Source organism: Actinoplanes sp. GCM10030250, from assembly GCF_042666575.1.
Classification (GTDB): Bacteria; Actinomycetota; Actinomycetes; order Mycobacteriales; family Micromonosporaceae; genus Actinoplanes.
Genome location: NZ_JBHTDO010000003.1, coordinates 385,243 through 441,575 on the forward strand (window position 1 = coordinate 385,243; position 56,333 = coordinate 441,575).

48 protein-coding genes and 2 pseudogenes (1 of these 50 running past the window's edge) are annotated in these 56,333 nt (G+C 71.2%); 21 read left to right on the forward strand and 29 right to left on the reverse strand.

The annotated features are described in order from the left end of the window. Positions 1-20: 20 nt before the first annotated feature. Positions 21-1,136 (forward strand): steroid 3-ketoacyl-CoA thiolase, encoded by a 1,116-nt coding sequence (locus ACFQV6_RS07420; protein WP_378026692.1) that lies wholly within the window; start codon positions 21-23, stop codon positions 1,134-1,136. A 19-nt stretch (positions 1,137-1,155) separates the two neighbouring features. Then, a complete protein-coding gene (locus tag ACFQV6_RS07425) occupies positions 1,156-1,323 on the forward strand; it encodes a hypothetical protein (RefSeq protein WP_378026587.1) in 168 nt (55 codons plus the stop codon). A gap of 51 nt (positions 1,324-1,374) precedes the next feature. Here the strand turns inward: ACFQV6_RS07425 and ACFQV6_RS07430 are convergent, their stop codons facing one another. From ACFQV6_RS07430 to ACFQV6_RS07445, 4 genes are all read right to left on the reverse strand, one after another. Beyond that, the gene (locus tag ACFQV6_RS07430) at positions 1,375-2,517 is read right to left on the reverse strand and encodes a glycosyltransferase family 4 protein (protein WP_378026588.1); all 1,143 of its coding nucleotides are present in this window, start codon (positions 2,515-2,517) and stop codon (positions 1,375-1,377) included. Positions 2,518-2,561: 44 nt separating this feature from the next. Then, a complete protein-coding gene (locus ACFQV6_RS07435; protein WP_378026589.1) occupies positions 2,562-3,614 on the reverse strand; it encodes a DUF3068 domain-containing protein in 1,053 nt (350 codons plus the stop codon). Between the two features lie 105 nt (positions 3,615-3,719). After that, complete coding sequence (locus tag ACFQV6_RS07440; protein ID WP_378026590.1) at positions 3,720-4,559, reverse strand: SDR family oxidoreductase; 840 nt, start codon at positions 4,557-4,559, stop codon at positions 3,720-3,722. Between the two features lie 92 nt (positions 4,560-4,651). Beyond that, positions 4,652-5,905, reverse strand: coding sequence for an acyl-CoA dehydrogenase family protein (locus ACFQV6_RS07445; RefSeq protein WP_378026591.1), 1,254 nt, complete (start codon positions 5,903-5,905; stop codon positions 4,652-4,654). Positions 5,906-6,007: 102 nt separating this feature from the next. On the opposite strand from ACFQV6_RS07445, the gene ACFQV6_RS07450 reads away from it, so the two are divergent. The 6 genes from ACFQV6_RS07450 to ACFQV6_RS07475 are packed head-to-tail and all read left to right on the forward strand — an operon-like array spanning position 6,008 to position 13,168. Beyond that, a complete protein-coding gene (locus tag ACFQV6_RS07450) occupies positions 6,008-7,516 on the forward strand; it encodes a FadD3 family acyl-CoA ligase (RefSeq protein WP_378026693.1) in 1,509 nt (502 codons plus the stop codon). Next, positions 7,513-8,370: an enoyl-CoA hydratase gene (locus ACFQV6_RS07455; protein WP_378026592.1), complete on the forward strand. Its 858-nt coding sequence runs from the start codon at positions 7,513-7,515 to the stop codon at positions 8,368-8,370. Before ACFQV6_RS07450 ends, ACFQV6_RS07455 begins: the two co-directional genes overlap by 4 nt. After that, entirely contained in the window at positions 8,367-9,449 is a 1,083-nt protein-coding gene (locus ACFQV6_RS07460; RefSeq protein ID WP_378026593.1) for an acyl-CoA dehydrogenase family protein, read from the forward strand. The genes ACFQV6_RS07455 and ACFQV6_RS07460 overlap by 4 nt, the downstream gene beginning before the upstream one ends. After that, the gene (locus tag ACFQV6_RS07465; RefSeq protein ID WP_378026594.1) at positions 9,446-10,369 is read left to right on the forward strand and encodes an acyl-CoA dehydrogenase family protein; all 924 of its coding nucleotides are present in this window, start codon (positions 9,446-9,448) and stop codon (positions 10,367-10,369) included. The genes ACFQV6_RS07460 and ACFQV6_RS07465 overlap by 4 nt, the downstream gene beginning before the upstream one ends. Continuing rightward, positions 10,366-11,358 carry an acyl-CoA dehydrogenase family protein gene (locus ACFQV6_RS07470; RefSeq protein ID WP_378026595.1) on the forward strand — a complete coding sequence of 331 codons (993 nt, stop codon included), beginning with the start codon at positions 10,366-10,368 and terminating at the stop codon, positions 11,356-11,358. Before ACFQV6_RS07465 ends, ACFQV6_RS07470 begins: the two co-directional genes overlap by 4 nt. Positions 11,359-11,383: 25 nt before the next feature. Next, entirely contained in the window at positions 11,384-13,168 is a 1,785-nt protein-coding gene (locus tag ACFQV6_RS07475; protein ID WP_378026596.1) for a protein kinase, read from the forward strand. A 1-nt stretch (position 13,169) separates the two neighbouring features. On the opposite strand, the gene ACFQV6_RS07480 is transcribed toward ACFQV6_RS07475, so the two are convergent. Continuing rightward, positions 13,170-14,276 carry a sugar ABC transporter substrate-binding protein gene (locus tag ACFQV6_RS07480; protein ID WP_378026597.1) on the reverse strand — a complete coding sequence of 369 codons (1,107 nt, stop codon included), beginning with the start codon at positions 14,274-14,276 and terminating at the stop codon, positions 13,170-13,172. A gap of 147 nt (positions 14,277-14,423) precedes the next feature. Here ACFQV6_RS07480 and ACFQV6_RS07485 point away from each other — a divergent pair, with 147 nt between their 5' ends. Then, positions 14,424-15,746: a diguanylate cyclase domain-containing protein gene (locus ACFQV6_RS07485; RefSeq protein WP_378026598.1), complete on the forward strand. Its 1,323-nt coding sequence runs from the start codon at positions 14,424-14,426 to the stop codon at positions 15,744-15,746. A 243-nt stretch (positions 15,747-15,989) separates the two neighbouring features. Here ACFQV6_RS07485 and hsaB read toward each other — a convergent pair whose 3' ends face one another. From hsaB to hsaA, 4 genes are read right to left on the reverse strand one after another with little or no spacing between them, the layout of a single operon-like run. Next, positions 15,990-16,550 (reverse strand): 3-hydroxy-9,10-secoandrosta-1,3,5(10)-triene-9,17-dione monooxygenase reductase subunit, encoded by a 561-nt coding sequence (hsaB, locus tag ACFQV6_RS07490; RefSeq protein ID WP_378026599.1) that lies wholly within the window; start codon positions 16,548-16,550, stop codon positions 15,990-15,992. Continuing rightward, complete coding sequence (hsaC, locus tag ACFQV6_RS07495; RefSeq protein ID WP_378026600.1) at positions 16,547-17,449, reverse strand: iron-dependent extradiol dioxygenase HsaC; 903 nt, start codon at positions 17,447-17,449, stop codon at positions 16,547-16,549. The genes hsaB and hsaC overlap by 4 nt, the downstream gene beginning before the upstream one ends. Next, positions 17,446-18,267: a 4,5:9,10-diseco-3-hydroxy-5,9,17-trioxoandrosta-1(10),2-diene-4-oate hydrolase gene (hsaD, locus tag ACFQV6_RS07500; protein ID WP_378026601.1), complete on the reverse strand. Its 822-nt coding sequence runs from the start codon at positions 18,265-18,267 to the stop codon at positions 17,446-17,448. The genes hsaC and hsaD overlap by 4 nt, the downstream gene beginning before the upstream one ends. A 2-nt stretch (positions 18,268-18,269) precedes the next feature. Next, positions 18,270-19,436 (reverse strand): 3-hydroxy-9,10-secoandrosta-1,3,5(10)-triene-9,17-dione monooxygenase oxygenase subunit, encoded by a 1,167-nt coding sequence (hsaA, locus tag ACFQV6_RS07505; protein WP_378026602.1) that lies wholly within the window; start codon positions 19,434-19,436, stop codon positions 18,270-18,272. 86 nt (positions 19,437-19,522) lie between these two features. On the opposite strand from hsaA, the gene ACFQV6_RS07510 reads away from it, so the two are divergent. The 3 genes from ACFQV6_RS07510 to ACFQV6_RS07520 are packed head-to-tail and all read left to right on the forward strand — an operon-like array spanning position 19,523 to position 21,824. Further along, a complete protein-coding gene (locus ACFQV6_RS07510) occupies positions 19,523-20,647 on the forward strand; it encodes a Rieske 2Fe-2S domain-containing protein (protein ID WP_378026603.1) in 1,125 nt (374 codons plus the stop codon). Then, positions 20,644-20,886, forward strand: a complete 243-nt coding sequence (locus ACFQV6_RS07515; protein ID WP_378026604.1) for a hypothetical protein — start codon at positions 20,644-20,646, stop codon at positions 20,884-20,886. Before ACFQV6_RS07510 ends, ACFQV6_RS07515 begins: the two co-directional genes overlap by 4 nt. Further along, the gene (locus ACFQV6_RS07520; RefSeq protein ID WP_378026605.1) at positions 20,886-21,824 is read left to right on the forward strand and encodes a 2Fe-2S iron-sulfur cluster-binding protein; all 939 of its coding nucleotides are present in this window, start codon (positions 20,886-20,888) and stop codon (positions 21,822-21,824) included. Before ACFQV6_RS07515 ends, ACFQV6_RS07520 begins: the two co-directional genes overlap by 1 nt. Here the strand turns inward: ACFQV6_RS07520 and dmpG are convergent. The 4 genes and pseudogenes from dmpG to ACFQV6_RS07540 all read right to left on the reverse strand — a co-directional run. After that, positions 21,811-22,815 carry a 4-hydroxy-2-oxovalerate aldolase gene (gene dmpG, locus ACFQV6_RS07525; RefSeq protein WP_378026606.1) on the reverse strand — a complete coding sequence of 335 codons (1,005 nt, stop codon included), beginning with the start codon at positions 22,813-22,815 and terminating at the stop codon, positions 21,811-21,813. The two genes, ACFQV6_RS07520 and dmpG, sit on opposite strands and share 14 nt — an antisense overlap. Further along, on the reverse strand, positions 22,808-23,677 hold the full coding sequence (locus ACFQV6_RS07530; RefSeq protein WP_378026607.1) for an acetaldehyde dehydrogenase (acetylating): 870 nt from the start codon (positions 23,675-23,677) through the stop codon (positions 22,808-22,810). The genes dmpG and ACFQV6_RS07530 overlap by 8 nt, the downstream gene beginning before the upstream one ends. Next, positions 23,674-24,465, reverse strand: coding sequence for a 2-keto-4-pentenoate hydratase (locus ACFQV6_RS07535; protein ID WP_378026608.1), 792 nt, complete (start codon positions 24,463-24,465; stop codon positions 23,674-23,676). The genes ACFQV6_RS07530 and ACFQV6_RS07535 overlap by 4 nt, the downstream gene beginning before the upstream one ends. Positions 24,466-24,529: 64 nt before the next feature. Then, positions 24,530-26,221: pseudogene (locus ACFQV6_RS07540) on the reverse strand (FAD-binding protein); the annotation flags it as partial. On the opposite strand from ACFQV6_RS07540, the gene kstD (ACFQV6_RS07545) reads away from it, so the two are divergent. Continuing rightward, positions 26,139-27,788, forward strand: a complete 1,650-nt coding sequence (gene kstD / locus ACFQV6_RS07545; RefSeq protein WP_378026609.1) for a 3-oxosteroid 1-dehydrogenase — start codon at positions 26,139-26,141, stop codon at positions 27,786-27,788. The pseudogene ACFQV6_RS07540 and the gene kstD (ACFQV6_RS07545) sit on opposite strands and share 83 nt — an antisense overlap. 236 nt (positions 27,789-28,024) lie before the next feature. On the opposite strand, the gene ACFQV6_RS07550 is transcribed toward kstD (ACFQV6_RS07545), so the two are convergent. Then, positions 28,025-28,603, reverse strand: a complete 579-nt coding sequence (locus ACFQV6_RS07550) for a TetR/AcrR family transcriptional regulator (protein WP_378026610.1) — start codon at positions 28,601-28,603, stop codon at positions 28,025-28,027. A gap of 100 nt (positions 28,604-28,703) precedes the next feature. On the opposite strand from ACFQV6_RS07550, the gene ACFQV6_RS07555 reads away from it, so the two are divergent. Further along, the gene (locus ACFQV6_RS07555; protein WP_378026611.1) at positions 28,704-29,900 is read left to right on the forward strand and encodes a macrolide family glycosyltransferase; all 1,197 of its coding nucleotides are present in this window, start codon (positions 28,704-28,706) and stop codon (positions 29,898-29,900) included. On the opposite strand, the gene ACFQV6_RS07560 is transcribed toward ACFQV6_RS07555, so the two are convergent. From ACFQV6_RS07560 to ACFQV6_RS07585, 6 genes and pseudogenes are all read right to left on the reverse strand, one after another. Continuing rightward, positions 29,897-30,442, reverse strand: a complete 546-nt coding sequence (locus ACFQV6_RS07560; protein ID WP_378026612.1) for a hypothetical protein — start codon at positions 30,440-30,442, stop codon at positions 29,897-29,899. The two genes, ACFQV6_RS07555 and ACFQV6_RS07560, sit on opposite strands and share 4 nt — an antisense overlap. A 122-nt stretch (positions 30,443-30,564) precedes the next feature. Beyond that, positions 30,565-31,710, reverse strand: coding sequence for a lipid-transfer protein (locus ACFQV6_RS07565; RefSeq protein WP_378026613.1), 1,146 nt, complete (start codon positions 31,708-31,710; stop codon positions 30,565-30,567). Next, complete coding sequence (locus ACFQV6_RS07570) at positions 31,707-32,081, reverse strand: acyl dehydratase (protein ID WP_378026694.1); 375 nt, start codon at positions 32,079-32,081, stop codon at positions 31,707-31,709. Before ACFQV6_RS07570 ends, ACFQV6_RS07565 begins: the two co-directional genes overlap by 4 nt. Continuing rightward, positions 32,067-32,942, reverse strand: a pseudogene (locus ACFQV6_RS07575) (bifunctional MaoC family dehydratase N-terminal/OB-fold nucleic acid binding domain-containing protein); the annotation flags it as partial. The pseudogene ACFQV6_RS07575 and the gene ACFQV6_RS07570, both read right to left, overlap by 15 nt. 6 nt (positions 32,943-32,948) lie before the next feature. After that, positions 32,949-34,091: an acyl-CoA dehydrogenase family protein gene (locus ACFQV6_RS07580; RefSeq protein WP_378026614.1), complete on the reverse strand. Its 1,143-nt coding sequence runs from the start codon at positions 34,089-34,091 to the stop codon at positions 32,949-32,951. Positions 34,092-34,115: 24 nt separating this feature from the next. Next, positions 34,116-35,177 carry an acyl-CoA dehydrogenase family protein gene (locus ACFQV6_RS07585; RefSeq protein ID WP_378026615.1) on the reverse strand — a complete coding sequence of 354 codons (1,062 nt, stop codon included), beginning with the start codon at positions 35,175-35,177 and terminating at the stop codon, positions 34,116-34,118. Positions 35,178-35,278: 101 nt separating this feature from the next. On the opposite strand from ACFQV6_RS07585, the gene kstR reads away from it, so the two are divergent. Continuing rightward, a complete protein-coding gene (gene kstR / locus ACFQV6_RS07590) occupies positions 35,279-35,896 on the forward strand; it encodes a cholesterol catabolism transcriptional regulator KstR (protein WP_378026616.1) in 618 nt (205 codons plus the stop codon). 107 nt (positions 35,897-36,003) lie between these two features. Here the strand turns inward: kstR and ACFQV6_RS07595 are convergent, their stop codons facing one another. Together ACFQV6_RS07595 and kstD (ACFQV6_RS07600) are read right to left on the reverse strand one after the other, a co-directional pair. Next, on the reverse strand, positions 36,004-36,435 hold the full coding sequence (locus tag ACFQV6_RS07595) for an SRPBCC family protein (protein WP_378026617.1): 432 nt from the start codon (positions 36,433-36,435) through the stop codon (positions 36,004-36,006). Positions 36,436-36,466: 31 nt separating this feature from the next. Continuing rightward, on the reverse strand, positions 36,467-38,110 hold the full coding sequence (kstD, locus tag ACFQV6_RS07600) for a 3-oxosteroid 1-dehydrogenase (RefSeq protein ID WP_378026618.1): 1,644 nt from the start codon (positions 38,108-38,110) through the stop codon (positions 36,467-36,469). Between the two features lie 141 nt (positions 38,111-38,251). Here kstD (ACFQV6_RS07600) and ACFQV6_RS07605 point away from each other — a divergent pair, with 141 nt between their 5' ends. Then, on the forward strand, positions 38,252-38,953 hold the full coding sequence (locus tag ACFQV6_RS07605) for a PaaI family thioesterase (RefSeq protein ID WP_378026619.1): 702 nt from the start codon (positions 38,252-38,254) through the stop codon (positions 38,951-38,953). 149 nt (positions 38,954-39,102) lie between these two features. On the opposite strand, the gene ACFQV6_RS07610 is transcribed toward ACFQV6_RS07605, so the two are convergent. The 3 genes from ACFQV6_RS07610 to ACFQV6_RS07620 all read right to left on the reverse strand — a co-directional run bounded on the left by ACFQV6_RS07610 (position 39,103) and on the right by ACFQV6_RS07620 (position 43,773). After that, a complete protein-coding gene (locus tag ACFQV6_RS07610) occupies positions 39,103-40,161 on the reverse strand; it encodes a pectinesterase family protein (RefSeq protein ID WP_378026620.1) in 1,059 nt (352 codons plus the stop codon). Between the two features lie 238 nt (positions 40,162-40,399). Beyond that, positions 40,400-42,346: a PAS domain-containing protein gene (locus ACFQV6_RS07615; RefSeq protein WP_378026621.1), complete on the reverse strand. Its 1,947-nt coding sequence runs from the start codon at positions 42,344-42,346 to the stop codon at positions 40,400-40,402. Positions 42,347-42,405: 59 nt separating this feature from the next. Continuing rightward, positions 42,406-43,773, reverse strand: a complete 1,368-nt coding sequence (locus ACFQV6_RS07620) for a hypothetical protein (protein WP_378026622.1) — start codon at positions 43,771-43,773, stop codon at positions 42,406-42,408. Positions 43,774-44,079: 306 nt separating this feature from the next. Here ACFQV6_RS07620 and ACFQV6_RS07625 point away from each other — a divergent pair, with 306 nt between their 5' ends. Next, positions 44,080-45,588 carry a serine hydrolase domain-containing protein gene (locus ACFQV6_RS07625; RefSeq protein WP_378026623.1) on the forward strand — a complete coding sequence of 503 codons (1,509 nt, stop codon included), beginning with the start codon at positions 44,080-44,082 and terminating at the stop codon, positions 45,586-45,588. Between the two features lie 142 nt (positions 45,589-45,730). Here ACFQV6_RS07625 and ACFQV6_RS07630 read toward each other — a convergent pair whose 3' ends face one another. Both ACFQV6_RS07630 and ACFQV6_RS07635 read right to left on the reverse strand, forming a co-directional pair. Beyond that, entirely contained in the window at positions 45,731-46,027 is a 297-nt protein-coding gene (locus tag ACFQV6_RS07630; RefSeq protein WP_378026624.1) for a hypothetical protein, read from the reverse strand. 455 nt (positions 46,028-46,482) lie between these two features. Continuing rightward, positions 46,483-47,283, reverse strand: coding sequence for an isocitrate lyase/phosphoenolpyruvate mutase family protein (locus ACFQV6_RS07635; protein WP_378026625.1), 801 nt, complete (start codon positions 47,281-47,283; stop codon positions 46,483-46,485). A 151-nt stretch (positions 47,284-47,434) separates the two neighbouring features. Here ACFQV6_RS07635 and ACFQV6_RS07640 point away from each other — a divergent pair, with 151 nt between their 5' ends. Further along, complete coding sequence (locus ACFQV6_RS07640; RefSeq protein ID WP_378026626.1) at positions 47,435-48,265, forward strand: rhamnogalacturonan acetylesterase; 831 nt, start codon at positions 47,435-47,437, stop codon at positions 48,263-48,265. A 44-nt stretch (positions 48,266-48,309) separates the two neighbouring features. Here the strand turns inward: ACFQV6_RS07640 and ACFQV6_RS07645 are convergent, their stop codons facing one another. Next, positions 48,310-49,155, reverse strand: a complete 846-nt coding sequence (locus tag ACFQV6_RS07645) for a LacI family DNA-binding transcriptional regulator (protein WP_378026627.1) — start codon at positions 49,153-49,155, stop codon at positions 48,310-48,312. A 1-nt stretch (position 49,156) separates the two neighbouring features. Then, positions 49,157-51,610, reverse strand: coding sequence for a glycoside hydrolase family 2 protein (locus tag ACFQV6_RS07650; protein ID WP_378026628.1), 2,454 nt, complete (start codon positions 51,608-51,610; stop codon positions 49,157-49,159). 107 nt (positions 51,611-51,717) lie between these two features. Here ACFQV6_RS07650 and ACFQV6_RS07655 point away from each other — a divergent pair, with 107 nt between their 5' ends. From ACFQV6_RS07655 to ACFQV6_RS07665, 3 genes are all read left to right on the forward strand, one after another. After that, on the forward strand, positions 51,718-53,901 hold the full coding sequence (locus ACFQV6_RS07655) for an alpha-galactosidase (RefSeq protein ID WP_378026629.1): 2,184 nt from the start codon (positions 51,718-51,720) through the stop codon (positions 53,899-53,901). Beyond that, on the forward strand, positions 53,898-55,187 hold the full coding sequence (locus ACFQV6_RS07660) for an ROK family protein (protein ID WP_378026630.1): 1,290 nt from the start codon (positions 53,898-53,900) through the stop codon (positions 55,185-55,187). Before ACFQV6_RS07655 ends, ACFQV6_RS07660 begins: the two co-directional genes overlap by 4 nt. Before the next feature lie 660 nt (positions 55,188-55,847). Next, a protein-coding gene (locus ACFQV6_RS07665; protein ID WP_378026631.1) for a hypothetical protein crosses the window boundary here: on the forward strand, positions 55,848-56,333 show its 5' portion. The gene runs 51 nt beyond the window's last position; 486 of the gene's 537 nt are visible here — the first part of the coding sequence; it begins with the start codon at positions 55,848-55,850; the stop codon falls past the right edge of the window.

Here is a 56,333-nt window from a genome sequence, read left to right on the forward strand (position 1 = left end):
TTGCAGGAGTGGGTGGTCGCGTGGGCGTGCCGGTGATCGTCGATGCGGTTCGCACTCCGATCGGGCGCCGTGACGGGTGGCTGTCCGGCCTGCACGCGGCCGAACTGCTCGGCGCGGCACAGCGCGCGCTGCTCGCCCGCGGTGCTGTGGATCCGGCCTCGGTGGAGCAGGTCATCGGCGGCTGCGTCACGCAGGGCGGGGAGCAGTCGAACAACATCACTCGTACGGCGTGGTTGCACGCGGGTCTCCCGTACCGCATCGGTTGCACCACCATCGATGCGCAATGCGGCTCCGCGCAGCAGGCCGCCCACCTGATCGCGGGTCTGATCGCGGCGGATGCGATCGCCGTCGGCGTCGCCTGCGGGGTGGAGTCGATGAGCCGGGTGCCATTGCGTGCCAACCTGGGCACCGCCGGCGTGCCACGGCCCGACTCGTGGGACATCGATCTGCCGAATCAGTTCGTGGCGGCGGAACGGATCGCGGAGCGGCGCGGGCTGAGCCGCGAGGATCTGGACCGGCTCGGGGTGCGCTCCCAGGCGAACGCGGCACGGGCCTGGGCGGAGGGCCGGTTCGACCGGGAGGTCACGCCGGTCGCGGGCGTCGGTCGCGACCAGGGCCTGCGGGAGACGACGCTCGGCGGGCTGTCGCGGCTGCGCCCGGTGCTGCCGGACGGCCGGCACACCGCGGGCACCTCGTCGCAGATCTCCGACGGCGCCGCCGCGATCCTGTTGATGGATGTCGATCAAGCTCGGCAGCTCGGCCATCGCCCTCGTGCCCGGATTGTGGCACAGTGTCTGGTGGGAGCCGAGCCGTACTTTCACCTGGACGGCCCGGTGACCGCCACCGAGCGGGTCCTGACCCGGGCCGGGATGAAGATCGACGACCTGGACCTGTTCGAGGTGAACGAGGCGTTCGCCAGCGTGGTGCTCTCCTGGCAGGGCCTCCACCGGGCGGATCCGGACCGGGTCAACGTGAACGGCGGGGCGATCGCGCTGGGTCATCCGGTCGGCAGCACCGGTGCCCGGCTGATCACCACCGCACTGCACGAACTGGAACGTTCGGACAACTCCACCGCACTGATCACGATGTGCGCGGGCGGCGCGATGTCCACCGCGACCATCATCGAACGCCTCTGAGCCTCAAGGAGAGAGTCGGATGGGCGAGTTGAGAACCCTGGTGCTGAGCTCGGTGGTTGCCATCGTGCTCGCGATCATCGGTGTCACCGCGGTCATGGCTGCGGTCAACCCGAGCGCCAGCGAGGTGGCGAGCAACACCTCCGGCGACGACCCGAACGTGCCGCCGGACTTCTACGGCACCCGCTGACGGTCGGCGGGCACGCCGCTAAGGCACCGCTGACGGTCGGCGGGCACGCCGCTACGGCACCCGCTGGCGGTCGGCCGGCACGCCGCCGAGCACCTCACGGATCACGTGAGCCATCCGGCGGCCCGCCCCTGGCCAGGTGAAACCCGAGGCGTAGGCACGAGCCTCGGCACCCATCCGCCGTCGCAGGCCGTGGTCGGCGAGCAGCCTGCCGGTGTGCGCCACCAGGTCGTCGAAGTCGTCGGCGAGCAGACCGGTGTGCCCGTCGAGGATCGCGTCGCGCACACCGCCGGCCTCCCGGAAGGCGACCGCCGGTGTGCCGCACGCGCCGGCCTCCATGATCGTCAACCCCCAGCCCTCCTTGAGCGACGGCACCAGCACCACCCAGCAGGAGGCGAGCAGCCGGTACTTCTCGCGCTCGGTGACAAAACCGGTGAACACGGTGCGCTCCGACACCCCCAGCTCCGAGGCCAGCTGCCGCAGCCGCGCCTCCCACCAGCCCCGGCCCGCGACGATCAGGCGCGCCTCCGGCAGCGCCACCAGGGCACGCAGGGCGAGCTCCACCCGCTTGTGCGGGACCAGACGTCCGAGAACGACCAGGCAGGGGTACGGCGTACGCGCGACCGGCTCTCCCCCCGCTCGGGTCAATCCGTTGTGGATGATCGTCACGCGCTCCGGTTCGACACCGAGGCCGGCCAGCTCGTCACGGGTGGCGGAGGAGACGGTGACGTACCGGGAGCGACGGTAGACCCGGGGTCCCGCAACGGACTCCAGCCACCAGCCGATCCGGCCGCACACCGGGCCCAGCACCACCCGCCACTGCTCACGGTGCACGTGGTGGACCACGACGACGGTGGGACAGCGTGCGTAGAGCGGCGACAGGAACGGCACACCGTTGCACACGTCCACGAGCACGTCGGTGCGGCCGAGACGCCCGGTCAGGTACGCCAGCGCCGCCCGCAGATAGACGGTGTGCCGGTTGCCGCGGCGCATCACGCGCACACCGGAGGGCAGCGTCTCGTCGGCCGGGGCGTCGTCGTGCGCCGCACAGAACAGCGTCACCCGGTGACCGCGCCGGATCAGTTCGGCGGCGACCCGCTCGGTGTAGATCTCGGACCCGCCACCCTCGGGGTTACGGGTGTCGCGCCAGTTGAGGAAGACGATGTGGTGGGGGCCCGCGGTGCGCCCCCGTCCCACGACGCGGCCTCGTCCCACGGTGCGGCTCAGTGCCATGGCGCGGCTCAGTGCTGCGGCACCGGCGTGGGCTCCGGCTTGGCGTGGGCTGGTGCGCTCTCGCGGCGCGGGCGGTTGCGGCGCGCTATCAGGAAACCGGCCACCAGCAGGGCGATCCCGAGGACGACCAGGCCGATCGGCAGGTACCGGCCGAGCAGCAGCAGCTGGCTGCGGCCGTTCGACGCCTGCTCACCGACAACGTCCAGGGTGGCCTGGTCGTACTGCAGGTCGGCGTCGAAGATGACCACCGGGCTGCCGGAGTTCGGCACCAGCTCGCGGCGCTGCTGCTCGCGGTAGCCGACGATGGCCCCGGTCTGCGGTTCCACCCACAGCGTCCGGTTGGCCTGGTAGTTGACCGTGCCGGTGGTCGCGCCGGGTGCCAGGAAGCCGAGCAGGGCGCTCAGCTGCTGCGGGTTCATGTCGACCACCTGCTGCGGCACCTGCTGCACGAACCGGTACGCCGGGATGTTGTTGAACTCCTCCTCGGCCTGGTACTCCATCGGCAGCGCGTGGTGCAGGGACGAATCCCAGTATTGATACGTGGTCTTCTGGGTGCCGAACGGGAAGAGGTAGAGCTGGCCCTCGAACTGCACGTTGCCCGGGACACAGGCGATGTTCTGAGACGGGTCCTCCTTCGTCTCGTTGTGGCACTGCCCCTCCCACGGCACGGCCGCACCGGAGACCCGGTCGAGCGCGATCCGGCTCTCCGACCGGTTGATCGCCTCGCCGGTGTCGGCCCGGTCGGTCGCGTGGTACACGTTCCAGATCAACGTGTTGTCGGCGAGGTCACCGGTGAGGCCCGCGGCGGCCTCGAAGTCGGGCTTGATGCCGGTGCGCGAGCGCAGTCCGGCGTTCTCCACGACCACCTGCAGCGAACCGTCGGGCAGCTGCTTGGCCTGCACGAACGAGGCATTCTGCCCCTCGACGGTGACATCGGGCGGCACCAGGTCGAGCGGCACCTTCCGCTGGGAGGGAACGATCACCCAGACAAGCGCGCCCGCCAGGAGCAGGCAGAGCAATCCCAGCCCGAAGAGGGCCGCACCTGTGATCCGCCGCTTCATCGCGTCCTCCACAAAGTAGAACGCGTTACAATCTACTGCCCCGTAACATAGATGGAAACCCCTGCGGTTTCGCAGGATGCGGCGGCTTTCACGAACCCGCCCCCGTCAGGGATGCTGGCTGCTCACCGAGATGACTTCACCGGTGAGGTAGGAGGCGTAGTCGCTGGCCAGGAAGGCGACCACGGTGGCGACCTCCCACGGGTGGGCAGCCCGGCCGAATGCCTCGCGGCCGGCCAGGTCGGCCAGTTCGTCATCGCCGATCACTCTGTTCAGGAACGGGTGGGCGGCGAGGCTCGGTGCGACCGCGTTGACGCGGATGCCGTGCGGGGCCATTTCCAGGGCGGTGCACCGGGTGAAGGCCATGACGCCCGCCTTGGCCGCCGCGTAGTGGGCCTGACCGGCCTGGGCCCGCCAGCCGAGCACGGAGGCGTTGTTCACCACCGCTCCCCCGCCGCCCTGGGCGATCATGTGGCGCAGGGCCGCGCGGGTGCAGCGGAAGGTGCCGGTCAGCGTGACGTCCAGAACGCGGGACCACTCGTCGTCGGTCATCTCGGTGACCTGGCGGTCGCCGCCGAGGCCGGCGTTGTTGACCAGAACGTCGAGGCGCCCGTAGCGGTCGACGGCGCCGTCGGTCAGCCGTCGCACGTCGCCCTCGTCGGTGACGTCGCAGGGGATCGTCCACACCCGGGCCGGGTAGGCGTCGGAGAGGCGGTCCCGGATCTCACCGAGCCGGCGCTCGTGGCTGTCACCGAGGACCACCCGGGCGCCCTCGTCCAGGCAGCGCCGGGCGACCGCCGAGCCGATCCCGGCACCGGCCGCCGCGGTGACTACCACGACCTTCCCGGACAGCAGGCCACGCCCGGCCGGCGGCCGAGGGCCGGACCCGCCCGGAACCAGCAGACCCGGCGGTGGCGGCGCCGACGCCGCCGGGGAAGCGGAGCCCATAGGCGAGCCGGAAGCGGCGCCCACAGGCGAGCCGGAAGCGGGAATGGACGCGGCAGTTGGAGGAGGGCCGGAGGCGGCCACGGGCGGATCGCTCACCGGCGGTCCTGGCGAGGAAGGCCGAGCACGCGTTCGGCGACGATCCCGCGCTGGATCTCGTTGGAGCCGCCGTAGATGGTGTCGGCGCGACTGAAGAGAAAGAAGCGTTGCCAGCGCTCGGCCTCCTCGGGGCTCGCGCCCGCTTCCAGGACGTCCATCGCCAGCTCACCGAGGCCTTGGCGCCAGCGGGTCCAGAGCAGCTTGACCACCGACGGGTTGCCGGGCGGCGGCTGGGGGGCGGCCAGGCTGCGCAGGGTGTGCGAGCGCAGCACCGTCAGGTCGATCCAGGCGCGGGTCAGGCGTTCCCGCAGGGCCGGCTCGCCGGCCGCGCCGTTGCGGCGGGCCAGGGCGACCAGGTCGTCGAGGTCGCGCTGGAATCCGACCTGCTGGCCGACGGTGGCGGCGCCGCGCTCGTAGGCGAGCGTCGCCATGGCCACCTTCCAGCCGTCGCCGGGCCGGCCGACCACCAGATCATGGGCGGTGCGTGCCTCGTCGAAGAAGACCTCGTTGAACTCGCTGTCGCCGGTCAGCTGCCGGATGGGGCGGACCGTCACGCCGGGCTGCCGCATCGGGACCAGTAGATAGGAGAGGCCGCGGTGGCGGGGCTCGCCCTCGACGACGGGTGACGTGCGGGCGAGGACGAAACACCAGTCGGCGACGTGTGCCAGCGACGTCCACACCTTCTGCCCGGTCAGCACCCACTCGTCGCCGTCGAGGCGGGCGCGGGTGGTGACGCCGGCCAGGTCGGAGCCGGCACCGGGTTCGGAGTAGCCCTGGCACCACAGCTCGTCCACGGCGGCGATGCCGGGCAGGAACCGGGCGCACTGGGCGGCACTGCCGTGGTCCATGAGCGTCGGCCCGACCATGGTGGTGCCGATGTGGTCCACCCGGCTGGGGGCGCCGGCTCTCGCGTACTCCTCGTGAAAGATCACCTGCCGGCTGAGTGACGCGCCGCGCCCACCGTGCGCCACCGGCCAGGCCAGGGTGCTCCATCCGGCGGCCGCCAGGCGCCGGGCGAAGGCCAGGCGCTGCGGGAAGGCCTCGTTCTCGCGGCCGGGGCCACCGGCGCCGCGCACCTCGTCGGTGAGGTTGGCGGCGAGCCAGTCCCGCACCTCGACACGGAACGCCTCGACACCAGACGCCTCGACACCAGACGCCTCGACACGGAACGCCTGGACACCGAACGCCTGGACACGGAACGCCTCGTCGTCGGCCACTGGCGCCACCTCCCGGATCACGCGTACTCTCACCCTACCGACCAAGCACTTGCTTGGTAAACACCGGAAAACCGGATGCAGGCCCGGGAAGCCCACCCGGAAGCAAGCCGGATGAAAACCCGGATGGAGGCCCGGATGGACGAGACCATCCCGGCGGCGGTGAGGCGGGCGGCGCAGCGGTTCGGCGCCGCGACGGCGCTGGTGGAACCGGGTGCGGGCCGATGGAGCTTTGCCGGGCTCCTCGACGAGGTCCGCACGGTGGCCAGGGCGTTTCTCGCGTCCGGGATCAGGCCGGGCGACCGGGTCGCCATCTGGGCGCCGAATACCGCGCAGTGGCTGTTCGCCGCGCTCGGTGCGAGCTATGCGGGCGCCACGCTGGTGCCGGTCAACACCCGCTACCGGGGTGCCGAGGCGGCCGACGTGATCGGCCGCAGCGGCGCCCGCGCGCTGATCGTCACCGGGCCGTTCGTGGGCCGGGACCGTCTCGCCGAGCTGGCCGCGACCGACACGCCGCTGCCCGACCTGGTGGTGCGGCTGCCGGAGTGGGCGGCGTTCCTGCACCGGGCCGGTGAGGTACCGGTCGAGGAGGCGGATGCCCGCGCGGACGCGGTCCGGCCGGACGACGTCAGCGACATCCTGTTCACCTCGGGCACGACCGGGCGCAGCAAGGGCGCGATGAGCGCGCACCGGCAGGCGCTCGGCGTGGCCGGTGCGTGGGCGGAGATCGGCGGGCTGGGGCCGGACGACCGCTATCTGGTGGTGAACCCGTTCTTCCACAGTTTCGGGCTCAAGGCCGGCATCCTGGCCTGCCTGCTCAGCGGGGCCACCGTGGTGCCGATGCCGGTCTTCGACGCCCGCCGGGCCCTGGAGCTGATCGAGGCGGAGCGGATCACCGTGCTGCCCGGGGCGCCGACCCTCTACATCAGCCTGCTCGACCATCGCGACCGTGCCGCCCACGACCTGTCGTCGCTGCGGCTGGCGGTGACCGGGGCGGCGACCGTGCCACCCACTCTCGTCGAGCGGATCCGGTCCGATCTGGGGTTCACGACGGTGCTGACGGCGTACGGGCTGACCGAAGCGGTCGTGGCGACGATGTGCCGGCCGGGTGACAGCGCCGAGATCGTGACGCACACCAACGGGCGGGCGGCGGCCGGGTGCGAGGTGCGGATCAGCGAGCACGACGGTGAGGTGCTGCTGCGCGGGCCGAACGTGATGCTGGGCTATCTGGACGACCCCGACGCCACAGCGGACGCGATCGACGAGGACGGGTGGCTGCACACCGGCGACGTGGGGCGGCTCGACGAGCAGGGCAACCTGATCATCACCGACCGGCTCAAGGACATGTATGTCTGCGGCGGCTTCAACGTCTACCCGGCCGAGGTGGAACGGATCCTCGCGGAGCTGCGCGGTGTCGGTGAGGCGGCCGTGGTCGGTGTGCCCGACAAGCGGCTCGGTGAGGTGGGCAAGGCGTATGTCGTACCGCGGCCCGGGCACGGTGTCTCGGTGATCGAGGTGATCGAGTTCTGCCGCCGGCACCTCGCCGGGTACAAGGTGCCGCGCACCGTGGAGCTGCGGCGCGAGCTGCCGCACAACGCCTCCGGCAAGGTCGTCAAGTACCTGCTGAAAGAGGGGCCGGCGCGGTGAAAGAGGACGGCGGCGAGGTGGAGTACCAGCGGCGCGGCCCGGTCGCGCTGGTCACCATGAACCGGCCGCGCTACCGCAACGCGCAGAACTCGGCGATGACCTACGCGCTCGACGACGCGTTCACCCGCGCCGTCGACGACCAGGACGTCGCCGTGATCGTGCTCGCCGGCGCCGGCGAGCACTTCTCCGCGGGCCACGACATCGGTACACCGGAGCGGGACGCCGACACGTCCTTCCCCCGCCGGGCGGTGCAGTGGTGGGACCACACGCCGCGGGCGGGCGCCGACCGGCGGTACGCCCGGGAGATGGAGGTCTACCTGGGGATGTGCCGGCGGTGGCGGGAGATGCCGAAACCGGCGATCGCGATGGTGCAGGGCGCGTGCATCGCCGGTGGGCTGATGCTGGCCTGGGTGTGCGACCTGATCGTGGCGGCCGAGGACGCGTTCTTCGCCGATCCGGTGCTGCGGATGGGCATCCCGGGAGTCGAGTATTTCGCCCATCCGTGGGTGCTCGGGCCCCGGATCGCCAAGGAGGTGCTGTTCACCGGCGAGAGGTTCGGAGCGCGTCGCGCGTACGAAATAGGCATGGTCAACAAGGTCGTGCCCCGCGACGAGCTGGAGAGTACGACGCTGGCCCTCGCCGGCAAGGTCGCCGGTATGCCGGCGTTCGGCCTGGCCCTCGCGAAACGTGCGGTGAACCTGTGCGAGGACCAGATGGGGATGCGCTCCGGGATGGACTCGGTGTTCGGCCTGCACCACGTCGCACACTCCCACAACGCCGAAGTCAGCGCCGATCCTCTTGGTGGTCTGGACGCGGCAGCGATGAAAAGAGCGGCGAAAGAAGCCGCACAGTGAACCTCGACCTGGACGCGGAAGCGATCGCGTTCCGTGACGAGGTGCGGGGGTGGCTGGCCGCGAACGTTCCCGGCGCCGAGGCCGACCGGGCGTGGGAGCGCCGGCTCGCGGAGGCCCGGCTGGCGATGGTGTCGTGGCCGGTCGAGTACGGCGGACGGGCCGCTCCCCCGCTGCACGCGCTGCTGTTCGACGAGGAGTACCACGCCGCCGGCGCACCCACCCGGATCGGCCAGAACGGGCTGTTCCTGCTGGCACCGACGCTGCTGGCGCACGGCACCCCGGAGCAGTGCGCGCGGATCCTGCCGCCGATGGCCCGCGGCGACGAGGTGTGGGCGCAAGCCTGGTCGGAACCGGACGCCGGCAGCGACCTGGCCGCCCTCCGCTCCCGGGCGGTACGCGTGGACGGCGGCTGGCTGCTCACCGGCCAGAAGACGTGGAGTTCCCGCGCGGTGGTCGCGGACCGGGCGTTCGGGTTGTTCCGCTCGGACCCGTCGGCGACCCGGCATCGCGGCCTGACCTACCTGATGTTCGGCCTGCGCGCCGACGGGGTCACGGTCCGGCCGATCCGGCAGCTGGACGGCACGGCCGGGTTCGCGGAGATCTTCCTGGACGAGGTTTTCGTGCCGGACGCCGACGTGATCGGGACGCCCGGGGACGGCTGGCGGGTGGCGATGAGCACTGCCGGTCACGAGCGGGGGCTGACCCTGCGCGGTCCGGGCCGGTTCACGGCGGCGGCGGAGCGGCTGGTCGCCCTCTGGCGATCGGATCCGGACGAGGCCCTGCGCGACCGGGTGGCGGACGCGTGGATCGGGGCGCGGGCCTATCGGATGCAGGCGTACGCCTCGCTGGACACCCCGGTGCCGCCCAGCGCGACGAAGCTGTTCTGGTCCGAGCTGGACGTCACCCTGCACGAGACCGCGCTCGACGTGCTGGGTCCGCGCGCCGAGATCGAGCCGGCCTGGACCGCCGGATACCTGTTCGCGCTGGCCGGGCCGATCTATGCGGGGACCAACGAGATCCAGCGCGGCATTCTCGCGCAGCGCGAACTCGGGCTTCCGAGAGACTCCGGTACGCGATGAGGCTCACCCCGTCGCCGGAACAGGCCGCCTTCGCCGCGAGCGTGCACGACCTGCTCTCCGCTGATCCCGGCGCGGCGATCCCGGCGCTGGCCGAGGTGGGCGTCACCGGTCTGATGGTGCCGGAGCGGTGGGGCGGGCTGGGCGGCACGACAGCCGATCTCGTGGTGGTCGCCGAGGAGTTGGGGCACCACGCGGTGCCGGGGCCGCTGGCCGAATCGGTGGCGGCAGCCCCGGCGCTGCTGGCGGGCATCGGCGGCGGGCTTGCCGAGAAATGGCTGCCGGAGCTGGCCGCCGGCCGGGTGATCGCGACGCTGGCGGCGCCGCCGTGGCTGCCCCTCGCCCCCGACGTGGAGAGCGCGGGCCTGGTGCTGCTGGCCGAGGAGGACTCGGTGCGGATCGGGCGGCCCGGTCCTGCGTACCCCTCGATCGATCCGGCCCGGCGCCTGACCGATATCGGTCGCGGCAGCGTCCTGGCCGAGGGACCGGAGGCGGCCGCCGCGGTGCGCGACGCGATCGACGCGGGTGCGCTGGCCTGTGCGGCGCAGTTGCTCGGCGCGGGGCGCGCGCTTCTGGAGACCACCATCGGGTACGCCCGGGAGCGCACCCAGTTCGGCCGGCCGATCGGATCCTTCCAGGCGGTGCAGCACCGGCTGGCGGACGTGGCAGTGGGCCTGGAGTTCGCCCGGCCGCTGCTGCACGCCGCCGCGGTCACCGGCAGCTCCCGCGACGTGTCGGCGGCGAAGGTGGCCTGCGGTGCGGCCGCACACCTGGCCGGCCGGGCCGCGCTGCAGGTGCACGGTGCGATCGGCTACACCCAGGAGTACGGGCTGGGCCGATGGCTGACCAGGGTGCAGGTCCTGAGGAACGCGTGGGGAACGGCGGCGCGGCACCGCGCCCGGGTGATGGAGGAGGCACCGTGAGCGAGGAGCGGGAAGCGCTGCGCGAGGCGGTGCGCGGTCTGCTGGCCGGGCACGCCACCCGGGCGGCGATCGAGGAGCCGGGCGGTTACGACGCCGGGCTCTGGGCGCGGCTCTGCAAGGAGATCGGCGTGGCCGGTCTGGCGATACCGCAGGGGTACGGCGGAGCCGGCGCCGGCCTTCTGGAAACCCATGTCGTGCTCGAGGAACTCGGCCGGGGCCTGACGCCGGGCCCGATGCTCAGCTGTGTCCTCGCCGGCGAGGCGCTGCTGCACGCCGATGACGAGGAGGCCCGCGCGCGGCTGCTGCCCGGGATCTGCACCGGTGAACGGGTCGTCACGGTCGCCTTCTCCGGCCACGACGGTCCGGCCGGGGAGGCCGGCAACGTGCTCGACGTCGCGGACGTCTTCCTCGTTGCGGACGCCGGCGGCACGCTGTGGGAGGCCCGCGCCGCGGCGGTGCACGCGGAGAACTCGCTGGATCTGACCCGGCAGCTCCACACGGTGCGCTTCGAGAGCGCCGGGGCCCGGCGGCTCGGCACCGGCGTGCGGCAGCATCTTGAGGCGGTGGCGTGCGTGGCGCTCAGCGCGGAACAGGTCGGTGCGGCGGGCCGCGCGCTCGAGCTGACGCTCGATCATGCGAAGACCCGCTTCCAGTTCGGCCGGGCGATCGGTTCGTTCCAGGTGCTGCAACACCGGCTTGCAGAAGCACACGTACGCCTGGAAGCCGCCCGCTCCGCGTCGTGGACCGCCGCGGAAGCCCTGGTGGCGGGCGCTCCGGAGGCGTACCGGCTGGCGTCGGTGGCGAAGGTCTGCTGCTCGGAGACGTTCCAGGCGGTAGCCGCCGACATGGTGCAGGTGCACGGCGGGATCGCCATCACCTGGGAACACGACGCCCATCTCTACCTCCGCCGCGCGTACGCCTCGTCCCGGCTGTTCGGCTCTCCTTCCCGGCATGTCGGGCGTCTCGCCGCGGCCGCGGGTCTCACCTGACGCATCGAGGCTTTAGCATGTTCCGGTGCTTGTACCCGGGATCGTGCTGAACGGCCGTTACCAGCTGACGCAGCGGATCGCAGCCGGCGGCATGGGTGAGGTGTGGCGCGGCAAGGACGCGCTGCTGCACCGTGAGGTCGCGGTCAAGGTGCTCCTACCTGCGCTGATGGCGGATGCCGAGTTCATCACCCGGTTCCGGACCGAGGCGCGGATGATGGCCGCACTGCGCCACCCCGGCATCGTCCAGGTCTACGACTACGGGGAGAACGCGACGACCGGCGACGACCGGTTCGACTTCCTGGTGATGGAGTTCATCGAGGGCACCCCGCTGGGCAAGCGGGTCCAGCAGGCCGGGCGGCTCGGTGCCGCCGAGACGATGACGATCGTGGGCCAGGTCGCCGACGCTCTGCAGGCCGCCCACGAGGCCGGGATCGTGCACCGCGACGTCAAGCCGAGCAACCTGCTGGTCCGGCCGGGCGGCGCGATCGTGCTCGTCGATTTCGGGGTGGCGCGGTCGGCCGGGATCACCGGCATCACCAGCACCAACGTGGTGATGGGCAGCGCCCATTACATGGCTCCGGAGCAGGCCGAGGGCCGGCCGGTGTCGGCCGCGACGGATGTGTACGCGCTGGGCGCTGTCGCGTTCACCTGCCTGGCCGGCCGCCCGCCGTATGTGGGGGACAATCCCCTCGCGGTGCTGGCCCAGCTGGTGCACGGGCAGCCGCCGGTGCTGCCGGGTGATGTGCCGCAGGCGGCTGCCGCGGTGGTGATGCGGGCGCTCGCCAAGAATCCGGCGCAGCGGTTCCCTAGCGCGGCGACGCTGGCCGAGGCGGCGAAGGAGGCTGCGGAGAACCCGTCGGCTCCAGTTCCGCCTTCCTCTCCCGCTCGGCCTTTCTCGGCTGTTCCGCCTTCCTCTCCTGTTCCGCCGTCGCTTTCCGTTCCGCAGGCGTCTGCGTTTCCCGGGCTGCAGGCTTTCGGGCCGGCATCTGCAGGTTCGGATTCGGATTCGGGTTCGGGTTCAGATTCGGGTTCGGGTTCGGGTTCGGGTTCGGGTTCGGGTTCGGGTTCGGGTTCGGGTTCGGGTTCGGCGGAGGGTCCCGCGGTGGGCGGCCGGCGGCGGACAGCTGCTCTGATAACGGCGGGTGCGGTGGTGGCGGCGCTGGCCGGTGCCGGTGTGGTCTACGCCCTTCAGCCCTCCGGCGACCGGGGGCAGGTCGATCAGCCGGCGGCGGGCGCGCAGGGCTTCCCCGCACCGGAGGACTTGCCGATCAGCGAGCCGGAGCAGTCGGCGACCGGGAAGCCGCAGCAGCCGGGTGCTCCCGCGCGCTCCTCGTCACGGGTGCCGGGACGCAGCCTCGAACCGGCCACGGCGCCGTCTCCGTCGACGGCCGTGACGAGCGGGACCGTGACCCCCGGCCCGAGCGCGACCGCCACGGGACCGGCACCGTCGTCGCCGGCCGCGAGCCAGACGGCGAACAAGTACAAGCCGGTCGACCTGTGCGGCAGCGGCTACAAGGTGATCGACAAGGCGGCGCTGAAGGACAGCGGTGGGGTGCAGGGGCGGGTCTACCTGCTCCACCACGCCGGGACCGGTGGGAACTGCGTGGTCACCCTCAAGACGACTGATGTCGGGACGAAGACTGACATGTCGGCGTACCTGCAGGTGGAGGGCGCGGCGGAGGCGGGCGACAGCGGGTCGTTCGGCTACTACGCCGGGCCGATCCGCGCGGCGGCTGACGCGACATGTGTCCGGTGGGGCGGTTCGGTGGGTGCGGCGGTGTACGAAAGCCCGTACGAGCACTGCGGCTGAGTCACCCGGCGTTCTCCATGCCGCGCAGGTAGGTCTTGTCCGTCAGGATCGTGTCGACCTGGGCGGCGACCGCCTGCGTGGTGGCCTCCACCGACTGCTGGCGGGCCAGGACCGCGTCGATGTTGGCCGGGCTCACGGCCAGCCCGGGTATGTAGATCCAGCCCTCCGGCAGGTCCTTGCCGCTCTTGGCGTGTTCCGCCTGGATCCGGCCGGCCACCGCGCCCTTCACGAAGTGTTCCGGTGAGACCAGCACCAGGTGGCTCTCCTTGACCGCGGCCAGCGACCGGGGATCCAGGTCGAACGCGCCGGCGACCCACTTCCCGCCGATCTCCTTGCGGATCGCGGCCAGGTTCCACCCGTCGGCGTCGCCGGTGCCGAGGAACGCCAGGGCACCCGGGTTTGCCTTGATCAGCGTGCGCCAGGCGGCCTGGTTGGCGGAGGTGTCCTGCTTGGTGTCGAACGGGCCGATCACCGTCACACCGGGCAGCTTCTCCTCGATGCGCTCCCGGATGCCCTTGGCCCGGCGGTCCAGCACCTTGGCGCCCGGGTTGGAGGTGCCGATGACAACGGTCCCGCCGCCGCCGGCTGCGCTGGCCGCTCCGCCGGTTGCGCTGGCCGCTCCGCCGGTTGCGCTGGCCGCTCCGCCGGTTGCGCTGCTGGGCATCTTGGCGAGGGCCAGGTCGGCGAGCATGCGGCCCAGCTCGTAGTTGTCGTTGCCGATGAAGAGCCCGACGTCGGCGGCGGCGAGCGGCGGGTTGTCGACCGCGATGATCGGGATGTCCTCGGCGACGGCGTCCGCGATCGGCCTGGCGAAGATCTCCATGTTCAGCGTGAACACCGAGATGCCGTCGTCGGCGGTCTTCTTCAGGTCCTGGAAGATCTGCAGCTGCCGGGGGCCGTCGACGATGTCCGGGCCGGTCACGGTCGCGTTCACGCCGCCCACCCGGGCCACCCCGGCCTCGAACCCGTGACCCATCTCGACCGCGAAGTTGAGCTTCGAGTTGGCCACCACCAGCGCGATGCCGGGCGTCTCATTATCGCCCGAGCCGGAACACCCGCACACGGTGAGCAGAAGGGCGGCGCCGATGCCGCCGAGCCGATGCCTCATGACAACCCCCGGTTCGGTCCCCAGTATGGGCGGCTGCCCTGGCTCCGGGTGGCGCATTCCTCAACACCGCCCGGCACCGGCCGATCTGATCTCCGGTGGGGAGGCCGTATCACCTTCCGGTGACGGCCCGCAGCGCAGGGAGGCGAGATGCCCGGACGAGCCCCGAGGCGGAAGGTCGCCGCTCGTGGCGCGGTCGTCGGCCTGTCGCTGGGCGTCGTCGCGCTCGCCGGGCTGGCCGTCTTCAGCACCTCCGGCAACGCGGAGACCACCCGGCACGTCCGGCAGGTCGCCGAGCAGAGCGATCAGTGGGCCGAGCTGAACCTCAACGTCAGCATGGGCTCCGATGCGCTCGCCGACTACCAGCGGGGAAGCAGTGCGGCCGGGCGGATCCCGCTGGAGTCCGCGATCGGCTCGGCGAACGGGAACCTGGCCTGGCTCGCCAACTACGGTGACCTTACCGACGTCGAGCAGGCAGCCGAGGCGACGAGCATCTACGCCGGCTACGCCAGGACGATCCGGGACCTCGCCGCCGCCGATGACATCGGCGACCGGGAGAAGGTCGAGGTCCTGGCTCAGCAGGCGTCGCTGGCGACCTCCACGCTGCGCAAGGCGGCGATAAACCAGGTCAGCCGCAAGCGGCTGGACATGGACCGCTACCTGGCGGACGTCGAGCAGCGCAACGAGCGCCTCCTGATGGCCGCCGCGATCATCCTCTGCGTCGACCTGGTGCTGCTGGCCGTCTGCGCGACGGTGCTGCTCGGCTACCAGCGCCGGGTCGAGAGCGAGGCCAGCGAGCACCAGCGCAGGGCCCTGCACGACAGCCTCACCGGCCTGGCGAACCGCACCATGCTCGGCGCGCGGATCGAGGAGGCAATGGCCGACGCCGACCAGCACGAGGAGCCGTTCGGGCTGCTGATCCTGGACCTGAACCGGTTCAAGGAGGTGAACGACACGCTCGGCCACCACGTCGGTGACCTGCTGCTGCAGGAGGTCGCGGCCCGCCTGTCCGCCGCCGTCCGCGACACCGACACGGTCGCCCGGCTGGGCGGGGACGAGTTCGCCGTACTGTTGCCGCAGTCAGCCTCGGCCGATGCCTGCCTGGAGTCGGCCCGCCGCCTGCTGGACCGCGTGCAGGGCCCGGCCGACCTGGCCGGCGCCAGGGTCGACATCAGCGCCAGCATCGGCGCCGCGGTCTACCCCTTCCACGGCACCAACGCGGTCGAACTCTTCCAGCGCGCCGACATCGCCATGTACACCGCCAAACGCTCCCGCTCCGGCGCCGCCATCTACCACGTCGGCATCGAGACCCCCCAGCCGAAGTCCCAGCCTGCCGAGCTCCAGCATCCCGAGCTCCAGCATCCCGAACCCCAGCCCGAGCTCCCCCAGCCGATCCGCGAGCACCGCCACGACCTCAGCGCCCTCGACCAGCCCCACCGGCCGGCGCCGATCACACCTGATCGATCTCGCTGAGCCGGGACAACCAGCTGGCCGTGAGAGGGGTGCTCCGGCCCGAAAAACACCACTGAGCACCAGCCAAGACAACCAGCTGGCCGTGAGAGGGGTGCTCCGGCCCGAAAAGCACCACTGAGCACCAGCCAAGACCGCCAGCTGGGCGTGAGAGGGGTGTCCCGCCCCGAAAAACACCACTGAGCACCAGCCGGACACGGGTCAGCCCGCATTCGAACCGCCGCGGGCCTCCACCCTGAAGGGTGGCTAGATCCAGTCGGTGTGGCGGGGCCAGGCCAGGAGGGTGTCGACCACTTCGGGGGCCTCGTGGGGGGAGACGGCCGCGGTGCCGGTGTAGCGGCCCTTGTGGAACAGCAGGGGGCCGGTGTCGCGGCACTCGCCCAGCGCTGTCACGCGGCCGACGACGATGGAGTGGTCGCCGCCCGGGTGGATGGCCTCGATGCGGCAGTCGGCCCAGGTCAGGGCGCCGGCCAGGATGGGGGCGCCGGAGGGGGCCGCGGTCCACGGGACGCCGGTGAACTTGTCGGCGCCGCGGAGGCCGAAGGAGCGGGAGAGGTCGCGCTGGTCGTCGGCGAGGACGTTGACGCAGAAGTGGCCTCGGGCGCGGACGCGGCGCCAGGTGTCGGAGGTGTCCTGGGGGCAGAAGAGCACCAGCGGCGGGTCCAGCGACAGCGGGGTGAAGGCCTGGCAGGCGAAGCCGGCGGGACCGTCGGCGTCGTGGGTGGTGACGACCGTGACGCCGGTGCAGAAGTGGCCGAACACCCGGCGGAAGCGCCGGGTGTTCACGCCTACCGGAACAGTGGTCAATGTCCGCCGCCGCCGGTGAAGAAGCGGTGGCCCCAGATGCTGTGCGCGGTGGTCTGGCGGGCCACCCAGGTCGGGTCGTCGACGGTGAGGCCGCCGGTGCCGTACTCGATGTCGAAGCCGCTGGGTGTGCGCACGTAGAAGGAGATCATCGCATCGTTGGCGTGCCGGCCGAGCGTGGAGATCATCGGGGCTTTGTGGCGGCCGCAGCGGTCGATGGCGCGGCCGACGTCGTCGATGGTCTCGGTCTCGACCATCAGGTGGATGAGGCCGGTGGGTGCGGGAATGGGTGCGAGGGCGACGCTGTGGTGGCGGGGTCCGCAGCCGAGGAAGCGCATCCAGAGCGGCTTGTCGCTGGGCGGCAGGCCGATGTGCTCGGGGACGAGCCGCATCGAGTCGCGCAGCCGGAAGCCCAGCACCTCGGTGTAGAAGCGCAGGCCGGCGGCGTCGTCGCGGGACGGCAGGACGATGTGGCCCATGCCCTGGTCGCCGGTGACGAACCGGGTGCCGTACGCGCTGAGCGCGGGCCGGGTGTCGAGGGCCGCACCGCAGAAGAACTCGAGGCGGTTGCCGGACGGGTCGTCCACGCTGATCATCTGGGCCACCCGGCGGTCGGCGAGGTCGTCGGCCGGTTTGACCGCGACGCCGGCGCCTTCCAGGGCCTCGCCGAGGCGGGCCAGCGCGGCCGGGTCGGCGACCTCCCAGCCGCTGGCGACCAGCCGGTCCTGCGAGCCGGGCGTGACGACGATGCGGGCCGGCAGGTCGTCCATCCGCAGGTAGGCCGCCTCCGGGGAGGGGCCGCGGCCGAGCGTCATGCCGAGGACCTTGACGCCGAACTCACGCCACGCGTCCACGTCGGTGGATTCCACCCGCAGATAGCCGAGCGATCGGACGAGGTTCATGAGCGATCCCCTTTCACCGGAACCGAAGCGAGAAAATCGATCGCCAGGCGGTTGAACTCGTCGAACTTCTCCAGGTGGGCCCAGTGGCCGCAGCCGCCGAAGACGTGCAGCCGGGCGTTGCGCAGCAGCTTGAGGGCGACGAGCGCACCGTCGAGCGGGTTCACCCGGTCCTCGCGGCCCCAGACCAGCAGGACCTCGTGACGCAGGCGGTGGGCGTCGCGCCAGAGCAGTCCCTCCTCGTACGTCTGCGGGTTGCTGAACGAAGCACCCATCTCGCGCATGGCGCGCAGCGCGGCCGGGTCGCTCGCGGCCCGGAAACGTTCGTCGATGAGCTCGTCGGTGACCAGGCGCGGGTCGAAGACGAGGGTGCGCAGGAACGCGGCGAGCCGCTCCCGGCTGGGTGCGGCGCCGAACGCGCCGAGCCGCTTGACACCCTCGGTCGGGTCGGCGGCGAAGACGTTGAGGCTGAGGCCGCCGGGGCCCATCAGCAGCAGGCGGCGGGCGCGCTTCGGGAAGAGCAGGGCGAAACGTACGGCGGTGCCGCCCCCGAGCGAGTTGCCGACCAGGTCGACCTGTTCGAGACCGAGCTTGTCGAGCAGTTCGGCGAGCGCGGTGGCGGCGTGGGTGAAGTACTGCCCGGTGATCGGGTCGCCCAGGGAGCCGCCGTATCCGGGCTGGTCGACAGCGAGCACGTCGAAGTGGGAGGCGAGCACGGGCACCGTACGCCCGAAGTTGCTCATCGCGGACGCACCGGGACCGCCGCCGTGCAGAAGGACCACCGGTGAGCCGGCGCCCTCCCGGTGAAAGGTCAGCGTCATGATCACACCATCGCGTCGTTGAGCGGCAGGCCGAACTCGCCGCGGCCGAACATGGACAGCGCGCGCTCCGGGTCGTTGATCGCGTGCACCCGGCCGGAGTGTGCGTCGCGCCAGAAGCGCTGGATCGGGGTGCCGACGGCGAGGGCCCGGCCGCCGGAGTTCTCGAAGAGGCGGTCCACCGCGCGGATCGCCAGCTCGGTGCCGCGGACCTGGTCGCGGCGGACCCGCAGGCGCAGCGGCATGGGCAGTTTCTCGCCGGCCGTGGTGAGCTCCATCAGCTCGGTCATGTTGGTCTTCAGCGCCAGCCACGCGGAGTCGACGTCGCTCGCCGCCTCGGCGACCCGGACCTGCGAGTGCGGATCCTCGGCGGCCTTCACGCCGACATAGGAGGCGCGGACCCGCTGCCGGGTGTAGTCGACGTGCGCCTGGTAAGCACCGGTGGCCATCCCGATGATCGGGGTGGTGATCGCGTAGGAGAACAGCGACGCGTACGGAATCTTGAAAAGCGGCCCGGGGTTCTGCTCCTGGCCGGGGCACAGACAGCGGGCCGTGTCGTTGAAGCTCAGCGATCGGTACGCCGGGACGAACGCGTCCTCCACCACGATGTCGTTGCTCCCGGTCCCCCGCAGCCCGACGGTGTTCCAGACGTCCTCGATGGTGTAGTCGGCGATCGGCAGCAGGAACGTCTTGAAGTCGGCGGGTGAGCCGTCCTCGCCGGGCGGGACGATGCCGCCGAGCAGCACCCAGGTGGCGTGGTCGCAGCCGGACGAGAAGCTCCAGCGGCCGCTCACCCGGTAGCCGCCGTCGACTGCGGTGATCCGGCCGGTCGGCGCGTAGGACGAGGAGAGCCGGGTGCTCGCGTCCTCCGCCCAGACGTCCTGTTGTGCCTGGTCGGGGAAGAGCCCGAGCTGCCAGTTGTGCACGCCGATCACCGAGGCGACCCAGCCGGTGGAGCCGCAGGCGGAGGCGATCTCGCGCACTCCGGCCAGGAAGGTGAGCGGGTGCGCCTCGAGACCGCCGAACCGGGTGGGCTGGAGCAGCCGGAAGAAGCCGGTCTCGGCGAGCGATTTCACCGTCTCGGGCGAGAGGGCCCGGCGGTCCTCGGTCTCCTGCGCTCGCTCCCGTAGAACGGGTAACAGGTCGTGCACTCCGGCGAGGACCGCGTCCATGAGATCACTCCTGCGGGTTGGCCTGGATGTCAGACGTTCCCTATACTAGAACACGTTCTACTTACGGACCAGATCCGGAGCGGCTCATGAGCATCGACGGGCAACCACGCACCATCGACACCGGGGCTCCACCGGCCAGGTTCGCCCGAGGCTGGCACTGCCTGGGCCTGGCCGAGCACTTCCGCGACGGCAAACCCCACGCGATCGAGGCCTTCGGCACGAAACTCGTGGTCTTCGCCGACTCCGGCGGAGCACTGCACGTGCTGGACGGTTACTGCCGCCACATGGGCGGCGACCTCACCATGGGCACCGTCAAGGGCGACACCATCGCCTGCCCGTTCCACGACTGGCGGTGGCGCGGCGACGGCCGGTGCGACGCCGTGCCCTACGCGCACCGGGTCCCGATGAGAGCCCGCACCCGCTCCTGGACGACCTGCGAGGAGAACCGCCAGCTCTTCGTCTGGAACGACCCGCAGGGCCGGCCGCCGGCGCCCGAGGTCGCGATCCCCCGCATCGAGGGCGCCTTCTCCGACGAGTGGAGCACCTGGACGTGGGATTCGGTCCGGATCGAGGGCGCCAACTGCCGCGAGGTCATCGACAACGTGGTCGACATGGCGCACTTCTTCTACATCCACTTCGCTTTCCCGACGTTCTTCAAGAACGTCCTGGAGGGCCACGTGGCGGCACAGTTCCTGAACACCCGGCCCCGGCCGGACGTCGAGATCACCGCCAGCCAGTCCGGCGACGCCACGCTGCGGTCCGAGGCGGCGTACTACGGCCCGTCGTACATGATCGACAACCTGTACCACAACTGGCACGGCATCGACGTCGAGTCGATCCTGATCAACTGCCACTACCCGGTCACGCCGAACTCGTTCGTCCTCCAGTGGGGCGTGATCGTCAAGCGGCTGCCCGGCCTGTCCGCCGAGCAGGCGGCCAAGGCGGCGGCCAAGTTCGCCAAGGGCATCGGCGTCGGCTTCCTGCAGGACGTGGAGATCTGGCAGAACAAGACCCGCATCGACAACCCGCTGCTGTGCGCCGAGGACGGCCCGGTCTACCAGCTCCGCCGGTGGTACGAGCAGTTCTACGTCGACACCGAGGACGTCACCGACGACATGACAGCGCGGTACGAGTTCGAGGTCGACACCACCCGGGCCGTCGCGACGTGGGAGGCCGAGGTCGCCGAGAACCAGGCGCGGATGGCCTCGTGAACGAGCGCCGCGAATATCTGGAGGGCGGCCTCGTCGACGTCGGCTGCGAGGTCTGCGGCACGCCGGTCCGCGCCGGGAGGAAGAGCGCGATGCAGACGAGCGTCCAGTGGTCCGGCCGGGCGTGCGAGCGCCTGGCCGAGGCCGCCGGCGACCGGCCGACAGCCCTGGTGCCGACCTGCACCTACCTGCGGGAGAGCCTCGACCGCGCGATCCGTGAGGGCCGCCTGGAGGTGAGCTGATGCCCGACTTCCACCGGATCACCGTCGCCGAGGTGATCACCGAGACGCCGGACGCCTGTTCGCTGATCCTCGACAAGACGTTCGACTACCGCCCCGGGCAGTACCTCACGGTGCGCACTCCCGCCGGGACACGCTGCTACTCGCTGGCCAGCTCGCCGTTCACCGACACCGCGCCCAAGGTCACCGTCAAACGGGTCCGGGACGGCAAGGTGTCCAACTGGATCTGCGACAACGTCCGCGCCGGCGACGTCCTCGAGTTCTCCGAACCGGCCGGCACGTTCACTCCGGGGTCGCTCGACGACGATCTGCTGCTGCTGGCGGGCGGCTCGGGCATCACCCCGATCATGGGGATCATCAAGGCCGTCCGTGCGCGCGGGCAGGGCGATCTTTCTCTTCTGTACGCCAATCGCGATCCCGGTTCGATCATCTTCAAGGACGAGCTGGACGCGCTCCTGCCGGTCACCCACTGGCTCGACGACGAGAGGGGCGTGCCGACCGCTGAGGCTCTGGCAGAGGTGCTCCGGTCGTACCCCCGAGGTCGTGATGTTTTTGTCTGTGGCCCGGAAGCGTTCGTCGCGGTCACCGAGAAGGCGCTGCGGCTGGCCGGCGTGCCCCCGTCGCGGATCAGGGTGGAACGGTTCGAGATCGAGCAGGTGGACAGCCGGGAGGCGATCGCCGAGGTGACGATCGACGGGCAGACGCATGTGCTGCCGTGGGGGCCCGGCATGCGGCTTCTGGACGTGATCATCGAGGCGGGGCTGAACCCGCCCTATTCGTGCCGGCAGGGGCAGTGCGGTGCGTGCGCGGTGCGGATGCTCAGCGGCGACGTGGACCTGGTGAACAACGAGGTGCTCGAGGAGGAGGACTTCGCCGAGGGGTACATCCTGGCCTGCCAGGCGGTCCCGCTCACCGACCGGGTGACGGTCACCTACTACTGAGTTCGCGGGCTATGCCGATCAGCTGGTCCTCCTGGCCGCCGACCAGGCGGCGCTCGCCCGCCCGGACCAGGATCTCGGCGCCGGAGACCTGATAGCGCTCGGCCAGCGACCAGGCATGCAGCAGGAAACTGGAGTAGACGCCGGCGTAACCCATGGTCAGAGCCATCCGGTCGAGCTTGCACTCGTCCGGCATCGCGGGGCGCACCACCTCCTCGGCGGCGTCCACGATCTTGAAGAAGTCGACGCCGGTGGAGATGCCGAGCTTGTCGCAGGCGCCCACGAAGGCCTCGACCGGCGTATTGCCGGCACCGGCACCGAACCGGCGGGTGCTGCCGTCGATCTGCCGGGCGCCCGCGCGGTGGGCCAGGATCGAGTTGGCCACACCCAGGCCCAGGTTCTCGTGGCCGTGGAAGCCGACCTGCGCGTCGCTACCCAGCTCGGCCACCAGGGCCGCCACCCGGTCGGTGACCTGGTCCATGACCAGCGCGCCGGCCGAGTCCACGACGTAGACGCACTGGCAGCCGGCGTCGGCCATGATCCGGGCCTGCTTCGCCAGCGCCTCGGGCGGTGTCGAGTGGGCCATCATCAGGAAGCCGACGGTCTCCAGGCCGAGGTTGCGGGCCAGGCCGAAGTGCTGGGCGGCGATGTCGGCCTCGGTGCAGTGGGTGGCGATCCGGCAGACCGAGGCGCCGTTGCCGGCCGCGGCGCGGATGTCGTCGAAGAGGCCGACGCCGGGCAGCATCAGGAAGGCGATCCTCGCGCGGGTGGCGGTCGCGACGGCCGTCCTGATCAGCTCCTGTTCGGGCGTGTGGCTGAAACCGTAGGTGAACGAGGAACCGCCCAGCCCGTCGCCGTGCGCCACCTCGATGACCGGTACGCCGGCGCCGTCCAGGGCGGCGACGATGCTCGCCACCTCCGGCGCGGTGAACTGGTGGCGTTTCGCGTGGGAGCCGTCCCGCAGCGTCGAATCGGTGATCCTCAGGTCAGGCAAGTCGCTCACCCACCCGGGTCGCCGCCGCGGTCATGATGTCCAGGTTCCCCGCGTACCCCGGCAGGAAGTCGGCCGCCCCCTCGATCTCCAGGAAGATCCCCACGCGGAGGACGTCGCCCACCGGGTCGAACTGGGGTTCGTCGGTCAGCCGGTAACCCGGCACGTACCGCGCGATCTCCCCGGCCATCGACTTCACCGACACCGAGATCGCCTCGGTGTCGGCGGCCCTGTCCACCGCACAGAAGATCGTGTCCCGCATGATCAGCGGTGGCTCGGCCGGATTCAGCACGATGATCGCCTTGCCGCGCCCCGCTCCCCCGATCGTTTCCAGGCCGCGGCTCGTGGTCCGGGTGAACTCGTCGATGTTGGCCCTGGTACCGGGCCCGGCCGACCGCGACGCCACGGACGCGACGATCTCCGCGTAGCTGACCGGCGTCACCCGCGACACGGCGTGAACCATCGGGATGGTGGCCTGTCCGCCGCAGGTGATCAGGTTGAGGTTGGGCGCGTCGCGGTGCTCACCCAGGTTGACCTCCGGGACGACGCAGGGGCCGATGGCTGCCGGGGTGAGGTCGATCGCGCGGATCCCGGCTTCGGCGTACCGCGGCGCGTTGGCCCGGTGCACCGCCGCCGACGTGGCCTCGAAGACCAGATCGGGACGGGTGTCCTGGGCGAGCAGCCAGTCGGCGCCGCCGGTACCGGTGGCCAGTCCGTGCTCCGCGGCGCGGCGCAGGCCGGGGCTGTCCTGATCGATTCCGGCCATCCAGCGCGGTTCGATCACCGGGGAGCGCAGCAGCTTGTACATCAGGTCGGTCCCGATGTTCCCTGATCCGACGATGGCGGCGGTGAGCGTTGCGGTCATGCGGCGGGTTCCTTTCCGAAGGCGAGACGCACCTCGCCGAGACCCGTGAAGACCGCGCGGAACTCGTCTCCCGGGTGTGCGTCGACCGCGCGGGCGCAGGCACCCGGCAGGATGAGATGGCCGGCCCGCAGCCGTACTCCGAAGTCCGCGACAGTGCGCGCCAGCCAGGCCACCGCGGTCACCGGATTGCCCAGCACGGCGTCCGACCGGCCCCGCGCCACCGCTTCAGCTCCGCGATACAGAACGGCGTCGATACCACGCGGATCAAGATCTTTTGGGGGTACGCGGGAAGCGCCCACGACGAACCCCGCCGAAGAAGCGTTGTCGGCGATCGTGTCGGCGAGACTGATCTTCCAGTCGGCGATCCGGCTGTCGATCAACTCGATGGACGGTGCGAACGCCTCGGTGGCCGCCAGCACGTCCTCCTCGGTGCACTCATGCCCCGGCAGATCGGCGCCGAGCAGGAAAGCGACCTCGATCTCCACCCGCGGGTAGCAGTAGCGCCCCGCGTCCGCCGGTACGGTCTCGCTGAGCCGCATATCGGCGAGCAGATGGCCGTAGTCGGGCTCGTCCACCCCCATCATCTGCTGCATGGCCTTCGACGACAGGCCCACCTTGTGCCCGACCACGGTCCCGGCCCGGCGGCGGATGTTGTGCAGCTGGATCTCGTAGGCGTCCGCCGCCCCGAGCTCGGGAAACTCGTCGACCAGCGGGGCGATCGGCGTGCGGTCGCGCTCCGCCGCGAGGAGCCGATCCGCGAGCCTTGCGATGTCATCCCGCGCGATCATGGCCATCTCCCGTCTCGGCCGAGCTTGTGGACTTCGGGCTCACCGCTTCCGGGCCTCGGGCGGCATTCGTGGCGGCACGGGTGGCGGCGTGGGTGCCTGCTCGGCGACCGGAGAAGGCGCAGTCGGCGAGGGAGAGGCCGCTGACGTAGCTGCCGGAGCAGATGCCTACGGCTGTGCGGCCGGCGGCGTACAGGCCGGGGATCGCGCTGCCGTCGGAGCGGGTCACCTCGCCGGTCTCCTCGTCGACGGTCAGGCCGCCGAGGGTCAGCATCGGGGCCGGGAGTCCCCGGGCCCGCACCGAGACGTCGATCAGGGAGAAGGGCGGCCGGTCCAGCGGGCGGAGGAATTCGGCCGGCTTGCCCGTGGGATCTGGCCCCGTTCGATAGGCCGCGACCGTTGCTGCCAGGCCGGCCGGGTCGACGCCGGCCTTCGCGGCGACCGCTTCCAGGGTCGGTGCCGAGACGCGGCCGCCGCTGAGGAGCCACCACGCCTGGAGACGCTGGAACCACAGCGTCTGCGACCGCACCTGGCGCCGGGCCTCGGTCAGGACGGCGGCGTCGGCGAGGAGCCACGCCCGGCCGCCGGGACTGCGCAGGACCGCGTCGCCGATGGCTGCCCCGTACCACGACTCGTCGCAGACCCGGCGCCCGTCCCGGTCGACCAGCACCCCGCCCAGCAGCGCGGACGGTGGCGTGAGGAACCGCCAGAGGGTGACCCGGTCCAGGTGGCGCGTCGCACCGCCGGCCTTGATGCCGAGCCGGATCCCGGAGCCGTCGTCGCCCGGGGTACCCAGGCGCAGCCCGCCCCGGTACAGCGGGGCGTGCTCGCGCATCATCGCCCGGTCGAAGACGAACCCGCCGGCCGCGAGGATCACGCTGCGGGCCTCGAAGCGCACCGGCCTGCCGTAGCGGTGCTCGAGACCCGTGACGGCCCGGTGCAAGGATCGGCCGAGGCCGGGCAGGTAGACGCCGGGCTTGACCGACAGGCGGTGCAGCAGGCGATGGCCGAGGCGCACCCATCCCGGTGCGCCGGTCAGCGTGCGGCACTCCACTCCGGCGACGCGGCCGTCCCCGTCGAGGACGAGGTGGTGCGCGCGGGTCTGCGTGCGGACCTCCGCGCCGCGGGCGCGGGCCGCGACGCGGAGGCGACTGGCGAGCACATGACCGGAGGTGCCGCGGGCGTGCGTGCGATGACCTCGCGGTACGGCCGGACGCTCACTACCTGACTGATAGAGGTAGTGGCGGTCGGTCGGGTACGAGGTCTTGTACGGGCAGAGCCGGGAGTCGAACGGCACTCCGCGCTCGGCAAGCCAGTCCAGCAGCACCGCGCTCTGCTCACAGAACCTGCGCAGGGTTGATGGTGACACGGCATCGCGGACTTCGTGGCGCAGGTAGGCGTACATCTGCATGGGTGTGTCTTTGATGTTGGCCTCGACCTGCCAGCGTGTGCCGCCGCCGGCGTAGACGATGCCGCCGGAGATCGCTGTGGCGCCACCGCCGGTGAAGCGGTCGAGCAGGAGCACGGTGGCCCCGGCCTCGGCGGCCTCGATCGCCGCGCAGGCTCCGGCCGCGCCGAGACCCACCACCACGACGTCATGCACGGCGTCTCCGATTCTGGAACGCGTATCACGTGCCTTCTTCTGCGCGAGCGCCTGATAACTATAACCTGTTCTAGTGACTGTAGAGGGTGATGCTTTCGATACCGGCCGCGGCGCGGCTTTCGACGTCGTGGTGGTGGGCAGCGGCGGGGCGGGGATGACGGCGGCGCTGGCCGCGGCGCATTCCGGGCTGTCCGCGGTGGTGGTCGAGAAGGCGGCGGTCTACGGCGGTTCGACCGCGCGGTCCGGCGGCGGCCTGTGGATTCCCGGCAACGAGGTGCTCGGCGGGGGCGCCGACGACGGCACCTATCTCGCGCACGTCGCCGGGCCGGAGGTGCCGCTCGCCCGGCGGGAGGCATTCCTGAAGTACGGGCCGGAGATGCTGGCGTTCGTCAGGCGCCGGACACCGCTCGACTTCGCGTGGGTGCCGGGCTATCCCGACTATCACCCGGAGGCGCCGGGCGGGCTGGCCGAGGGGCGCAGCATCGAGCCGAAACCGCTCGATACCCGGCTCGTCGGCGAGGACGTGGAGACACTTGCGGCGCCCTATCGCGCGGCGCCGAACGGGATGGCGATCACCGCTGTCGACTACCGGTGGCTGTCACTCGGCGTACGGCATCCTAGGTCGATTCTGGTCGGGATGCGGCTGGGAGCTGGGTCGGCGGTGGATCGGCTGCGCAAACGGCGGCGGCTGACCATGGGGCAGGCGCTGGCGGCGGGCCTGCGGGCCGGGCTGCGGAAAGCCGGCGTGCCGGTGCTGCTGGACACCGCGCTGACCGGGCTGATCGTGGACGATGGGCGGGTCGCCGGGATCCGCTGCGGCGACCGGGAGATCCGGGCTCGGGTCGGGGTGCTGCTGGCCAGCGGCGGGTTCGAGCAGAACGAGCGGATGCGCCGCTCCTACCAGGAGATCGGCATCGAGTGGACGGTCGGGGCGGCCGGGAACACCGGCGAGGGGATCGAGGCCGGTGAGAAGCTCGGGGCGGCCCTGGACCTGATGGACGAGGCCTGGTGGGGGCCGTCGTTGCCGTTGACCGGCGGGCCGTACTTCTGCCTGGCGGAACGGAACCTGCCCGGCAGCCTGATCATCGACGGCACGGGGCGGCGGTTCGTCAACGAGGCGGCGCCGTACGTCGACGCCGTGCACGCCATGCTCGGCCGCGACGGATCGGGGCAGCCGCATCTGCCGGCCTGGCTGGTGACCGATCAGTCCTATCGGGATCGGTACCTGTTCGCGGGCCGGGCGCCCCGGGCACCGCTGCCGCGCCGGTGGTTCGACGCGGGGGTGGCTCACCGTGCGGACAGCCTCTCCTCCCTCGCCGGCCGGATCGGGGTGGACCCGTCCGCGTTGCACGCCACGGTCGAGCGGTTCAACGGGTTCGCCGAGCACGGCCGGGATGACGATTTCGGGCGGGGGGACTCGGCGTACGACAAGTACTACGGTGACCCGCGACAGCGCCCCAACCCTTGCCTCGGCCGGCTCGCTCGGCCGCCGTTCTACGCGTTTTCGCTGGTGCCTGGGGATTTGGGGACCAAGGGCGGGTTGCGGACCGATGAGCATGCGCGGGTGCTGCGGGCTGACGGCTCCGCGATCGCGGGGCTGTGGGCGGCGGGCAACGCCAGCGCTTCCGTGATGGGGCGCGGCTATGCGGGGGCCGGGGCAACTCTGGGGCCGGCGATGACGTTCGGCTACCTGGCCGCCCTCGACATGGCCACTTCCTCCTGATCCCCCGAAGGCACCACTCACCCGCCAGCTGCTGTCCCCAGCCGACTCGGCCGGCTGGCCGTGAGAGGTGCTTTCATGCCCTCGCAGCACCGCTGACAGCCAGCTGACCCGGCCGGCTGGGCGTGAGGGGTGCCCCGGACGGCTTGGAGCACCGCTGACAGCCAGCCGACCCGGCCGGCTGGGCGTGAGGGGTGCCCCGGACGGCTTAGAGCACCGCTGACAGCCAGCCGGAGGCATCAGGGGCCAATCGCGGCAAGGGCCACATCGACAAGCTCATCGGCGTACGCCTCCGTGAGCGGACCGTTCCGGAGCAGCCACCGGTGGTAGATCGGCCCGAAGAGCAGTTCCACAGCGACGTCGAGGTCGACTCCCTCGCGGACCTGACCGGCGGCCCGCCCCGCGCGCAGCCGGTCCCGCACCGCGGCGAGCTGGGGCCGCAGCAGCTGGTCGCGGACCTGCTCGGCGAGCGTGTCGTCGGCGAGCGTCTCGATGGTGATCGCCCTGGTGGTGGCCGACAGCTGGGGGTCGGCGAACTCGGCGACCGTGGCACGCAGGACAAGACGCAGGTCGGCCCGCAGGTCACCGGTGTCGGGCAGGGCGAGGTCGGTGACGGTGGAGTCCACGAGCGCTTCGAGGATCACCGCGCCCTTGCCCCGCCACCAGCGGTAGATCGTCTGCTTGCCGACGCCGGCGCGGGCCGCGATGGCCTCGACGGTCAGGTCCCGGTAGCCGGTCTCGCCGAGTAGTTCCAGTGCGGCGGTGAGGATCGCACGGCGGGAGCGCTCGTTGCGGCGCGGCGTGGTGATGGCGGTCATGACGAGGATCCTACGACGAGACGCAACGTCTCGTCTTGTGCTACCGTCGGCGAGCACGAGACGAGACGTAGCGTCTCGTTACACGAACCGGAGGACCTTCATGCCGCACATCGCCATGGTCAGCATCCCGTTCCACGGGCACGTCAACCCGAGCCTGGAGATCGTGCGCGCCCTGGTGGCACGCGGTCACCGGGTCACCTACGCCAACGGCGCCTCGTTCGCCGACACGATCCGGGACACCGGCGCGGAGCTGAAACCGATCGAGTCGAGCCTGCCCGCGGGCGACGACGACTGGAGCGGGGATCAGATCGACCACCTCACGCTCTTCCTGGACGACGCGATCGCGATGCTCCCGCAGTTGCGCGCCGCGTACGAGGACGACCGCCCGGACCTGTTCCTCTACGACATCGCCGGCGCACCGGCCCGGATCCTGGGTGAGCGGTGGGGCATCCCGGCGATCCAGCTCTCCCCCACGTTCGTCGCCTGGGACGGCTTCGAGCAGGACATGGCTCCGATGATCGAGGCGATGCGAGCCGATCCGCGCGGCGCCGACTACTACCGGCGGTTCACCGAGTGGCTGACCTCCACCGGGTTCCGGATCACCGACGGCCCGTCGTTCCTGGGCCGCCCGGACCGCAGCCTCGCGCTGATCCCCCGGGCACTGCAGCCGAACGCCGACCGCGTGGACCCGGCCGTCTACGACTTCGTCGGCCCGATCCTCGGCGACCGCTCAGCACAGGGCACCTGGACCCGGCCCCAGGCCGGCGAAAAGATCCAGGCCGGAGAAAAGGCCGGAGAGAAGGTCCTGCTCGTCTCGCTGGGCTCCGCCTTCACCAAGCACCCCGACTTCTACCGCCGCTGCATCGCCGCCTTCGGCACGCTGCCCGGCTGGCACACCGTCCTCCAGATCGGCAACCAGGTCGATCCGTCCGAGCTGGGCGACGTGCCGGACACCGTCGAGGTGCACCAGTGGGTTCCGCAGCTCGCGATCCTGGAACAGGCCGACGCCTTCCTCACGCACGCCGGCATGGGCGGCAGCAGTGAGGGGCTCTGGTGCGGCGTGCCGATGATCGCCGCGCCGCAGGCCGCCGACCAGTTCGCCAACGCGGAGCAGCTGGCCGCGCTGGGTGTCGCGCGGGTGATCGACTCGGCGACCGCCACCGCGGACGAGCTGCGCGAGGCGCTGCGGGCGGTCACCACCGAAGCGGTGCAAGGGCGCAGTGCAGAGCTCAAGGCAGAGGTACGCGCACAGGGCGGCACCGACCGGGCAGCCACCCTGATCGAGAAGTCGATCTAGTCGGGTCCACAGGTCTCGTCGGGCTGCTGTTCCCGCTTCGCCTGCTGGAAGGCGCCGCCGCTGTAGGTGTAGCGGTAGGTGTAGACCACCTCGGGGCAGGCGGCGTCGCTCTTCTCGTCGACGCCGTTTGCCTTGATCAGCACGGCACCGTCGGCATACTCGACGCTCGACACGTACGGCTTGTCGGTGCCGACGTCGCCGAGCAGGGTGCCGAGCCGCCGCGGCTCGGTGGAGGCCGACTTGCCGTCGAAGACCTCGACACTCGACGGCCCGTACTCGGTGTCACCCTCGCAGGCGCGGGCGACCACCGCGTCGGGCGTCCCGTCGGCGCTGACATCGGCGAGCGCGACGTCCTGGACCACGACCAGCTGACCACCCTCGCAGGGCTCGACGAGCTTGTCCCACGGCGCCTTCTTGCCGAGCGCCGCGATCGTCGTGACGGAGTCGTCGACGGCGGCCTTGGGCTTGGGGTCAGAGGTGCAGCCGGTGAGCGCGAGCGCCACCAGCGGGACGGAGAGGAGAAGGACGGATCGTTTCGGCAAAGCAGGTTCCCCAGGAATCGGTGGCCGCATCGGGGCACAGCATAGGCCGGACGCACGGCTCCTACCTGCGGTTTCACAGCAGCGGCCGGAAAGATCGCCCGGACCACCCGAAGGATCGCCCGTCAGTCCGGTGCCAGGATCAGACCACTGGTGGGCACGCCGGTACCCGCGGTCACCAGAACCGGCCCATCACCCGGTACCTGGTTGACCGCACTCCCCCGCACCTGCCGGACCGCCTCGGCGATCCCGTTCATCCCGTGGATGTACGCCTCCCCGAGCTGCCCCCCGTGCGGGTTCACCGGCAACCGCCCGCCCAGCTCGATCCCGCCGTCCGCGATCAGGTGCCGAGCCTCCCCCCGCCCGCAGAACCCCAGCTCCTCCAGTTGCATCAGCACGTACGGCGTGAAGTGGTCGTAGATCACCGCCGTTCGCACGTCCGCGGGCCGATATCCGGACTGCTCCCAGAGCTGTCGTGCCACCACCCCCATCTCCGGCAGCGCCGCCACGTCCTCGCGGTAGTAGCTGGTCATCACGAACTGCCCCGCGCCGCTGCCCTGCCCCGCCGCCGCGATCACCGCCGGCGCCCGGGCGAGATCCCGCGCACGTTCGGCGGACGTGACCACGACCGCCACCGCGCCGTCGCTCTCCTGGCAGCAGTCGAGCAGCCGCAGCGGCTCGGCGATCCACCGGGACGCCCGGTGCTCGTCCAGGGTGATCGGCCGCCCGTGGAACCAGGCGTACGGGTTCGTCGCCGCGTGCCGCCGGGCCGCGACGGTGACCCGGCCGAAGTCGTCGGCGGAGGCGCCGTAGTCGTGCAGGTAGCGCTGAGCCACCAGGGCTACCATCGCCGCCGGTGTGGCCAGGCCCATCGGATGGTGCCAGCCGGAGTCGACGTCCGGGGAGACCACCGCCTGCCCGAACCGGCGGCCGGACCGCTCGTTGAGGGCGCGGTAGCAGACCACCACGTCGGCGAGTCCGGCGCTCACGGCGAGAACGGCCTGCTGCACCACGGCACACGCGGCTCCGCCCCCGTACCCGATCCTGCTCAGGAAGCTCAGCTCGCCCATCCCCAGCTCGCGCGCGACGGCGATCTCGGCGTTGGTGTCCATGGTGAACGTGACCAGGCCGGAGACGTCTGCCGGTTGCAGGCCGGCGTCGTCGAGGGCGGCCCGGATCGCCTCGACCGCGAGGCGCAGCTCGCTGCGCCCGGAGTCCTTGGAGAACTCGGTGGCGCCGATCCCGGCGACTGCCGTCGTCCGGCTGATCACGACGACACCCGCGCTGTTCCGCTGACGTGCACTGTTCCCGTGACGTGCACGCCCGAGGCGGTACGGCCGACGACCGCCACCGCACCGTCCGCCATCACCTCGCCGGTGAAGGTCAGCGTGTCGTAGGCGTGGCAGGGCGCGCCCAGCCGGATCGCGATCGCGTGCACGACAGCCTCCGGCCCGGCCCAGTCGGTGACGTAGCGCTGCACCAGCCCGGTGGTGGTGAGGATGTTGACGAAGATGTCCCGGCCGCCGAGCCGCACCGCCGCGTCGCGATCGTGGTGGACGTTCTGGAAGTCGCGGGTGGCCAGCGCGGTGCTGATGATCAGCGTCGGCGTGACCGCCAGCTCCCAGACCGGCAGCACCGGCACGTCGGCACGCCACACCGGCAGGCCGTCCTCGACAGTGAACCGCACCGGGTCACCGATCCGGGCCCGCCGGCCGCGGAACTCACCGACCATCCGCACGCCTTCGGCGAGGTCGACGAGCGCGACCACGAACGGCGCCCGCCGGCCCGGGATCGGCGGATGGTGGTGGACGGTGTAGCTGTGGACGCGCCCGGTGCCGGCCGCCACCACGTACTCCGGCTTCATCGCACCGCAGGCCGGGCAGGCCGGTCCGGGCGGGTGGCGCAGCGCCCCGCACTCGCCGCAGCGCTGAACGCGCAGCTCACCGGCCGTGATCCCGTCCCAGAAGAACGCGGTGTCCGGCGTGATCACGGGAAGCAGCGGACTCTCGGCCGGCCGGGCGGGCCGGGCGGGCGACGGCCCGGGGCGGTAGCGCAGGATGCGGAACCGCATGTCGGCGACCGCCTCCTCGCCGCAGTACCAGGTGCTGGTGGTGGTGACGAACCAGCCCTCACCCAGAGCTGTCCGCTTCGGCCCAGTCACGGACTCGAGGCGGCTGCGGACCGTCACCTCCTCACCCTCGCGCAGACAGCGGTGATAGGTCTGGTCGGAATCGGTCGCGACCACCGCCGTGAACCCCGCCTCGTCAAGGACCTCGGACATCACGTGCAACGGATCCTGGTCATCCGGGGACGGGGCGAGACCCCGCATGGTCCAGACCTGGATCATCGCGGGCGGTGCGATCCGCTCCCGCTCGTACCGCGGATTGGCATCACCCATCGCCTCCAGCCAGCTGCGGATCATCGGCAGGTTGACCGGGTCGCGGCCGGGCCGCGGCGGTGTCTCGCCGATCTGGAGAAGACGCTGGACTGTCTCCGCGATCATGCTGACCTACCTCGGCACTCGGGGCAGGCCGAGGCCCGCGCTGGCGATGATCTCCCGCTGGACCTCGTTCACGCCGCCGCCGAAGGTGAGCACCAGGTTGCGCTTGGCCTGCAGGTCCAGCCACTCACTCAGGGCGGCGGTCTCCGGATCGGCCGGGTCGCCGAAGCGGCCGACGACCTCCTCCAGCTCCTGGCCGAGCCGCAGCAGCCGCTCCGAGGCGAAGACCTTGGTGGCGGAGGCGTCGGCCGGGCCCGGCTCGGCGCCGCCCACCTGGCCGTTGAGCAGCTCGTTCACACGCAGCGCGGCGTGGGTCCGGGCGAGCGCGCGGCGGACCTCCGCGCGTTCCAGAACCCCGTTCTCGTACGCCCAGAGCCGCACCCGATCGAAAAGTGCCCCGAGCCGCCCGGCCGGGCCGAGCATCACGCGCTCGTGATTCAACTGGGCGGTGAGCAGCCGCCAGCCGCCGTTCTCCGCGCCCACCCGCCGGCCGACCGGAACCCGCACGCCGCTGAGATACGTGGCGTTGACGTGGTGCGCCCCGTCGCACGTGATGATCGGCGTCCACGAGTAACCCGGGTCGCTGGTGTCGACGATCAGGATCGACAGCCCGCGGTGCCGGGGCGCGTCCGGATCGGTGCGGCAGGCCAGCCACAGGTAGTCGGCGTCATGCGCCCCCGTGGTGAACGTCTTCTGCCCGTCGACCACGTATTCGTCCCCCCGCCGGACCGCCCGGGTGCGCAGAGCGGCCAGGTCGGTGCCGGCCTCCGGCTCGGTGTAGCCGATCGCGAAGTGCAGCTCACCGGCCAGGATCCGCGGCAGGAAGAAGTCCTTCTGCTCCTGGGTGCCGTGCGCGAGCAGCGTCGGTGCGACGGTCTGCAGCGTGACGGCGGGCAGCGGGACGTCGGCGCGGGCCGCCTCGTTGACGAAGATCTGCTGCTCGGCGGGACCGAGGCCGCCTCCGCCGTACTCCGCGGGGAAGCCGAGACCGAGCCGGCCGTCGCGGCCCAGTCGCGACACCAGGTCGCGGTGGGCGCGTCCGTGCCGTTCGCGCAGGAGCACGGCGCGCTGCTCCGGCGTCAGCAGACCCCTGAGGTACGACCGGAGCTCGTCCCGCAGTTCGCGTTGTTCGTCAGTCAGGTCGAGAAACACGGCGCTCCCCGTTCTCCCGCTTCGTCAGTCAGGTCGAGAGGCACGGCGCTCCTCGTTCTTGCCGCCGGCGACGCGGTCGCCCAGCGCCTCCAGGCAGTGCTCGCTGCCGCCGAGGAACCGGACCAGGTCGCGGAGCAGGGCGGTGTGCCGGTGCAGGGGGTAGTCGGCGACCAGGCCGAGGCCGCCGTGCAGGTGGTGACAGGTGCGCACGGCGGGCAGCGCCTCGGCGGTCAGCCACTGTGCCGCGACAGCGAGGTCGTCGTCGGCGTCCCGGTCCGTGCCGAGCCGCCAGGCGGCGGAGACCGCGGCCAGGTGCAGCGTGCGGCTGGCGATGTACACGTCGGCGATCTGCTGGGCGACGGCCTGGAAGGTGGCGAGCGGACGGCCGAACTGGTGCCGGGTGCGTACGTGCTCGGCGGTCATCGACAGCGCACCGGCCAGGGCGCCGTCGGCGAGGGCGCAGGCGCCGGCGATCGCGTACCGGTGCAGGTCGGCGTGGCAGCGATGGTCGCCCAGGGGTTCGGCCGGCACGTTGTCCAGACGGAGGACACCGTTGTCGAGACTGACACCGGGTGCGGAAGTATCCACGATCATGACGGCTGTGCTCCGGTCGTACACACCGCTCTTCTGTCGTGTCCGCAAGCCCGCGCCGGCCGTCACCAGAATGCGCTGCGCCTCGGTCACGCCGGTCTTGACGCCGGTGATCGTGCCGTCAGGCGCGGTGGTGGTGCGCGGCGACGCCGGCAGTGGGTCGCCCGGCTCGGCGATGGCGGCAGAGAGAACGCGCCCGTCGGTGAGCAGCTCGTCCTGCTGTCTCTGCGAGCCCCAGCGAGCGACCGGGAGCACACCGAGTGCGAGTGCGGACAGGGCCGGAACCGCTGCCGCGCGCCGCCCGACCTCGGTGAGGACGAGAGCGGTCTCCAGGACGCCGAGCCCGGAACCGCCCAGCCGGACCGGCACCGCGAGGGAGAGCAGACCGGCCTGGCCGAGGTCCTTCCAGATCCGCTCCGGGGTGTCCGCGCCGGCGAGCACCTCGGCGGCCAGGCTCATGATCGCCTGCTGCGCGTCGTCCAGCCGGAAATCCATGCCCCCGATTAGAACACGTTTCAGTTTGTGCGTGCCACCGACGGGTGACACGGGAAACCAACGCCTCGTTGCTAGGCTTGATTCGGACTGAGAGGGTAACCATGGCGACAGCGAGAACGAGTACCACCCGGGGCGGTCTCTCCGGTGCGGAATCCGAGCAGGGTTCGGCCGCGCAGCGCGATCGGCGGCGGCGCATCCTCGAGGCGACGCTGGCACTGGCGTCCAAGGGCGGCTATGACGCGGTGCAGATGCGCACCGTCGCGGAGAAGGCCGAGGTCGCCCTCGGCACGCTCTACCGCTACTTCCCCTCGAAGATCCATCTCCTGGTGTCAGCGCTCGCCGTCGAACTGGACGCGATCCAGGACAAGCTGAACCGCAAGCCGATCCCCGGCGACACGCCCTACGAGCGGACCATCCACGTGCTGGGGCTGATGACCCGGTCGCTGCAGCGTGACCCGCTGCTGGCCGAGGCGATGACCAGGGCGTTCATGTTCGCCGACCCGTCCGCCAGCGCCGAGGTCAACTCGGTGGCCCGGCTCATGGAGGAGATGGTCACCCGGGCCATCCACGACGGCGAGCCGACCGCCGACGACCGGGCCAAGGCGCGGGTCATCGGCGACGTCTGGCTGTCGAACCTGGTGGCCTGGGTGACCCGCCGCGCCTCGGCGAACGACGTCGTCAACCATCTGGAGCTGGCGACCCGGTTGCTCCTCCACTAGGCCTCGCCGCTCCCTTGCGCCCGCCCCGGCCCGGCCCGGCCCGGCCCGCTGAGCTTGGGCCCGGCCCTGTGCCCCCGTGGGTCGTGGGCCCTGCCCCGCGGGTCCTGCTATTCCACCAGGCCCTTCAGTTTTTCCAGGGCCTGGGTGGCGGCGGGCTTGGCCTGCTTCTCCAGCATCGCGGCCATCGGGCCGTTCAGGGCCGGGCCGATGAACTCCATGTCGTAGGTGATCTGCGTGCCGGTGCCCGACGGCTCCAGCACGAACCGGTTCTTGGCCTTGACGCCCATCGGGCCGTCGCCGGCCTGCTCGAGCTGCTTCGGCGCGTCCGCGGTGACGACCTTCCAGGCCATCTCGGCGGGCATGCCCATCAGCTTCACCTTCTGCTTGTAGGTGGTGCCCTCGGCGAGGGTGGCCGGCACGTCACCGGTGAAGCCCTGGTGCATGTCGTTCCACTCGGGCGTCCGGGACGGGGTGGTGAGTACCTGCCACACCTGATCCGGGTCGGCTGTGGTGACGGCCGAGACGGTGATCTTCGGCATCGCTTGCCTCCTGCTTCAGTCGGTCGCTGCTTCAGTTGGTCGCTGCTAGATCAAGGCCGGCCACGTGGCCGAAGGTCATGGCGGGACCCAGGGTGGAGCCGGCACCGGCGTAGCTGTGGCCCATGACGGCCGCGCTGGCGTTGCCCGCGGCGTACAGGCCCGGGATGACGGTGCCGTCCGGGCGCAGGACACGGGCCCGCGCGTCGGTGACCAGGCCGCCCTTGGTGCCCAGGTCGCCGGGCACGATCTTGAAGGCGTAGAACGGCGGCAGCCAGATCGGCGCCAGGCACGGGCTGGGGTTGTTGGTGGGATCGGCGAAGTACTCGTCGTAGGTGCTGTCGCCGCGGTGGAAGTCGGGATCCCGGCCGGACCGGGCCTGGGCGTTGGACCTGTCGATCGTGGCGCGCAGGGCAGCCGCCGGCACGCCGATCTTGGCGGCCAGCCCGGCGATGGTCCAGTCCTTGACCAGGGCGCCGCTGGAGTACCAGGCGTCCGGGTAGGGCAGCAGCGGTGCGAGGTCCTTGAACAGGTAGCGGTTGCGGTAGTCCTGGTCGGTGACCATCCAGCAGGGGATGTGCTGCTTGGCATACATGGTGTGCACGACGTCGCTGTAGGGCGCGGCCTCGTTGACGAACCGCTTGCCGGCCTGGTTGACGAAGATCGTGCCGGGCAGGGTCCGCTCGGAGAGGCAGAACCATGGACCCTCCGGCAGCGGGATCATCGGGCCCCACCAGGCGTCGTCCATCAGGCCGAGCGCCGCGCCGGCCCGCTCCCCCGCCTCGATGCCGTCGCCGGTGTTGCTCGACGCGCCGACGGTCCACTCGGTACCGATGGGAGCGGCCTGGTACTGCTTGCGCATCCGCTCGTTGTGCTCGAACCCGCCGCTGCCGACGACCACACCGCGCCGGGCCCGGATCAGCGTCTCCTGACCGTTGCGCCGGGCCACCACGCCCGCCACCCGGCCGTTCTCCACGTGCAGGTCGAGCAGCGGGGTGTCCAGCCAGACCGGCACGTCGGCGGCGAGCAGCCCGGCCCGCAGGCCACCGGCGAGCGCCTGGCCCATCGAGATCGGTTTCTGCCCGGCCGCGGTGAGCTGGAGATAGCGCAGGACGATCTCGGTGGCGGTGGCCAGGCCCTTCGGGTGGCGGGCGATCAGGGAGAGCCACTTGTAGTCGACGTCGTACACCACCGTGCCGGCCGGGGTCGGGACGTAGGAGGGGTTCAGCCTGGCGAACTCGGCGCCGAGGATGTTGGCGTCCAGTGCGCGCGGCTCGATCGACCGGCCGTCCGGCATGCCGCCGGGCAACTCGGGATAGTAGTCCGGATAGCCCTGCATCCAGGAGAACCGCAGCGGCGACCAGCGCAGCAGGAACGAGATGGTGCGGGGGCCGTAGGTCAGGAATGCCTGACGGCGGGCGGCCGGGACCTCCGGGCCGACGACAGCGGCCATGTAGGTGTCGGCCTTGGCGGGGGTGTCGGGCACCCCGGCGGCCAGGAGGACCTCGTTGCCGGGAATCCAGATGCCGGCGCCGGAGCGGGCGGCGGAGCCGCCGTAGACCGGGGCCTTCTCGATCAGGACGGTGCTGAGGCCGTTACGGGCCGTCGTCAGCGCGGCGGCCATGCCCGCGGCACCGGCACCGACAACAACCGCGTCGTACTCAACGGTGACCGCCATGGCATCCCCTCGTCACGCCGCCCCAATAACTAGAACAGGTTATAGCAGTGTGAGAAGATTCACTAGGTGCGAGCGTGCCGGTGGCCCCAGGCTTGGTAGAACCTGATGCTGTTCCTTCGCCCAGGGACGGGAAGGTGCCCGGTGTCAGAGAACGAGAATCAGCCCGCGTCCGCACGGCGGCTCCAGGCGGTGGACGGGTTGTTGCGGCGCCGGGAGGCGATCAGCGACCTGGGCGACGCGCTGCGGCTGCTCGTCGAGTGCGCGACGACCACCGAGGCGCCGACCGACGAGCTGCGCAGGGCCGCCGAGCGCATCCGGCAGGTGGCGGCGCCGCTCGGCGAACGGGTCCGCGGCCGGGAGGTCCCGTCGGCGGCGGACGACCTGCTCGGCGGTGTCCGGATGTACAACCCGGTGACCGGGAGCGGCAGCGCGCTGGCCCCGCCGCTCGAGATCGTCGAGGAGGACGGGACGGCTGTTGGCACCTGCACCCTGGGCATGGCTTTCGAGGGGCCACCGATGTATGCGCACGGGGGCGTCAGCGCCATGCTGCTCGATCAGATGCTGGGGTTCGCGGTGAGCCACTCCGGCAACCCGGGGATGACCGTGCAGCTCGATACGTCGTACCGCAAGCCTGTGCCGTTGTTGACGCCCCTGCGCCTGACCGCGTCCGTTCAGGCGATCGACGGCCGGCGGGTGACGGCCACCGGGTCGATCGCCGCGGCGGAGGAGCCGGGGACAGTCCTGGTCGCGGCGACCGGGGTGTTCATCGCGCTCCGCGCCGAGCAGGCGGAGCGGCTGTTCGGCGCGATGCTCAACAGAACTCGCACCTCCCGCGCCGTCTGACCCACCGCCCCCGCCTCCCGCGCCGTTCGAATCCGCGCCGTTTGAATCCGCGCCGTTTGAATCCGCGCCGTTTGAATCCGCGCCGCTTGAATCCGCGCCGTTTGAATCCGCGCCGCTTGAATCCGCGCCGTCTTGGTCCGTCGCCGCGGTCAGCGGCAGAGGTGCGGGGCCCAGTTGTCGGAGCCGCGGAGGAACGTGGTCGGCGTGTGCTCGGCGGCCTCGGCGGCGGTGAGCTGAGGGCGGTCCTCGGAGGCGATCGCGCCGGGGCCGTAGTTGCGGTACTCGGCGAAGCGGGCCTCGCGCCACGGCCAGGTGCCGAAGTCGGACCAGGCGGTGGCCGGGATGTGCGCGCCGATCGCCGACTCCCTGATGATCGTCTGCCCGATGGCGTTCGGGTCGTTGCTCGGGTGCCAGGGACGGCCGAGGAAGACGGTGCCGGCGGGCGCGTCCGAGGTGAAGCGGCAGCGGGCGAAGAGCAGGCCGTAGGGGTTGGTGATGTCGGTGCTGGGCGCCGTCACGTAACCGGCCGGGGTGCTGCTGCGGTTGAGCGAGTGGATGCGGCAGCGCTCGAAGACGGCTGTGGCGCGGCCGAAGATGAAGTCGACGTCGCCCTCGACGTAGCAGTCGCGGAAGTAGGCGCGGGCGACGACACCGGCGGCCGAGCTGTTCACGTAGAGGGTGTCCTGGTTGCCGAGGAAGCGGACCCGGTCGAAGACGAGTTTGTCGGCGCGGGTCAGCACGGCCACCGCCTGCCGTCCGGTGATCTCCGGGTGCGCGGCCTCGTCGAAGAGGTTCGCGAAGGTCAGGTTGGTGGCGCGCAGCCCGGCGCCGTCGATGGTGACCGACGCGCTGCCGGAGGTGCCCCAGGTGGTGCCGTCCGGTTTGAGGGTGCCGTTGGCGCGGTCGTCGGCGATCACCACGTCCTCCGGGCGGCGGCCGAGGCCGCGCAGCTCGATCAGCGGCTTGTCCTTCGGCACGATCACCTGACCGAGATAGGTGCCGGGCCGTACGCCGATGACGAAGGCCGAGGCGTTGCCGCTCGGCACCGCGTCGATCGCGGCCTGGACCGTGGCGTGGTCGCCGGAACCGTCGGCGGCGACGATCAGGCGGGGTCGCGGGCCGGCCGCGGCGGCCGGGCGGGCGACGAGGCCGGTGGCGGCGACGGCGCTGATGCTGGTGGAGATGTGCAGGAACGTCCGTCTGCGCATGGGTCGACCTCCGGCGCGGCGAGCTGCGGGAAAGGGCTTTCCTGACGCACCGTATTGCAGACATGTGACGCCGTCAATGAATGCTTCCTGCAAACACCGAGTTACAGCTGCCGGGCCGGGCAGCTGGTGCACCTCGTTGAGCAGCGGCCGGGTGTCGAACGGCTTGCGGCCTACAACTGCCGGGCCAGCAGCTGGTGCACCTCGTTGAGCAGCGGCCGGGTGTCGAACGGCTTGCGGCCTACAACTGCCGGGCCAGCAGCTGGTGCACCTCGTTGAGCAGCGTCTGGGTGTCGAACGGCTTGCGGATCAGCGGGGCGTCCGGCGGGAGTTCCTGCCCGCCGGGTGCCGGGCCGCTGGTGTAGCCGGACATGAACAGCACCGGCAGGCCCGGCCGGTCGGCGCGCAGGGCGGCGGCCAGCTGAGTGCCCGACATACCCGGCATGATCACGTCGGTGAGGAGCACGTCGAAGGCGAGCTGATCCTCCCGGCACATCCGCAGGGCCTCGGCCGGGTGCGGGGCGGAGAACACCTGGTAGCCGGACTTGCCGAGCAGGCGGCAGACGATGTCGCGGACGGCGTCCTCGTCCTCGACGACCAGGATCCGGTGGCCCGCACCGGCGAGCACCGGGGCGGTGGGCGCCGCCGGGCTCACTCCGGGCGTTGACGCGGCGCCGGCGGGTAGGCGTACGCGAAGGGTCGTGCCCTTGTCTTGCTCCGACTCCAGGCTGATCGTTCCGCCGGCGTCGGTGACGACGCCGTACGCCGTCGCAAGCCCCAGCCCGGTCCCGCTACCCCGCCCCCTGGTGGTGTAGAACGGCTCGAAAGCCCTGGCCAGCACCTCCGGCGGCATGCCGCAACCGGTGTCCGTGACAGCGAGGCAGACCAGCTCCTCGCCGCCGCCGCCGTGCTCGGCCGTGGTGCAGAGCGTCAGCCGGCCGCCGGTGGGCATCGCGGCCCGGGCGTTGAGGGCCGCGTTCATCACCACCTGCTCCAGCTTGCTGCGGTCCATGACGATCGGCGGCAGGCCCGGGGCGAACACCGTGCTGAGCTCGATGTCCTCACCCAGGGTGCGGGTGAGCAGCCGCTGCATGTCGCCCGCAACGGTGTTGAGGTCGAGCAGCTCCGGCTGCGACGGCTCCGAGCGGCTGAAGATCAGCAGCTGCCGGGTGAGCGCGCCGCCCCGGGCCGCGGCCTGCTTGATCCCGGTCGCGTCAGGCACGCCGGGGTGATCGTCGCCGAGCTCCTCGATGAGCATGTCGGCGTACCCGGAGATCACCGCGAGGATGTTGTTGAAGTCGTGGGCGATACCGCCGGCGAGCTGGCCCAGCGAGTCGAGGCGCTCCGCCTGGCGCAGCTGCTGCTCCAACTCGGAGCGTTCCTTCTCGGCGGCGATCCGCTCGGTGACGTCCCGCATGATGCCCTCGACGGCGACCGCCTCACCGGTCTCGCCGGCAACACTGCTGGCGCGTTGCTCGATCCAGACGGGGTCGCCGCCGCTGCGGCGCATCCGGACGGTCATCGTCCCGGGCTGCGGGCTGCGCCAGGACTGCTCGAAGATCGTACGGTCCTCGGGCTCGACACACCGGAAGATCAACTGGGGGTCGGCGTAGAAGTCGTCGGCGGTGTGGCCGGTGATCGCCTCGACGGCCCGGCTGAGGTATTCCATGGCGGGCGTCGGCGACAGCCGGTACCGGAAGATGATGTCCTGGGCGTGCTCGGCCAGCAGGCGGAACCGTTCCTCGCTGTCGCGCAGGGCCGCCTCGGCACGGCTGCGCTCGGTGATGTCGGTCGAGATGCCGGCCACCGCATAGGCGACACCCGCCTCGTCGATGAGCGGGAACTTGACCGTCAGATAGGTGCGAACACTGTCGCCGAAGGTCGCCGTCTCCTCCATCTGGACCGGCACACCCCCGGCCAGCGCCTGCCGGTCGTTCGTCCGGAACGCGTCGGCCGTCTCCACCGGGAACAGATCATGGTCGGTCAGCCCGACGATGTCCTGGCGCCGCAGCCGGAACAGGCGCTCGTACTCGCGGTTGACCAGCATGTACCGGCCCTCCGCGTCGCGCATGTAGATGACCGCGGACGTGTGGTCGATCAGCGCCATCAGCTGATCGCGGCCCAGCTGCGGCAACGGCCAGGCGTTCGCGTGGAGGCGCCGGTTGCCGGCGCCGGTTCGTGGCTTCACCCCTACCCCGGCTCATTTCTCCGTCGCCCCGGCACGGGCCGGCTCTCGGACAGCGTCGATCAGCCGGTCAGTTCCACGACGACCGGTGTGGCCGCTCCCCGACCGGACCGTACCTCCGCCGCCGGGTCGCCGTCCGCGTTATCCCCTGTTTGCGTGGGCTCCTCCTCCTCCTTCGTTGTCTGCTTGGGCGCCTCGCTCGGCAGGACCAGCCGTAGCGCGGCCAGGCTGTGGTTCTGGCGGGCCCGGGTCAGCCGGTCAAGGAACGTCTCGGTCATACCCGTGGTGCCGGCCCGGTTCGACACGATCTCCCGATCGCCGAGTCCCGCCTCGTCCCGCATCCGCTGCGGCTTGAACAGGAACTTCTTGCTCAGCATCAGGTGCGCGCCGGACACCCGGGCGTGCATGGCGAGCAACCGGTACCAGTCGAGCAGCGCCGGGTGGTGTGCGACCAGCCGGCGCAGGTCGCCGTCGTCGGACAGGCGCAGCTCCTGCTCACTGGAGCCGATCTCGTCCAGCAGCCGCTGCGGCAGGGTGGGACCGTCCATCAGCTCGCTCAGCACGGCACGCTCGTGGTCCAGCATCGCCGGGAAGAGCCGCCTCGCCAGGTGGTCGTAGTGGTCGACGGCGAGGCCGAGAAGGAAGTCGCGCTTGAGCGCCTCCGGATCGAGGGCGCCGCTGGGCGGGATGTCGTCGACCGTCCAGTGCGCGGCGAACTGCCGGAACACGTCCATGAAGTGCTCGGGCGGCATGGCCTGGTCCGGCGGCAGGGCGGCGAAGTCGAGGAACAGCTGCCTCAGCCTCGCCAGGAGAGCGGTCGCCGTGCGTACCCGATGGCGGGCGTCCGCACAGATCAGGCTCGCCCGGTCCCGGGTCAGCGGGCCGAGCAGCTCGTTGACCGCGAGCTCCACCGCCTCGCCCTGCTTGACCAGCAGGAAGAAGCTCTCCTCGCCCCCGCTGCCGGTGTAGCTGCGGATCCGCCCGTCGTCGAAGACGCCGGGTATCTCGGCCACCGTCTCGCCACCCAGCCCGACCCGGACCGTACCGACGTTCCAGCGCACCAGCGACGCGTAGCTGTCCCGGGTGTAGTGCCCGGTCCCGGTGTGCACGGCCAGCGCGGCGAAGTACGCCCGGAACGGTATCTGCGCACCGCCCACGGTGAGCGGGCCGAACGCGAACTCGGGATGCTCCTTGCCGCCCGGAGTGTGCTCCTGGTAGTGGCGGGCGACCGAGGCGCCGACGAAGCCGGTCAGCACCACAAGCTGCTGTGCCTGCACCGGGGTGAGCTGAGCGACGTCCGGCAGACCGCTCAGCACGTGCTCCCGCAGCTCGTCGAGGAGCAGGGCCGGTGGGGCGTTTTCGCGCAGGATCGCCTGGTTGAGTCGGGGCAGTTCGGTAAGCACCCATTCGCCGAGCTGTTCCGGAACCATCCGGTCCATCACCTCCGGGAGTTCTTACCGGTCCCCTTCGGCCGGCGTACCGCTACTGCTGAGAGGCCCGAATCGCGCCCTGCGCACGTTCGGCGGTTCGGTCCGTAAGGCCCCGCGGAGGCTTCGTGGAGGCCGACTCATGACAAACGGCATCTGGGCGGACAGTGACGGCGGTTTATACAGTGGCTGCGGCTGCGCCACCACCGAGGCGCATGAGACAGGGGGTAACCGATGTCCGAGCCGATTTCCCGTCGCGCGCTGTTGCTGGCCTCCGCAGGCGGTGCGGTCGCGCCCGCGTTAGGTGCTGTGAGTTCGTCCTCAGGGTCGCCGGCTGTTGCCGCCGGGTCCCGGCTGCCGGCTGCGGTCCGTAAGCTGGACGAGAAGATCCAGCAGGCGATGGCGGCCTACTACGTTCCCGGCGTCGCCTACGGGCTGCGTTACCGTGGTGTCGACTACGTTCGCGGCTTCGGTGTGACAAGCCTCGACGACCCGCAACCGGTCGACGGCGACACTGTCTTCCGCGTCGCTTCCACCACAAAACCATTCACCGGTACGGCGATCATGCGCCTGGTCGAGCGCGGCCGGCTCGACCTCGACCGGACCGTCCGCAGCTATCTGCCCGACTTCCGGGTCGCCGACCCGGTCGCCTCCGCGCGGGTCACCCTGCGCCAGCTGCTGAACCACACCGCCGGCTGGCTCGGTGACTACTTCCTCGACACCGGCACCGACGAGGGCGCCCTCGCGCGTTACGTGGCGGGGATGTCGGAGTTGCCGCAGCTCACGCCGCCCGGCAAGGTCTACGCGTACAACAACGCGGCCATCTCGCTGGCCGGCCGGGTGATCGAGGTGGTCACCGGCGTGCCGTACGAGCGGGCCATCCGTGACCTGGTCACCGGGCCGCTGGGGCTGAGGCACAGCGCCTACTTCCTCGACGAGCTCCCGGGAGTGCGCTGGGCCGTACCCCATCTTCCGAACGAGGCACAGACCGAGATCGTGCCGGTACCGGAGGCCTGGGCCATGCCCCGCGGCATCAACCCGGCCGGCGGCCTCATCTCCAGCGCCCGCGACCAGCTGCGCTGGGCGCGTTTCCACCTCGGCGACGGCCGCGTGCCGGGCAGCGGCCGGCGGCTGCTCAGCCCGCGCTCGATGCACGCCATGCAGTCGAACCCCGGGCCGGGCGGCACGCTCTTCGTGGAGCTCGACGGGTTCGGCGTCACCTGGATGCTGCGCCCCACCGCCGAGGGCCCGAAGGTGATCCAGCACGGTGGTGACTGGGCGGGACAGCACTCCGGCTTCCTCATGGTTCCGCGCAAGGACTTCGCGCTGACCGTGCTGACCAACTCGGAAACCGGCCCGGTGCTGCTCGACGACCTGTTCGCCGGCGACCGGGCGATCAGCCTCTTCACCGGGCTGCACAACCTGCCGGCGGTGCCGCGCTCGCTCAGCGACCGGGAGCTCGCGCCCTACCTCGGCTTCTACTTCGGCGAGCAGATCGGCTTCGACGGGGTTCACAGCAGTGTCGAGCTGGAGATGGTCGCCGACGCCGGGCAGCTCGTCCTGCGCTATCAGGGCGAGGATTACCTTCGACTGGCCTTCTACCGCAAGGACTACACGCTGGTCTTCGCCCCCGACGGCACGGTCACCAACAACCGCTTCAACTTCGTCCGCGACCCGGACGGCTCGGTCGGCTGGCTCCGATTCGGCGGCCGCCTCTACCGCCGCAACGACAACCCGACCCAGCCGACGGCGTCCCTGCGTTCCCAGGCGCCTTCCGCTCTGCCGATTCCCGCTCTGCCGCGCCCGCTGCTGAGCTGACCCTTCTTCCCGGCACCAGGTCGGCGGGTGGTTCTTCACCCACCCGCCGGCCTGGTCGCGCTTGTCGCCGGTCTTTCGATTCGCCTGGTCCTTCTGTCCGGCCGGGTCCTTCCGGACCGCGCGTCCATCCAGTTCGCGGTTGTCAGGCCGGGGCGTCGTCGGCGCGCAGGCGGCGCTCGATGCGGCGCTGTTCGAGCCGGCGCCACCGGTCGTAGACCTGGGCGGCGGCTTCCTGCGGATCGGTGGCCCGCCCGGCCTGCCACTGCCTCGGCAGGAACGATTCAGCACCCAGCCACAGCAAATCACTCATCGGCACGGTCCCACCATTGAGTCGCATCAGCTCGGCGGCCACCTCCGCGGCATGGTCACTGCGCCGCCAAATCTCGACCGTCGAGTTACCGTGAGCCAACTCGTCGTGGTCCTCCGGGTGCAGTTCCATGGGTACCCTCCGCAGTGGTTCCGCCAACCCGAAATCCCCTGGTCAACGGGCCGAAGCCGTAACCTTGGTGCGCGCACCCGCCGCTGTCAAGGTCACTTCACGAAGATCACGGCCAGACTGCGCACCCACCCGCTCCCCACCGCCCTTCCCCGCACCCCTCACGCCCAGCCGAGCCGACCGGCTGGCGCTCAGCGGTGCCTCACGGGCCGAAACACACCCCTCACGCCCAGCCGAGCGGGCCGGCTGGCGCTCAGCGGTGCCTTGCGGCCTGAAAAGCACCGCTCACGCCCAGCTGGGTGGGTCGGCTGGCGCTCAGGGGGGCCTTGCGGGCTGGAAAGCACCCCTCACGCCCAGCTGAGTGGGGTGGCTGGCGCTCAGGGGGGCCTTGCGGGCTGGAAAACACCTCTCACGCCCAGCTGAGTGGGGTGGCTGGCGCTCAGGGGTGGGGGGACAGGCTAGGGGTGGGGGGTGAAGGCGGCGGTGGCTTGGGCGGGGGTTAGGGAGCGGGAGCGGAAGGTGGTGGTGCCGGAGTTGAGGAGTTCGAGGGCGGCTTCGCGGGCGGCTCCGTAGGCGGCCCAGGCCAGGGCGCCGCCGGTGGAGATGCGGCGGACGCCGAGGTCGGTGAGGGTGGCGACGGTGGGGGCGCCGGATACCGCGAGTACGTTGACCGGGGCCTTGACGGAGGTGACCAGGCGGGCGATGTCGTCGGGGGTGCGCAGGCCGGGTGCGTAGAGGACGTCGGCGCCGGCGTCGTGGTAGGCGGTCAGGCGGGCGATGGTGTCGTCGAGGTCGTTGTGGCCGTACAGGTGGTTCTCGGCGCGGGCGGTGAGCACGATGCCGTGGCGGGCGCAGGCTTCGGCGGCGGCGGCGACCCGTTCGGTGCCGGCGGCGAGGGTTTCGATGGCGTCGGTGGCCGGGTCGTAGTCCTCGATCGAGATGCCGGAGGCGCCGGCCTCGGCGAGCAGTTCCACGGTTTCGCCGATGCCGACGACCGTGTCGGCGAAGAGCCGTTCGGCGTCCACGTTGACCGGGACGCGGACGGCGGCGGTGAGCGCTGCGACGTGCGCGACGAGTTCGTCGCGGGTGACCTGCTGGTCGAGCTTGCCGAGGGCGGCGGCGAGGCCGGACGAGGTGGTGGCGAGCGCGACGAATCCCAGGGACTCGAACAGCCGGGCGGAGCCGACGTCCCAGGGGTTCGGCAGCAGGAAGGTGCCGGACTCGTGCAGGGCGCGGAAGCGGTCGCGGAGCGGGGTCATACGTCCACCCTGGCACATCGCAGGGTCGGCACGCCGAATCCCGCCCACCGGAGATGGGACGCCTGAGGGCCCGTCCGCCCGTACAGTAAAATCCTCCTGCCTGCCGGAAAGCGCTTGCCTGAATTGATGTGCGCTGATTTGATGTCTAGGCATGAGACTGGACCGGAGAGTGTTGCTGCGCGGGGTCATCGGCGGAGCGATCGCAGGGGCGAGCGGAATGGCCACACCGGCGGCGGCGGGCAAGGGCAGGCGGCGCACCGTGTTCGTGGCGGGGGACTCCACGGCGGCGACGTATGCGGCGGCCGAGAGCCCGCGAGCGGGCTGGGGCCAGGCGCTGCCGGTCTTCCTCAAGCCGGATATCGACGTGGTGAACGCCGCCCTCTCCGGCGCGAGCTCGAAGAGCTTCGCGGACCTGGGCCGGCTCGACCAGATCCTGGCGGCGATCCGCCCCGGCGACGTGCTGCTGATCTCTTTCGGGCACAACGACGCCAAGATCGAGGACCCGGCGCGGTACACCGAGCCGTGGACGACGTTCCACGACCACCTGCGCCTCTACGTCGACGGGGCGCGGGCGGCGCACGCCCACCCGATCCTGGTCACTCCGGTGGAGCGGCGGCGGTTCACGGCGGACGGCGTGGCGTATCAGTCGCACGGCGAATACCCGGCCGCTATGCGGGCGCTGGCGGCGGAATCCCGTACGAAATTGGTGGATTTGACGGCCTTGTCTTTTGCCTTGTGGGGAGAGCTGGGGCCGGAGGCAACAAAGGACCACTTCCTCTGGCTGGACGCCGGCGAGTCGGCGAACTACCCGGCCGGGGTCTCGGACAACACCCACTTCCAGGCGCACGGCGCGATCGAGGTGGCCCGGCTGGTGGTGCGGGCCGGTCGCACGATTCCGGGCCGCGACATCGCAGCCCTGCACCGGCAGTCAATTCCGGACAACACGCTGATCTGGCCGCCGACGCGACCGGCCGAAAGCTAGAGGGGATGGCCGACGCGACCGGCCGAAAGCTAGAGGGACGAAGGCTAGGAAACCGGCACCGGCCCGGTGCTCTCCCGGCGCAGGACGCGGATCGGCGGCCCGGGGTGGTCGGCCGCCGGCGCACCGTCCAGCGCCGCCAGGACCGCGCGGGCCAGCGTGAGGCCGTGGTCGTGCACGTCGATGCTGAGGGCGGAGAGCGGCGGCACGGCCAGCTCGCAGAGCGGCGAGTCGTCGTAGACGAGCAGGCTGACCCGCTCCGGTACGGGCACTCCCGCGCGGATCAGCTCCTGCTCGGCGGCGACGGCCATGACGTCGTTGTCGAACACCACGGCGGTCGGCACCGGCTCGGCGGACAGCAGTTCGAGCACACCGCGTACGCCTGCCTCTGCTCCGTAGTCACCCTCCACGATGTGTACGCGCACACCGTGCCGCCCCGCCGCCGTGTGCATGGCTGCCGAGCGCTCCGCGGTGTGCACCAGGTCGGCGGGCCCGCTGACCCGGCCGATCACCCGGTGCCCGAGCGACGCCAGCATCTCGATCGCGGTGGTCATCGCTCCGGCGTCGTCGGTGACCACACGGGGGAACCCGGGTGCCTCGGCCCGGCCGGCGAGCACCGCGGGCAGGCCGAGCTCGGCGAGCTTCGACGGCCGCACGTCATCGTGCACCAGGTTGACCACCACAACGGCCCGGACCGTGTGGTCGCCGGCCCAGCGCCGGTAGGTGGCGAGCTCCGCCTCCAGATCGGGCACCACCAGCAGCAGGACGGTGGCCCCGTGCGGGGCGAGCGCCTCCTCCATACCGCCGATGAGCTCCATGAAGAACGGCTCGACGCCGACCCGGGCGGCGCTCCCGGTGAGCACCAGACCGATCAGGCCGCCGGGTTCGGTCACGTCAGCCGACCTTGGCCGGGATGGTCAGCGAGTTCGCCGAGCGGAGCACCTCGGGTGCGGAGAACTCCTCACCGTCGACGATGGCGCCGGTGGTGACGGTGAACGTGTGGGTCTCCCCCGGCAGCAGGTCGATCAGCATGTCGTCGACGACGGCGTCGGGGGCGACCCGGTCGGCGAGCACGGCGACGTCCCGGGCGAACGATGCGGCGGTCACGGTCACCGAGTATCCGCCCTCCACGGAGACCGTGTGTGCCCGTACCGCGGCGGGGTCGTAGCGCAGGTCGAAGTCCTCGGCGAACAGCCGGGTGGCACGCTGTCCGTCCGCGTCGGCGACAAGCACCTCCCGGTCCGGTTCGAGGGTGGCCAGCAGCTCCGGGTCGAGCGGGAGCAGGGTCACCGAACGGGCCGGGACGTCGAGGCCGGCGTCGGCGGTGGCCAGGTCCGCGCCGTCGAACTTCAGGCGGCGGAGCCGGACCCCGGTACGCCACGGGGTGTCGCTGTCGTTGATCGCGGCGAGCACGGTGGCGCCGTCGCGCTCCTGGAAGGCGAGCGACCGCGGGGCGTAGGCGCGGCGCAGCGCGTACCAGGCGGGCTTGAGCCGCCCGGCGCCGTCGACCACCGACCACGAGGTGACCGGCCAGCAGTCGTTGAGCTGCCACAGGATGCTGCCCATCGTGCGGGGGGCACAACTCCGCAAATGATTGATCGCGTACGACGTCGCGCGCGCCTGATTCAACTGGGTCGCCCAGTGCCAGGCGGCGAAGTCCTCGGGCACCGTCAGGTGATGGGCGACGCCCCGGTCCAGCTTGCCGTTGCCGTCCTCGGCCTTCTGGTGCAGCAGGAACGCGTCCGACTCCTTGTGCAGGTCGTCGGGCGCGATGGTGGCGACGAGCGTCGACCACGCCGGGGGCGCCTGCCAGCCGAACTCCGAGCAGAACCGCGGTACGAAGTTGTCGTGGTAGGTGTAGTCCTCCCGGTTCCACGCCTCCCACTCGTGCCGGGTGCCGTACCGGTCGTCGTTGGGGTGCACGTCCTCGGGGTCGTGGCCGGGGCTGGACGGGCTGCCCGGGTGGTAGGGGCGGGTCGGGTCGAGCTCGGCGAGCAGGGCCGGGAAGTCCTCGTAGTAGTACCGGGCGCCCCAGGTGGCGCCGTTGAGCTGCTCCTTCCAGCGCCAGTCCTCGTGGCCCCAGATGTTCTCGTTGCCGCCGTTCCAGAGGATCAGCGACGGGTGCGGTGCGAGGCGGGTGATGTTCTCCCGCGCCTCGGCGAGGATCTCCGAGCGCATCGGCTCCTCCTCGGCGTACGCGCCGCAGGAGAGCGGGAAGTCCTGCCAGACCAGGACGCCACGTTCGTCGCAGACGTCGTAGAAGTCGCCGGACTCCCAGATGCCGCCGCCCCAGATGCGCAGCAGGTTGGCGTTGGCGGCGACGGCGCGGTCGACGGCCGCCTCGAGACGTTCCCGGGTGATGCGGGTGAGCAGGTGGTCCTCGGGGATCCAGTTGAGCCCGAGGACGAAGATCTCCTGGTCGTTGACGACGAGGGTGAATCTGCTGCCGATCTCGTCGGGGCTCTCGTCGAGGCGGACGTCGCGGAAGCCGACCCGGGTGTGGTGCTCGTCCAGGACCTCGCCCGTTTCATCGGTGACCGTGACGGTGACGGGTACCAGGGGCTGGTCGCCGTAGCCGGCCGGCCACCAGGTGGGCGCGTCGGGGATGTCCAGCTCCACGGTGGTGTGGTCGGTTCCGGCAGGCAGGGCGACCCGGGCGCGGTGCTCCCCGGCCACCACCTCGACGTGCAGGCCGGCGTTGCCGGTGCGTTCCACCGAGACCGGCACCGTGAGGCGGGTGCGGGTGGCCAGCGGCCGGACCGAGGCCAGCCGGGCGACCTTCCAGCGCTCCAGGCGCACGCCCTTCCAGATGCCGGCGGTCTGCAGGTCGGGACCCCAGTCCCAGCCGAACGAGCAGGCCATCTTGCGGATCGCGTTGAACGGGTGCGGGTACGGGCGGGGGCGGCTGCCGGCCTGCCGCTCGAACTCCTCGGCGTGTTCGAGGGCCGAGTCGAAGCGGACGGTGAGCGGGATCGCGCCCTCACGGAGCAGGTGCCGTACGTCGAACCGGTACCCGCGGTGCATGTTGGCGGTGCGGCCCAGCACGACGCCGTCCAGCTCGATCGCGGCGACCGTGTCCAGACCGTCGAAGACCAGGTCGACACGCTCATCGGGCTCGGCCGGAGCGGCTCGCAGAACGGTGTCGTAGCGCCACGCGGACCGGTGGAACCAGGCAAGATCCTTCTCGTTGGTGCCGAGGTAAGGATCCGGGATCAGACCGGCCGCGAGCAGGTCGGTGTGCACGGTACCGGGGACGGTGGCGGGCAACGCGGACGCGGCGATCTCCGGTGGGACCTCGCCGCCGGCGGCCCGGACGGTCCAGCCCACGTGAAGGTCGGTCTTGAGCATGTCGGAGTGCTCCCTGTCATGTCAGAAAAGGGTTGCCGCCGCGCCGGGGCTCCCACATTCTTAAGCTACTGAACGAAGTCCGTCAACGCTGGTGAACCGGAGGGCCGATGCGGCCGAGCAGCGACACCGACAGCGCCGATCTGGTACATCTGAGCGCCGCCGGAGTGAGCCTGGTGCTCGACTGCCGGGGCACCGCACTGCCCTCGATCGTGCACTGGGGAGACGCTCTCGGCGACCTGAGCCAGGAACAGCTCGCGAGCCTGGCACTGGCTGCCGCGCCGCAGCCGATCGGGTTCTCCGCCGACACCCCGGTCCGTGTCTCGATCCTGCCCGAGCAGTCGGCCGGATGGCTCGGGCATCCCGGGCTGGCCGGGCACCGGGAAGGGCGGTCGTGGTCCAGCAAGTTCGAGATGGTTGCGGTTCGGCGGGACGCTTTTACCGTACGCATAACTGCTTTTGATCAGACCGCGGAACTGGCTCTCGACCTCGAGATCGCGTTGCACCCGGCCGGGGTGCTGCGTGCCCGGGCCACGCTGACCAGCACGGCGCCCGGCACCTATTGGCTCGAGCATCTGATGCTGTTCCTGCCGGTACCCGCGGAAACCACCGAACTGCTCGATTTCACCGGGCATCACCTGCGGGAACGGTCACCGCAGCGGACCGCCTTCACACACGGAATGCGGGTACGCGAGAACCGGACCGGGCGCACCGGATACGACTCCGCCTATGTGCTGTGCGCGGGGACCTCGGGATTCGCCAATCGCCAGGGGCGGGTCTGGGGTGTGCACACGGCGTTCTCCGGTGGGGCGCGAACGGTTGCCGAGCGCAATTATCACGGGCATTCGGCACTCGGCGGCGGCGAGTTGCTGCTGCCGGGTGAGGTGGGGCTCGGCGAGGGTGAGTCCTATACGACGCCGTGGCTCTACGGGGTTTTCGGCGGCGAGGGATTGGATGCGGTGTCCGACCGGTTCCACCGTTTCCTGCGGTCGCGGCCCCAGCATCCGGCGACGCCCCGGCCCGTGGTGGTGAACACCTGGGAGGCCGTCTACTTCGACCACGATCTCGGGCGGCTGACCGAATTGGCTCAGGCAGCCGCTGAGGTCGGGGCGGAGCGGTTCGTGCTTGACGACGGGTGGTTCTCCTCGCGGCGTGACGACACGTCGGGGCTCGGGGACTGGGTGGTCTCGCCACAGGTGTGGCCGGACGGGCTCGGGCCGCTGATCAAGGTTGTCCGGGAGCTCGGCATGGAGTTCGGGCTGTGGGTGGAGCCGGAGATGATCAATCCGGACTCGGACGTGGCGCGGGCGCACCCGGACTGGATGATGGCCGCCGGTGATCGGCTGCCGCCGCCGGCCCGGTCGCAGCAGGTGCTCGACCTGGGCAACCCGTCGGCGTTCGCTTATGTGCGGGAGCAGCTCGACGCGCTGCTGACCGAATATGACATCTCGTACCTGAAGTGGGACCACAACCGGGACCTGGTCGACGCCGGTCATCCGGGTAGCGGGCGGGCCGGGGTGCACGATCAGACGCGGGCCGTGTATCGGCTGCTGGACGAGCTGCGGGCGGCCCATCCGGGGGTGGAGATCGAGTCGTGTTCGTCCGGGGGCGGGCGGGTCGACCTGGAGATCCTGGAGCGGACGGACCGGATCTGGGCGTCGGACTGCATCGACGCGCATGAGCGGGTGGCCATCCAGCGGTGGACGTCGCTGCTCGTACCTCTCGAATTGATCGGCTCGCACGTGGGGTCGTCCCGGTCGCACACCACTCACCGTGTGCTGCCGCTCGCCATGCAGGCCGGGGTTGCGATCTTCGGGCACCTGGGCATCGAGGCTGATCTGACGGCCCTTTCGGCTTCTGACCGTGCTGCGCTCGCTTCGTGGGTCGCCCTCTACAAGGAGGTGCGTGGCCTTCTGCACACCGGCACGCTGGTGCATGCGGACGTAGCCGATTCCGCCTACTCGGTCACCGGAGTGGTCGGTGAGAATGATGCCCTTTTTGCTCTCATTACTACTGCTACCAGCGAGGCATATCCGCCCGGAACGGTAGCCCTGCCCGGACTCGACCCCGGACGCGTCTATCACGTCCGGCCCCAACCGCCCGGTGACGTTCCCGACGGTAACGCCGCAGCGTGGGGCGCTGCGTTACCCTGGTGCACGCCGCAGGGCGTCCACCTCACCGGGCGCGTCCTCGGCACCTCCGGGCTGCGGCTTCCGGTGATGTATCCCGATCGCGTCATGCTCGTGCGCGCCACGGCCGTCGACGACCAGGCTGTCAGGGTGGTGGCGAGTTGAGAGAAACGGTCGGTGACGCCGCGCCGGTCGGCCGACCAGGACGCGGACGCCGCCCCGGGGCCCGCGAGAGCATCCTTGACGCCATCCGCGCCTCCGAGCCGTTGAGCCGGGTCGAACTCGCCGCCATGACCGGGTTGACGGAGGCGGCAGTTTCGATGACCGTACGGCGTCTGCTCGAAGAGGGCCTGGTCGTCGAGACCGGCCGGACGCCGACCGGCGGGAAGCCTCGTACGCTGCTGCGCCTGGATCCGGCCGCTCGTATCGCTGTCGGGGTCTACCTCGATCGTGACGTCACGACCTATGTGCTGACCGGTCAGACCGGTGGTGTCATTTCGCGGCTCGCTCGCCCGGTCCCCGCCATCTCCTCCCCCGCCGTTTCATCCCCCACCGTCTCCTCCTCCGCCGTCTCTTCGCCTACCGTCTCTTCCTCCTCCTCCCCCGCCGGCGGCCTTCTTCCGCATCTGACCGCTGACATCGACACTCTTCTGACCGGTTCCGGCGTCGATCCGGCCCGGTGCCTGGGTATCGGCGTGGTCTGGCCCGGCCTGCGCAGCGGTGTCGAGGACGCGCCACCGCACCTGCGCGGCTGGGACGGTGACGAACTCGGCCGTCAGCTCGCAGCCGCCACCGGCCGTCCGGTCCTGGTCGAGAACGACGCCACAGCTGCCGCGATCGGCGAGTACTGGGTTGCCCGCGTCGGTCCCGAGCAGGCGTTCGCCGCTCTCTACATGGGCAGCGGCATCGGCGCCGGCATCGTCGTCGAGGGCCGGGCCATGCGCGGGGGACACGGTGCGGCAGGCGAGTTCGGCCACGTCTGCGTCCAGGTCGACGGCCCCGAATGCTGGTGCGGGAGCCGGGGATGCCTGGAGGTCCTCGCCGGGCCGCGCACCGTGGTCCTCGCCGCACGCGCCAACCCGGCAGCCGCCGCCGAAGCCGGCCTCGACCCCACCACCGCCCGCGGCGTCACCGCCGACTTCGCCGCGATAGCCCGCGCCGCCCGCGCCGGCGCACCCGAATGCCTGGCCCTGCTGTCCGATTCCGCACGCTACGTAGCCGCCGCTGCCGAGTCGGTGGTGAACCTCCTCGACATCGACCTGGTCGTCCTCACCGGCCCCGGATTCGCCGCGGCGTCCTTCGTCTACGGCCCCGCGATCATGCGCCGGGTAGCCGTCGCGGACAACCGCACCTGGCGTCGCTCGGTCACCGTGACAGTCTCGCTGGCCGCGGCGACGGCCTCCGCGACGGGCGCTGCCGCCCTGGTCCTGCAGTCCCATCTGCGCAGCTGACGCTACCCACCCAGCAACACCCGCACCCCGCAACGCTCACGCCCAGCCGGGATCCCGGCTGGCGCCCAGCGGCGCCTCCGGCGCCGAAACACACCCCCCACGCCCAGCCGGCCACCCCGGCTGGCGCCCAGCGACGCCTCCAGCGCCGAAACACACCCCCCCCCGCCCAGCCGGCCACCCCGGCTGGCGCCCAGCGACGCCTCCGGCGCCGAAACACACCCCCCCGCCCAGCCGGCCGCCCCGGCTGGCGCTCAGCGGCGTCTCCGGGATCCGACGGCGGGCGGGTTGGGGTGGTAGGCGCACACGTTGGGGTTGCGTGCGAGCTGGCTGCGCCTCTGACGTGCGTGGACGCGCACGGACGGCTTGCGTGTGCGCCTACTCACTCACGCTGGACGCGAATGTGCGTGCGCACGCATATTTGCGGCACGGGGACGGCAGCACGGGGCGGCGGTGGGACGGGGCGCGCTGGCCGCGCGGGTGCCCGGCGGCGCGGGTGGCGGTGCCGCGCGGGTGGCAGGGCCGCGCGGGTGGCGGGGTGGGGCGGGGGTGTGTGGGCGGGCGAGTGGCGGGTGGTGGGTTCGGGGACTGCGGGGGTGGGGTGGGGAATTTAGGATCGGTGATGTGACGGGGATGGGTGGTAGAGAGCGGCCCAGTGGGCTGGTGATCGGATCGTTGATTGCGATCTCGTTCGGCACGGTGTTTGTGATGGTGAACAGCGGAGGGCTGGCGGAGCCGTGGCCTGTGATCGTTCGGGTGGTGGCGGGACTGGTTGCGGTCGGGTTGGTGGTGGCGCTGTTTCGAACGCCGGCTGAGGTGCGGGGGGCGGTGCCGGCGCGTGGGGGGTTCAAGGATCGGCGGTACTGGCTGGTGGTGCTGGTTGAGGTGGTCGCGCTGTTCGGAGGGTTGGCCCTGATCAACCAGGTGCTGGGGTGGCCGGAGGCTTCGGTGGCGTGGGTGACGCTGGTCGTGGGGGTGCATTTCTTCGGGTTGGCGTGGGCTTGGGGGATGCCGATGTATCACTGGCTGGGTGCGGTGATGACTGCGCTCGGGGTCAGTGGGTTTGTGGTGTTCGCGCTCGGGGGTTCTGAGGCGACGGTGGGGCTGGTCGCTGGGGTGGGGTCGGGCTTCGCGTTGTACGGGGCGGTG

What these genes read in the sequence shown, in the direction of transcription:
- ACFQV6_RS07425 (WP_378026587.1), top strand. Translation starts at nt 1,156, where the DNA reads ATGGGCGAGTTGAGAACCCTGGTGCTGAGCTCGGTGGTTGCCATCGTG.
- ACFQV6_RS07435 (WP_378026589.1), bottom strand. Translation starts at nt 3,614, where the DNA reads ATGAAGCGGCGGATCACAGGTGCGGCCCTCTTCGGGCTGGGATTGCTC.
- ACFQV6_RS07440 (WP_378026590.1), bottom strand. Translation starts at nt 4,559, where the DNA reads ATGGGCTCCGCTTCCCCGGCGGCGTCGGCGCCGCCACCGCCGGGTCTG.
- ACFQV6_RS07450 (WP_378026693.1), top strand. Translation starts at nt 6,008, where the DNA reads ATGGACGAGACCATCCCGGCGGCGGTGAGGCGGGCGGCGCAGCGGTTC.
- ACFQV6_RS07465 (WP_378026594.1), top strand. Translation starts at nt 9,446, where the DNA reads ATGAGGCTCACCCCGTCGCCGGAACAGGCCGCCTTCGCCGCGAGCGTG.
- ACFQV6_RS07480 (WP_378026597.1), bottom strand. Translation starts at nt 14,276, where the DNA reads ATGAGGCATCGGCTCGGCGGCATCGGCGCCGCCCTTCTGCTCACCGTG.
- ACFQV6_RS07485 (WP_378026598.1), top strand. Translation starts at nt 14,424, where the DNA reads ATGCCCGGACGAGCCCCGAGGCGGAAGGTCGCCGCTCGTGGCGCGGTC.
- hsaC (WP_378026600.1), bottom strand. Translation starts at nt 17,449, where the DNA reads ATGAACCTCGTCCGATCGCTCGGCTATCTGCGGGTGGAATCCACCGAC.
- hsaD (WP_378026601.1), bottom strand. Translation starts at nt 18,267, where the DNA reads ATGACGCTGACCTTTCACCGGGAGGGCGCCGGCTCACCGGTGGTCCTT.
- hsaA (WP_378026602.1), bottom strand. Translation starts at nt 19,436, where the DNA reads ATGGACGCGGTCCTCGCCGGAGTGCACGACCTGTTACCCGTTCTACGG.
- ACFQV6_RS07510 (WP_378026603.1), top strand. Translation starts at nt 19,523, where the DNA reads ATGAGCATCGACGGGCAACCACGCACCATCGACACCGGGGCTCCACCG.
- ACFQV6_RS07520 (WP_378026605.1), top strand. Translation starts at nt 20,886, where the DNA reads ATGCCCGACTTCCACCGGATCACCGTCGCCGAGGTGATCACCGAGACG.
- ACFQV6_RS07530 (WP_378026607.1), bottom strand. Translation starts at nt 23,677, where the DNA reads ATGACCGCAACGCTCACCGCCGCCATCGTCGGATCAGGGAACATCGGG.
- ACFQV6_RS07535 (WP_378026608.1), bottom strand. Translation starts at nt 24,465, where the DNA reads ATGATCGCGCGGGATGACATCGCAAGGCTCGCGGATCGGCTCCTCGCG.
- ACFQV6_RS07550 (WP_378026610.1), bottom strand. Translation starts at nt 28,603, where the DNA reads ATGACCGCCATCACCACGCCGCGCCGCAACGAGCGCTCCCGCCGTGCG.
- ACFQV6_RS07555 (WP_378026611.1), top strand. Translation starts at nt 28,704, where the DNA reads ATGCCGCACATCGCCATGGTCAGCATCCCGTTCCACGGGCACGTCAAC.
- ACFQV6_RS07585 (WP_378026615.1), bottom strand. Translation starts at nt 35,177, where the DNA reads ATGGATTTCCGGCTGGACGACGCGCAGCAGGCGATCATGAGCCTGGCC.
- kstR (WP_378026616.1), top strand. Translation starts at nt 35,279, where the DNA reads ATGGCGACAGCGAGAACGAGTACCACCCGGGGCGGTCTCTCCGGTGCG.
- ACFQV6_RS07595 (WP_378026617.1), bottom strand. Translation starts at nt 36,435, where the DNA reads ATGCCGAAGATCACCGTCTCGGCCGTCACCACAGCCGACCCGGATCAG.
- kstD (WP_378026618.1), bottom strand. Translation starts at nt 38,110, where the DNA reads ATGGCGGTCACCGTTGAGTACGACGCGGTTGTTGTCGGTGCCGGTGCC.
- ACFQV6_RS07610 (WP_378026620.1), bottom strand. Translation starts at nt 40,161, where the DNA reads ATGCGCAGACGGACGTTCCTGCACATCTCCACCAGCATCAGCGCCGTC.
- ACFQV6_RS07620 (WP_378026622.1), bottom strand. Translation starts at nt 43,773, where the DNA reads ATGGTTCCGGAACAGCTCGGCGAATGGGTGCTTACCGAACTGCCCCGA.
- ACFQV6_RS07630 (WP_378026624.1), bottom strand. Translation starts at nt 46,027, where the DNA reads ATGGAACTGCACCCGGAGGACCACGACGAGTTGGCTCACGGTAACTCG.
- ACFQV6_RS07635 (WP_378026625.1), bottom strand. Translation starts at nt 47,283, where the DNA reads ATGACCCCGCTCCGCGACCGCTTCCGCGCCCTGCACGAGTCCGGCACC.
- ACFQV6_RS07640 (WP_378026626.1), top strand. Translation starts at nt 47,435, where the DNA reads ATGAGACTGGACCGGAGAGTGTTGCTGCGCGGGGTCATCGGCGGAGCG.
- ACFQV6_RS07650 (WP_378026628.1), bottom strand. Translation starts at nt 51,610, where the DNA reads ATGCTCAAGACCGACCTTCACGTGGGCTGGACCGTCCGGGCCGCCGGC.
- ACFQV6_RS07655 (WP_378026629.1), top strand. Translation starts at nt 51,718, where the DNA reads ATGCGGCCGAGCAGCGACACCGACAGCGCCGATCTGGTACATCTGAGC.